This is a genomic window from Brevibacillus brevis NBRC 100599, assembly GCF_000010165.1.
Taxonomy (GTDB): domain Bacteria; phylum Bacillota; class Bacilli; order Brevibacillales; family Brevibacillaceae; genus Brevibacillus; species Brevibacillus brevis_D.
Genome location: NC_012491.1, coordinates 2,984,451 through 3,042,121 on the forward strand (window position 1 = coordinate 2,984,451; position 57,671 = coordinate 3,042,121).

Consider the following 57,671-nt stretch of genomic DNA (forward strand, 5'->3'; position numbering starts at 1 on the left):
TGGAGTAGACGTAAAAATCATTACTCTGGAAGGCAGCGCAGTCGACCAGCTAACGGCTGCTGGCACATTTGACTTGGCGCTTGACGGATACGTCGCTGATGACCCTGATATCTTGTTTCCGTTCATGCATTCGAGTCAGATCGGTGGGATGAATCGTTCAGCCATCCATGACAAAACGATCGATTCCTTGCTGGAAAAGGGACAGGTGACGATGAAGAGCGACGATAGAGCAAAAATCTACGAAGATATTCAGAAGCGCTCTGTGGAGGAGGCTTTTTGGATTCCCATTTACACGGAAAAACGGTTTGTCGTGGTAAACAACCGTGTTCAAGGACTCATGCTTGATCCATCCGGACTGAAATTGTATCAGGACGTGTGGGTTAAGTAAGCGCGGAAACAAAAAACAAGGAGAACAAGTCATGAACAGTCAGGAATGGATCGCGAGTTATGAGGAGTTTGTCCGAGAAACCATGATGGAAAGGAAGGTGCCTGGAGCTGCAATTGGAGTGGCCAAAGACGGACAGCTCGTTTATGCCAAAGGCTTCGGCTATCGTGATGCCGAGCAAGGTCAGGTAGCGACAGTTGATACTTTGTTCGGAATCGCTTCAATTACGAAATCGTTTACCGCTATTGCGATCATGCAGCTACAGGAAGCCGGAAAACTGACGGTTGCCGATCCTGTTTCCCGCTTTTTGCCAGAGTTTCATGTGAAAACGGGAAGTGGAACGGAGGCAATTACCATTCACAACTTTCTAACCCATTCCTCCGGTTTGCCACCATTATCTTGCGTCGATGAAGCACTCAAGATTGGGATGAACACCTATGAGGAATTGATGACCTATATGGCTCAACTGGAATTTCCTATATTGGGCGCACCAGGTACGGAGTTCAGTTATTCCAATGATTGCTATACGCTACTGGGAGCCATTATTGAGCGGGCAAGTGGCAAGCCATATTCGACGTATGTGAAGGAGCATATTCTCCAACCAGCGGGAATGCAGCATAGTTGCTTTTCTTTGGCGGAGTTGCACGGGTACGAGGATAGAACACCACTATTTGAGACACCGCCGTTTCAATCATCTGGCGGATTAAAATCAACGCTCACCGACATGATGAGATACACCGAGCTGTTTCGAACGAAAGGTTTGATTGGCAAGGAACGAATTCTTCGCACGGAAAGTGTACAGCAGATGACCACCCCTTATTTCCGATGTGAACATAACCAATATTACGGGTATGGTATAGCGATTACACCCAATTTCTACGGTGCTGTGATGCTGGGCCATAGCGGCAGCGAGAAAGGGATCCAAGCCTACATGAGCATTATCCCCGAGAACGGATTAGCTGCCGTAGCCCTCACCAATCTCAGCGGTTCGCCAGCCCCCGCATTGGCACATGGGACGTTTCACTGCCTCGAGAATCGTCCGGCGAAATCAACGCATGTCACCTATAAGGAATATGACCTCCCGCCAGATCGTCTGCTTGAATATGCGGGCGAGTACGGCTCTATGGAAGGAATTCATCTTCAGGTAAGCGTGGATGCAGGCACGCTGATTGTAACGATCGATCATTCGGACTCATTCTCTTTAAAAGCTATAGATGAAGACGTTTTTCTCACGAATGTTGAAGGGTCGGATCAAACCGTACGCTTTATACGAGACGGGAGTCAAACGGTCATTCGCATGATGGGCTCCTATCGCCAAATTCCCAAGCGAGTTTAGCCATACGCATTCTAGAAGAGAGGAGTGAACCAATCATGAAACAGTATTTTTTGAATCGGATGCTATCAGGAGTGATTGTCCTCCTCGGCATTTCCATCTTTTCGTTTGCGCTCGTTCATTTTATTCCTGGAGATCCGGTACGGATCATGTTAGGGGAAAAGGCTACAAAAGCACAAGTGGAACAGTTACGTGAACAAATGGGGCTAAATCAGCCCCTTCCACATCAGTACCTGACCTACATGGAAAAAGTCATCCAAGGGGATTTCGGAAATTCCTTACAAACGGAAAGACCTGTCATCGTGGAAATAATGGAACGGTTTCCAGCAACGGTCAAGCTAGCCTTCGCTGGAATTGGCATCGCGGTCGTCATTGGTTTAACGATGGGAATGATCGCAGCGAAATACAAGAATACGTTCTTGGACTTTATGCTGATGGCGGCAGCATCGATTGGATTATCGCTACCGAGCTTCTGGCTGGGCTTACTCGTCATCATGTTCTTTTCCGTTCAATTAGGCTGGTTTCCAATCGCGGGTGGTACGGGATGGAAGGATCTTGTTTTGCCTGCTTGTACCTTGGGCGTATTGTCTTCCGCGATGATCAGCCGACTGACGCGTTCAGGTATGGTCGAAGTGCTTTCCCATGATTACATTCGAACGGCACGGGCCAAGGGATTGAGGGAGTCGATCATCCTATTCCGACACGCCTTGTGCAATGTCATGATTCCTGTTGTTACAGTGGTAGGCTTGCAAATCGCAACTCTACTGGGCGGGGCAGTTATCATCGAACAAGTGTTCAACTGGCCTGGAATCGGCACATTAGCTATCCGTGCGATTTCAGCCCGTGATTTTCCGATGATTCAGGGCATTGTGTTGCTGATGGGCTTTGTCTACGTCGTGGTAAATATGATGGTCGATCTCCTTTATGGTTTGATTGATCCGCGTGTCGACCTCATTACAGAAAAGGAGGGGCGGTAACTTGAATGAGGGGAGCAAAACCGTCGCAGATGGGGTGACGCATGCCAAATTCCCGATTTTCCCCAAGCTTGCCTTTTGGGGAAAAATGAAGAAACAACGAGCAGCAAAACTAAGCTTGGTGGTGCTTTTACTCATTTCTGCGATCGGAATTGTCGGGCCTTGGATTGCTCCTTATGACCCTACTGAAAGTAATTACGAAGCCTTTTTGCAAGGCCCGTCTGCCAAGCATGTTCTCGGAACGGATGCGATCGGCCGCGATTTGTTTTCCCGTATTTTATACGGAACGCGCGTTACTCTTGTGGTTGCTGTCATGGCGGTCGGCATCACAGTAGTGGCAGGAACGATGATTGGGGTCATCAGTGCGTATGTGGGAGGATTCATTGATCATCTGCTCATGCGGATCATGGATATTTTGCTCGCCTTGCCGGGGATCATTTTGGCCTTGGCCATTGTCGCGGCGCTTGGACCGAGTCAAACCAATGCGATGATCGCAATCGGCATTTCTTCGATTCCTAGCTTTGCACGTCTGATCAGGGCAGCGACGCTCGTGATCATGTCGTCTGGATATGTGGAAGCCAGCAGATCGATCGGGACGCCGAGTTGGTGGATCATTCTTTTCCAGGTTCTCCCCAATATTACGAATGTATTGTTCGTTTACATGACACTGTTCGTCGGGGGAGCGATTCTCGATACGGCTGCATTGGGCTTTATCGGCTTGGGCGCGCAGCCGCCGACTCCCGAATGGGGGACCATGTTGAATGAAGGAAAGGATTATTTGTCCGATGCATGGTGGCTTGCGATATACCCAGGATTGGCCATCACCATTGTCGTGTTGGCAGTAAACCGGCTGGGAGATGCCTTACGTGATATTTTTGATCCTCGTACGCAAAAGTAAAAGGGCAATGAGAGGATTGGAGGGGGGACTCCGTTTATGGACAATGTATTGGAAGTGACAGGGCTGACAACCCGGTTCACGAAGGAGTCGGGAACGATTACGGTCGTTGATCAGCTTGATTTACATGTAAAAAAAGGGGAGACGCTGGGAATCGTTGGAGAGTCGGGGTGTGGCAAGAGCGCCACTTCGCTCTCGCTCATGCGACTGTTGGACAATAATGCCACTTTGACTGGAAGCATTCGATTCAACGGGAAAGAAGTGCTTGCGCTGAGTGAAGCCGAGATGCGAAGTCTCAGAGGCAAGGAAATGGCGATGATTTTTCAGGAACCGATGCATTCGTTAAATCCGGTGTTGACGATCGGCCGGCAAATCAGTGAGGTACTGCACGAGCATGAGGGTGAAAGCAAGGCGGCGGTAAAGCAACGGGTACTGGATTTGCTTACCGTGGTGGGCATCTCCCGAGCAGAAGAGATTTACAGGGATTACCCGCACCGTTTGTCAGGAGGAATGAGGCAGCGGGTGATGATTGCAATGGCGATCGCATGCAATCCGTCATTACTGATCGCTGATGAACCGACGACCGCACTGGATGTGACCATTCAAGCGCAAATCTTGAATCTGATCAAAAAAATCAGAAGGGATATCGGCATGTCAGTGATCATGATTACGCATGATTTAGGGGTGATCGCTGAAGTGTGCGACCGCGTCATGGTGATGTATGCGGGACAAGCGATTGAAACAGCGGACGTCCGGTCGTTGCTGCGCAATCCGAAGCACCCGTACACCGTAGGTTTGCTCCAATCGACACCAAGGCAACGCGCAAAGAGGCTTCACAGCATAAAAGGTAGTGTGCCGACACCGGAAAACAAACCCAATGGGTGCAGGTTTGCCCCGCGATGCGATCGAGCGATGGCGATATGTTGGGAGCAGAATCCTGAGCTTCGTCCAGTGGATCAGTATTCTTCCTGTCGATGCTGGTTATTTACCCAAGACAAGGGGCATGTACCGGAAGGCTCGGTGGTAGGTGGATGACGACTCCAATCCTGGAAGTGAAAGGGCTACGCAAGCAGTTTCGCATGAAAAAAGGGTGGCTTCAACAACCGCATGATGTTCATGCTCTAAACGGGATTGATGTTAGCGTCTATGAAGGAGAAACGCTGGGGATTGTCGGGGAGTCAGGCTGCGGAAAGTCTACATTGGGAAAATGTATTCTGCGTTTGCTGGAGCCCTTCCAAGGCGAGATTCGTTTCCAAGGGAACGAAATAGGTAAAATGAACAAAAATGAAATGCGTGCAGTTAGGCGAAATATGCAAATGGTTTTTCAAAATCCATTTGAAACATTGAACCCGAAACTAACGATCGGGCACATCTTGATGGAGCCGCTGATTTCGCACCGTATTCCCCGGGAGCAGCGACAAGCGCTATTGGAAGAAACGATTGAGATTGTCGGTATGAGCAAGCAGCATCTATCTCGCTATCCTCATGAATTTTCCGGAGGGCAAAGACAACGAATTGGCATCGCCCGTGCTCTGATTCTTCGGCCAAAGCTGATTATTGCAGATGAGCCCGTCTCCGCACTAGATGTGTCAATTCAATCGCAAATCCTTAATTTGCTACAGGATTTGCAAGAACAATTTTCCTTGACGTATGTCTTCATTTCGCATGATTTGAGCGTAGTAGAGCACATTGCCGATAAAGTGGCGGTCATGTATTTAGGTGAAATTATCGAGTATGCCGAGAAAGAAAAGCTGTTCGGACGACCGCTGCATCCCTATACACAAGCATTGCTTTCAGCTAAACCCATTACCGATCCTGATGATACGCGAGAGCAAATTGTGTTGTCAGGAGAACTCCCGTCTCCGTCTAAGCCACCGGAGGGATGTAAATTCCATCCGCGCTGTCGTTCCAGCATGGAAATATGCAAAGTCGAGTTGCCAAAGCTGCGTGAAATAGAAGGGCAATCGGTCGCGTGTCATCTCTATCAATCATGTCTTTCTTAAATCAGAGTGACTGCTCCCAGTCCATCCTGTGGAGCAGTTGCTTGGATGAAAACACTACATCGGATAATCAGGGGGAGAGTAATGTTTGAACGTGGGATCCCGTTTAAAAAAATGAATGGCTGTGGCAACGACTTTATTGTAGTAGACAATCGCGATGGCCTGTTGAACGAGGTTGCACTTTCAGCCTTTGTCCAAAATGTATGCAGGCGAGGAGCTTCAATCGGTGCGGATGGGTTCATGCTGCTGGAGAACTCCAACATCGCTGATTTTAAGATGAGGTATTTTAACGCAGATGGCAGTGAAGGAGAAATGTGCGGCAACGGTGCAAGGTGCATGTCGCGCTTTGCTTACCACATCGGAGCAGCCGAAACGAAGATGAGCTTCGAAACGATGGCCGGCATCTATCAGGCAGAGCTCAATCAGAACAGCGTGAAGGTCAAGTTCCCGGACGTTCCATTGCAAGCGCTGAAGCTGAATCAACCATATGAGTGGGACGGACCAAGCGGCGTCTACCACTATGGTGTTGTCGGCGTTCCCCACACGGTCTGGTTTGTGGAAAATGTTATCGCGATAGCGGACGACCAGCTCAGAGAATGGGGACGGATGGTCAGAAATGATCTGCAGCAGTTTCCCAATGGTACCAATGTTAATTTTGTGGAACGGATTGATAGGCAAACGCTTAGCATCAGAACCTATGAACGCGGAGTAGAAGCAGAGACCTACGCGTGCGGTTCCGGATCGACAGCTGCAGCCATCATTGCCGGTATTTTAGGACATGTAGACACCCCTGTGAACCTACTTACTCGAGGGGGACCACTTAAAATTTCTTGCCATCTTACAGATTATGCTGCCGAATCCGTTTACTTGGAAGGCAACTCAATGCTGGTAGCAGAAGGATATTTGTTGCCCGATGCATGGACATGAGAACGCCCCACATCCGATTCCCTTTTCGATAGCTTGAGCATGCACGCATTGGTACCTATCGCTAATGAAGTGAGCTGTTTTTATACTACGAATAAGACATAAGATGACATATTTAAAGGTCTAAAATGGGTGGAGATCAACGAAAGGGGTAACCACTCATGAGACGAAGAGTCATATTAGATTTAGCTGTTACGTTAGATGGGTTTATTGAAGGGAAAAATGGAGAAGTTGATTGGTGCATAATGGACGCTGAAATGGGGTTTGTTCATTTCTTACATCAAATCGACACGATTCTTTATGGAAGAAAAAGTTATGATTTATGGGGGCAATATACGCCGGAAAATGAACATACGGATACGGAAAAAGAGATTTGGGGATTGGTTCATCGTAAAGAAAAATATGTGTTTTCCAAGACACAGAAAGGGACTGATCATAAAGCAATATTCATTAACGATAATATTCTTGAAGAAGTAAATCTCCTAAAGAATAAGCCCGGAAAAGACATCTGGTTATATGGTGGAGCCAGTCTTATTACAACATTTATCAGTTTAGAGCTTGTAGATGAATTTCGATTATCTGTTCACCCTGTTATTTTGGGAGAAGGAAAGCCGTTGTTTATGGATATAAAACAGAGGTTGAATTTGAGTTTGGTGAATACCAAAACGCTCTCCTCTGGCGTTGTGCAACTCATCTATCAAAGCATTAGGCCAATCGATTGAAGAATCGATGGGGATCGTGGTAGAATTTGTCACGAGATTACCTCTTTTTAGAAGAGGTGTGACTAATTGTACTGGAGTTGAGATAAGACCATGAAAACGGAGATCATAAATAGATTCATCTCTTACGCACAAGTTGATACACAATCCGATGAAAATAGTGAAACGTGCCCTTCAACACCAGGACAACTAGTACTGGCCCAAATGCTTGTAGGCGAGCTGAAAGCTATAGGTATGCAGGAAGTTACGATGGATTCGAATGGCTATGTAATGGCAACCCTACCGTCCAATACAGACAAAGAAATTCCCACAATCGGTTTTCTCGCTCATATGGATACGGCTACCGATTTTACAGGCGCTGACGTGAAACCGCAAGTCATTGAAAATTATAACGGACAAGACATTGTCTTGAATGAAGCACTGAATATTGTCCTTTCGCCGCAGGAGTTTCCCGAGCTGGCTGGCTACAAAGGCCACACCATAATCACAACAGACGGTACCACATTGCTTGGCGCTGATGATAAAGCCGGTATTGCCGAGATCATGACCGCCATGGACTATCTGATTCGCCATCCAGAACTGAAACACGGGAAAGTAAGAGTAGCCTTCACCCCGGATGAAGAAATCGGCAGAGGCCCTGATAAATTTGATGTGTCCGCCTTCGACGCCGTATATGCCTATACGATGGATGGCGGTCCTCTTGGCGGGATCGAGTACGAGAGCTTTCATGCTGCGTCTGCCACCATTACCTGCAAAGGGACGAACGTTCACCCCGGATCGGCCAAAGGCAAAATGGTCAACGCTGCTAAAATAGCCATGGAGCTGCATGGAAAGCTGCCGGCTAATGAAACGACTGAGGAGACGGAAGGCTACGAAGGCTTCTACCATCTGTCTTCCATTCAAGGTGACGTCGAGCAAACGCAGCTGCGTTATTTGATCCGGGATCACGATCGTAATCGGTTTCAGGAGAGAAAGTCTGAACTGGCTCGTATCGTAGAAGAGTTACAGAAAACATACGGAGAGAAGCGAATTGAGCTCGAAATCAAAGACGAATACTTCAACATGCGGGAAAAGATTGAGCCTGTCATGGAAGTAGTGGACATCGCCACGCAAGCACTAGAAAACCTCGGGATCGTGCCAAATATTCAACCGATTCGTGGTGGTACGGATGGCTCGCAGCTATCCTACATGGGGTTGCCAACTCCGAATATTTTCACAGGCGGGGAAAACTACCACGGACGGTTCGAGTATGTTTCCGTAGACAACATGATGCACGCTGTGAACACCATCATCGAAATCGTTAAGCTGTATGAGCAAAGAGCTTGATGGCGAGGTAGTCTTACGATGTAGTCAGGAGGAAGCGCCCATGATGAAGAATCAAAAAATTGTAATAGTTGGTGCAGGCTTTGTTGGTGCAGCTATGGCCTATTCCTTATCAAAGCAGAATCAGAATGTCACTCTAATAGAGACGAATTCGTCTGCTGCATGTGAAGCCACTCAGAAATCTTTCGCTTGGATTCATCCATCGGGCCGGGTATTAGAAAATTTTCGACATTTGTATGATGCATCCATAGCCGAATATCATGAATTAGAAAAAGAGATACCTGATCTAGAAATAAAATGGGATGGATCATTGACTTGGGAAGTCCCTACAGACAATGAGGGGTCTCGTAAACAACTAGTAAAACGGCAGCAAATCATAGAATTAGAACCAAATCTAAAGGAATACCCCGAGGAAGCTTATTATGCGAACGAAGAAGGCGCACTAGATCCAATTTTGACTACTAAACTTTTCGTAAAAAAAGCAGAAGAAAATGGGGCGAACACCCTGTTTGATACAAAAGTGATGCAAATCGTCACAGAGGCTTCCAAGGTTGTTGGGGTAAACACCTCCAAAGGTTTTATAGAATCAGACGTTCTTGTATTAGCAACTGGCGCAGCTATACCCGAACTCTGTAAGCCATTAGGCTTTGATGTTCCTGTCGCTCCTTCGCCTTCTATACTGATCCGAATGAAATCGAAAGAAAAGTTGATCCACACCGTAGTTTCAAATGCTAAGTTTGAAGCGAGACAACTAACCGATGATACGTTACTAGCAGCGGAAGATTATATTGATGAGTCTGAACAAAATGGACCGGAGGAAATAGGAAAGCGGGCGTTTGACATTCTTCGGCACAATTTAATAGGAGGGGAAGAGTTGGAGCTGGAAAGCATCAAGGTAGGGGTAAGACCCATGCCTGAAGACGGTTACCCCATTGTTGGATTTCATGACGAAATAAAGGGTCTTTATCTGACCGTTATGCATTCAGCTGTTACATTAGCTCCCATCATTAGCCGTTTAGCTGCGAATGAGATCATAAACAACGTACAAATGAAAGAATTAGAGAGCTGCCGACTAATCAGATTTTCTTGTGAAGTAGAGTGATAATCAAATTCATGCTTTCCAGTACCATCATGTGAAAGGGCGGATGTCGTGTAGAGACGATTCGCCCTTTGTCATGTTTCATTTCAATCTCTTCACCATGTAGCTCCATTTTTTCTCTTTGAATAAAAGATGTGATAAAAAGCTACTTACTCTTCGTTGCGTATGGAACGCCAATCGCTGGTAAAGTTGCTCAGCCCGGGGGTTTTTTCCCGCGACGTACAAGCTTAACTTGTCTAGGCTTGGCTGCGCTTGTACGAAATCCTGCGCCCACTGCAATAGCAGGTTGCCAATTCCTTTGCCTTGATGATCCGGATGGACAACAACATCTGAAATGTAACATTCACCTGCCTGTGGTTTATGGTCTAAGAGAGATAACCCGATAAACATTTTCAGGAGATTCCATTTGCCAAAACCATCGAGGTTCTTCCATGCAGGAAAAATTTGCATGCGATCAGATTCGGTTTTCCACTTGATGGATATCGTCCCGATAACTTCTCCCTCTTGTAGCGCGACCATTCGTTGACTCGCAGGGTCTGCAGGAACATGATCAAATAACTTTTCGAAAAAGAGGACGAGCTCGCCATCATTGAGCTTCGTAAGGGTTTGGAATTTCCCGCGAAACCCGTGAACAAGAAGCTGACCAATCTGTTGATTGTACATAGAATGCATAGGTTCTATCGTAATTGGTGGTACTGTCATGATCAGTCTCCCTTTTCGGAATGGGTAGTCGGTTCGATCAAAGCTTGTAGTTCATAGTGCAGTTGACCTTGACTAAATAGGGATAAGTAAGATCTTTCAATGAGGATCAAGGGTCCTTGTATAACATGAGACTGTGCTGCGGCATAGGAGTAAAACTGTTCAATCACTTGGTCAAGGTCATCCTCTTCATGGACCAGCCTTTGGGTAGACAGATAGTTGCCACTGGGCAATGAAAAATCGCCAGGCGCTTCTGTTTCCGTGTATAACGTAATGGTACTGGAACCATGCTCGATAAAATGAATGTCCGATTCGAACAAGTTCGGGACAGACTCGGCCTGTTCGGCCAACAGTTTGGCGTTTAGCGTCATTTGTGAACTCATTTCCAGCCACCGTGCTAAATAAGTGGTTTCGCGCCACTTTATTTGGTAGGGATTCGTGTGAGATTGAAAATTCATTTGTTCATGCAAAACCTTTGTTATGAATTGCTGAAGCTCTTGCAGGCGAAGCAACTCTTTATTTATTTCTCTCAAAGAATGATTGAGTAGTTGCCCGTATTGATCAGCAGAATAGGAAGTCATGCATTCTTTAATCGACTGGACAGGCACTCCCAATTTGCGCAGCAACAGAATATGGGCGAGCTGGTAAACTTGATCCATGCTGTACATCCTGTACTGATTGTTATCGAAGTAAGCAGGTAGAAGAACCCCTTTCTCTTCAAAATAACGAATCTGATGAACAGACACATTCATAAGCTTCGCTAGTTCGCTAATGGTAATTTCACTTTTCATAAATGTTACTCCTATAGACGTGGTGGAATATCTCTACCATACACCGTAGGTCAGACCTAAGGTCAAGAGGTACGTTCAAAGATAGTCTCTTTTGTAAATACGCTCGATACCACGCGATATTGACATATCCATGTCTTTGCAGATATTGTAGATATAATAAATCCACAATGGATTTTAATGACGGGAGGCTGGTAAGTATGGCGAATATTTGGAATGAGCGCTTTCATTCGGAAGAATATTTTTATGGGGAAGAACCTAACGTTTTTATTGAACAACAGGCTTATCGGTTAGAACAAGGACAAAAAGTGATTGCGTTCGCAGAGGGTGAAGGCCGGAATGCCGTTTTTTTAGCAAAAAGAAATCTTCAAGTGACAGCCATTGACTATGCGGAGAGCGGATTGCAAAAAACGAAAAAACTGGCGCAGAAGCATTCCGTTGACGTAATTACCCAAAAAATGGACCTTTTGGAAGAGGGGGTGCCGAGCGAAGAATATGATGCCGCGATTATGGTATATGGACATTTTCATAAAAATGCGCAGACCATGATTCTGAATAAAATGAAAAAGGCAATAAAGCCGAGAGGGATTATGATGCTTGAGGTATTCTCGGAGGAACAATTGAAGTATGGTACAGGCGGCCCCCAGGATCTTGACATGCTTTATGATCCAAGGGAAATTCTTGCTTGGTGCAAAGGTCATGAGGTGGTCCATTTCTTCTACGGCGAACAAGAACGTGTGGCAGGAAAGGCGCACACCGGATTAGCCCATGTCATTCAACTTGTACTAAGAAAATGATGGGTATCTGCGCAAAAGAGACGCCCTTTCGAAGGCTTAATACCACGATTTTTTGCATCTGCCTTACTCATTCCATTACTTGACCTTAGGTCTGACCTAAAGTGTATGGTTGAGAAATTCACTTAGAAATTTTTTAAGAGGAGAAGGGTAGATGAAAAAGAAAATAATGATTTCCATCATGATGATCGTCCTGCTATTTGGCGGTGCGGGATTATACATTTTGGAACAAAACAACTTTGATATGGTTGAGCAAGTCGTTGAAATCCAGACATCTGAAGGCAAATTGACAGGTACGTTCGTACTGCCTAAAAACTACACGAACAAATTGGGCTTAGTCTTGTTTATACATGGTGATGGACCTATTGATGCCACTCATGATGATGGCTATAAGCCGCTATGGGAGCGGTTAGCTTCACTTGGTTACGCCTCCTTGTCCCTTAATAAGAGAGGAATAAACGGTTCCGAGGGCAATTGGTTACACCAGAGTATAGATGACCGCGTAGAAGAAGCGCGTCAGGCTATTGCTTGGGCAAAAGAGCAGCCGATGATTAATGAGAAACAGATTGGGGTTTGGGGAGCAAGCCAGGCGGGATGGGTTATTCCAAAGCTCGCCAAGAAGGAACCGCTCGCATTTAGCCTACTTCTATCACCCGCCATTCATTGGGTAAGTCAAGGGCAATATCAGACACACAAAAATATGGTGATAGACGGGTACTCAGAAGCGGAAATTCAAGACAAAGAGGCGTATGACCAGCAAGTACTCACGTTACTGGAAAAACAGGCATCCTATGAGGAGTATGTGAAAATTGCTCGCGAAAATAGTTTGATGTCAAAAGACAGATGGACTTTTGTGAGCAAAAATTTCTTGTCAGATGCCACGAATGACCTCCCGAATTTCAATTCGCCTGTGCTCCTGATTCTGGGGGAAGAAGATATACATGTCGATGCAAAGGAAACGGAGAGGGTATATCGTGATATCGTAAAACCTGAGCTGCTAACCGTAGCGGTCTTTCCTGATGCTGATCACTCTATGTTAAGCAAGCAAACGGCAAATTCAAATATGCAGGCAGTCATCATTAGTCTTTTCGCTCCGCGACAAATTACGATACCGGGTTATATGGATGCAATCGAGCGATTTCTAAAGAAACTTCCTAAGCATACATAATGGCAGAAGAACTGTTTGATGAATCTGAAAGGGAAGTGAACATAATGACAAATCCAGTAAGAAGTGCGCCTGTATTTTCACAGACAATCACTGACTTTTGGCGGGAACAATTTTTGAACGGTGAGATCCTCTATAGCGATCAATCTTTTACTGTTGCCATAAACCATGCACTTGACGAGGATAGCCGGGTCATGGTGCTGGAAACTTCCGATGGACGAGTGATGGCGGTCTTAACACCTGAGCTCGCTGAAAAAATAGGTCTCTTCCAACAACAATCCTTGACTGAGTTGATCTTTCGCCAGAAATTGAATGAAGCAGGCGTTACGCTACATGGAGCAGACTATCTTTTTTATTTTTCAAAAGCCGATAAGAACGTATTGTTGCAAGATAACCTCGAAGGTGACCTGCGCCGGTTAACCGAGCGAGACGAGTTGGTTTTCTCCGAGTTTACATCCTCCGCATCGGAACAAGACTTGGATGACGCTTATGTGGAATTGGATCACTGGGCAGTGTTTGGTTCTTTTGAGCAAAATCGCCTGGTCAGCGTTGCCAGTATGTATCCATGGGAAGAGGATGCGCAAATCGCAGATCTTGGCGTACTTACGCTGACGTCCTTTAGAGGAAAAGGTCACGCCCGTAAAGTGGTGCGCTCCATCTCCAAATACGCCTATAGTCAGGGATACGAGCCGCAGTACCGATGCCAACTCGATAACCATACGTCTACGGCTTTGGCGAAAGCAGCAGGATTCACACTGTTTGGAAAATGGGAAGTGATTTCTCCAGACTCTGCTAACTAAAAAATACCCTCTCAACTATTCCATCGTCAGCGACAAGAATAAAGTGACTCTGCCGAAGAGCGGAACAGTGGTATTTACCGGTGTGCCAGGCTCCGAATTTCAAATAACTATCAAGTAAATTAGTTACGCACAAAAAGCCCACACATTCCGTTTCGGGGAGAAAAGTGGGCTTTTTGTGATAGTTCGAATAGAAGGCGAACAATGGAGCTTGACAAGATCATAATCTACACGGTCTTTGCATACGTTAGAATCAACCATACGGAAATGAAAGAGTTGATATATTTTAATCCTCAAGAGGAAAAAACAAAAAAATGTTGATTTCCCTTATTAACTGATATATAACTTAATTAGAAGTATTATTATTTAATACTTAATTTAAATGACAGGAGAGGGACAAATGGACTCTATGGCAACCGCTAACACTGGAAAATGTCCGTTTTCGCATGGCAGTACTACGAATCACAACCCTAGTGCTACGTCGAACAAACACTGGTGGCCCAACCAGTTGAACTTGAACATCCTGCATCAGCATGACAGAAAATCTAACCCTATGGGAGAAGAATTCGATTATGCAGAAGAGTTCGAGAAGTTGGACTACCAGGCTCTCAAGCAGGATCTTTATGATCTCATGACAAACAGCCAAGATTGGTGGCCTGCCGACTACGGACATTACGGGCCATTATTTATCCGTATGGCTTGGCACTCCGCTGGTACATATCGTACAGGAGACGGCCGTGGTGGTGCTGGAACCGGCACACAGCGTTTTGCTCCACTTAACAGTTGGCCAGACAATGCCAACCTTGATAAAGCTCGACGCCTTCTATGGCCGATCAAGCAAAAATATGGCAACAAGATCTCTTGGGCAGACTTGTACATTCTCGCTGGTAATGCTGCTATTGAATCCATGGGCGGGAAGACGATCGGTTTTGGAGGCGGACGCGCGGACGTTTGGCATCCAGAAGAAGATATTTACTGGGGTGCTGAAAAGGAATGGCTAGGCGATAATCGTTACACCGGCGATCGTGATCTCGAGAATCCGCTTGCTGCTGTTCAAATGGGTCTGATTTATGTGAACCCCGAAGGTCCGAACGGGAATCCAGATCCGCTTGCCAGTGCTCGTGACATTCGCGAAACCTTCAAACGCATGGGAATGAACGATGAAGAAACCGTTGCACTCGTAGCAGGTGGTCATACATTTGGGAAGGCTCACGGCGCAGGAGATGCTGCTCTAGTAGGCCCAGAGCCGGAAGCTGCTCCTTTGGAAGCCATGGGCTTAGGATGGCAGAGCACACACGGTTCCGGTAAAGGTCGCGACGCCATCACCAGCGGTATTGAAGGGGCTTGGACTGCAAACCCGACACAATGGGATAATGGTTTCTTTGAACTCTTGTTCGGATATGAATGGGAGCTGACCAAAAGCCCAGCAGGTGCACATCAATGGGTTGCTGTTAATCCTGCTGATGAGCATCTTGCACCGGATGCAGAAGATGCGTCTGTGCGTGTTCCAACGATGATGACCACTGCGGATATGGCCTTGCGTATGGATCCAGCATACGAAAAGATTTCTCGTCGTTACTATGAGAATCCAGAAGAGTTTGCAGATGCATTTGCAACTGCATGGTTCAAACTCACACACCGCGACATGGGGCCTCGCTCAAGATATTTAGGCCCAGAAGTTCCAGAAGAAGATTTTATCTGGCAAGATCCTGTACCCGCTGCAGAATATGAATTAACAGATGCAGATGTAGCAGAACTGAAAACACGCATCTTAGACTCGGGCCTTACCGTCAGCGAGCTGGTAACAACGTCTTGGGCTTCCGCTAGTACCTTCCGAGGCTCGGATATGCGTGGTGGCTCGAATGGTGCTCGCATCCGTCTTGCTCCACAGAAGGAGTGGGAAGTGAATGAGCCGAAAAAACTTGAAAAGGTGCTTACGATCCTGGGAGTCATTCAAGAGGACTTTGGTAAAAAAGTCAGCATGGCCGATTTGATTGTGCTCGGCGGTAGTGCTGCAGTAGAAAAAGCTGCACAAGATGCTGGCTTTGATGTAACGGTTCCTTTTGCTCCTGGACGTGGCGATGCAACACAAGAGCAAACCGATGCAGAAAGCTTTGCTGTGCTTGAGCCAATCGCTGATGGTTTCCGGAATTATCAGAAGAAGCAATATCGCGTCAGTCCTGCGGATCTCCTGATAGACAAGGCACAGCTACTAAACCTTACTGCTCCAGAAATGACTGCACTCGTCGGCGGTATGCGTGTTATTGGCACCAACCACGGTGGCACACAACACGGTGTATTCACGGATCGTGTAGGTACACTCACGAACGACTTCTTTGTTAACTTGCTAGACATGGGCATACAGTGGAAACCTGTAGACGGAGGCGTATTTGAAGGACGTGATTCCAAAACGGGGGAAGTCGTGCGTACAGCAACTGCTGTTGACCTCGTGTTCGGTTCAAACTCTGTTCTGCGTGCCATTGCAGAAGTTTATGCGCAAGACGATAACAAAGAAAAGTTTGTGCGTGACTTCATTGCTGCATGGGTGAAGGTAATGAATGCAGATCGTTTCGATCTTAAATAAGCATAATTTGAAAAATAAAGCAAAGAACAGTATTTGTTGTTGGATACTGTTCTTTGCTTTATATTTTCTATAGTAATAGTAGAAATTGAATCGGTAACGAATTTACAACTTGGAGACAACTGAAAGATACTTTTAACATATGAACGCTATATTCTATGAACTGTAACAAGGGTTACGTACCCGAACCAAAAACAAAAAATTTCAGGAGGCATTACCATGAACAAAAAAAATATTCTCGTTTTGTCAATGGCACTAACAATTGTAGGCGGTGCTACAGCAGCAGTATTTGCAAGCGATAACGCCATTCATTCTACGAAAAACAAAGTCGTAACGTTGGCAAGCAAAGAAGTAAATGGCACAACTCAAACCACTACAAATGATGTAGTCAAAGTAGCAAATGGAAAGATTAGCGATGAAGAAGCGGTAAAAATGGCAACGAAAGCTCTAAAAGACTATATGGGGCTTGACGCAAAATCGTTTGGTGAGGCCCATGTAAATCGAACGAACAACCAAGAAGACTTTAAGTTCTTTATGGATATCGTTTCAAAAGAAGATGCAGCTGTATTAAAAGAAAACGCGAAAAAAGATACGGCTGATATTATCGTGGTACAGTTTGTTCGTGCTGAAGACTTAAACCAGCCAATGGCCGCTTCTAATCGCATTGTCATAAATGAAAAAACAGGTGAAATTGTTGCTTTAACTGCTTTCACTGATGGAAATCGAAGCTCAGAGACAACAATCGATGATGCGAAAGTTAAATCTGCGGTTATCAACTTTTTTGATAAACAACAGAAAAATGTGAAGGAAAATACGATGAAGGTTAGTAAGAGCGCTAGTTCCGGAACCATACGTGTTCTTTGCAACCTGGAAGATGGAAGAGATGCAGAGATGACCATTAGTCTGAAGAATTATTCCGTATCTAGTTATGAGATTAATTATGACAGACTGCTCCCTCTACCTTCCGAAGAAAAAGACCACAGTGAGAATTTCAGAGCGTTGTAAGTAAATGAAGATATTGTAGGACGGATAAGATGGAGTAAGTGCCCGAAATGGTACTTACTCCATCTAACCGTTACAAAAGGAACGAGGTAAAAACGGAATGATAAAAATTTTAGTGGTTGAAGATGATATCGCAGTAGCAAATTTAATTAAATTGAATTTAAATACAGCAAATTATGAGAGTACAGTCGTTTTTGATGGAGAGGAAGCCCTAAATGTGATTGAAAGAGATCGTTTTGATCTCATACTTTTGGATGTGATGCTTCCGAAAGTTGATGGATTTACTTTATTCGAAAAAATTAAACCTTTAGGGATACCTGTCATTTTTTTAACTGCGAAAAGTTCGGTCACAGATAAGGTGTATGGATTAAAAGCGGGAGTAGATGACTATATGACGAAACCGTTTGAAGGAATTGAATTGCTGGCCAGGATTGAAAATGTATTACGGCATTACAATAAAAAAAGCAACATCATAAATTTTAAAGACACAGAAGTATACTTGGAAGAAATGAAGGTGAAAAAGAACGGTGAAATGATTGAGCTTACCTTGAAGGAGTTCGAATTATTGGTGTTTTTAGTGCAAAATAAAAACATCGTATTAACGAGGGAAAAAATCATAGAAAAAATTTGGGGATATGACTACGTTGGTGAGACTCGGACGATTGACAACCATATACAAAAGCTAAGAAAAAAGCTGGGATGGAAAGATGAAATTAAAACAGTATTTAAATTGGGATATAGGCTGGAGGAATAAATGAAATTTTGGCAGAGGATATTTTTATGTACATTAATCATTTTCGAAATCTTTTTTGTACCGGCATCCATTTACCTGATTAATAGCAGCTTTGAACTCAATCTCAATATGGAGATCCGTTCCGGGATAAGTGAACAGGATCGATTTGCTAACTCTTTAGAATCAAATCTCTATCTACTTAAAGTTCAAAAATCTTCAACTCCAGATGCAGAAGGGGTTGGCAAACCAAACATAGATTCCATGATTCGTACGTACTTGGACAACCTCGGAGAACAGGATGTGTATTTAGATGTAATAGATGAAAAAAACGAAGTCATTTTTAGTCATTTTAAAAATAACAAGATAACTCTTACGAATCGAGAAGAATTAAACATCCCATCTGATAAAGTAAATTACATCATACGGGATCTAGGGGAAAAGACGTACTTATTTATAGCGAAGAATATTTATTTGGAAAATAATCACTATAAGCTTTCATACGTGAAAGATATTTCGAGTGTTTATGAAAATAGAGAAGACTTATTAAGCCTTTTAATCAAGTTAAATGCGCTTGTCTCAGCCATTTTGGTCATTGTTACCATCATCATGAGCATGTTTATCGTAAAACCGATTAATAAACTAATCCAGTCAACAAGAATAATTGCCGGCGGGAATTTCAGCGAAAGAGTCATGGTCAAATCGAAAGATGAAATCGGTTTGTTAGCGGAAAATTTCAATTTGATGGCCGTTGATGTAGAAGATAAAGTAAACCAGCTTAAAAGATCTTCAGAAGACAAGCAAAGGTTTATCGATAACCTGGTACATGAACTTCGGACTCCTTTAACTTCGATCATCGGCTATGCGGATTATTTACGAACGAATAAATACGATGAAGAGACGTATATCAACTCATTAAGCTTTATCTATGAAGAAGGAAAGCGGCTAGAGAAACTGACATTTAAGCTGATGGAGCTCATTGTTTTGCGAAAAGAAGATTTTGAGTTAAAAACGGGAAAACTTGACGAACTTTTTGTGGAAATCAAACATTCCTTTATTCCAAAGCTGAACATAAAGAATATCGATCTGGAAATATCGACGGAGCATCTGAGTGTTTTCATGGATAAGGATTTGATGAAAATTTTGCTTGCAAACCTGATAGACAATGCGATTAAAGCATCGAAGAACAACGATAAAATACTGCTACGCTCATACAAAGATACGGAGTCAAAAATTATTCTTGAAGTGAAAGATACAGGGATTGGTATTCCTGATGACGACATAAACAAAGTCTTTGAGCCCTTCTTTATGTCCGATAAATCGAGATCGAGAGCGAATGGAGGAGGCCTCGGGCTCGGGCTTTCATTATGTAAGGAGATAGCTAACATTCATGACGCTGAAATAAGAATAGAAAGTAAGCTCGGTGAAGGTACAATTATCCAATTGGTTTTTCGTTGTTAACAACCGGAAGAGGATCGGTTCAATTTTAAAAAAGCATAGTCTGAAAACGTAGAGAGGACTGTCCCAAAAGTCATGCACAATGACTGCGAGACAGCCTTTTTCTTTCAAACAAGCATGTCATTAACTCCATTCTTACTAAATTGTAAGAAAGAAGGTCAAAATCGTTAGACAAGAGTCATTCAATTACAGGAAAGTCTCGTCTATAATCCATACATAAATCGTTTATAAGGGAGCAATTAAGATGAAAAAAGTAATAGGGTTCTTGTTGGCTATTGTCATTTTTGGAGGGATTGGATACGGTGTAAACCGATTTGTAGAAGGTCCATCACAACCGGTCGATGGCGTTCTCGTAATCGGCACAGAAAAAGATGCGAATAAGGTCAAAGAGTTGTATAAAGATAACACCAAACAAGCGATGGACTACAAAATCAAATTAGTTACAACGATAAAAAAGACGAAACGGACAGAGCAAGAGCAGAAAGAAACGGGTCAAGAATTTGAAACTAGAGAGATCAAATATTCGGTTGTTACTCGATCCACTGCTGAGCAATTCGTCAAGAAGGGGATTCTCAGAGCCAGACAAGAGCCAAACAGCACATCTATTATTTCAGACCCTGTTACCAGCATAAAACAATTATCGAATGGTCAAAATCTGCTTTACTCTTATAGTGATTATGAAATGAAGAATGGCCAAATTGATTTGAACGGCAAGATGGTACCTGTTGAGCATGTGAACCATCAGATGTGGATCGGGTATATACCACAAGCGGATCTTGTTATCGTTGACGACCAGACTTACAACCAATTAACCGAAGCAGAGTCAACGCTCTCCTTGATCCAGTTTGAAAATCGAAGCTTCGATTATAAGAAGAAAGATCAGGTGAACCAAGTCTTACAAGAAATCGGGAACGTATACGCAAACAGTGAAGACAAAGTAAACTTCGTAGACGTACAAGATTGAGTTTGGTTGATGAGAGGGTGACTGTATGGAAGTTGTACGAATGGAAAACGTAGTAAAAAGTTATGGGGAAGGAAATAGCAAGGTAGATGCGTTAAAAGGAATTCACCTTTCGATTCAGCAAGGAGAGTTTGTTTCCATTGTAGGTGTTTCCGGCTCTGGTAAAAGTACACTGCTGCATATTTTAGGCGGGTTGGATCGTCCAACTTCAGGACAAGTACTCATTGGGGATCATAATATTTACGATTATACAGATGATGAGCTTTCCATATTCAGAAGAAGAAAGGTCGGGTTTATTTTTCAATTTTTTAATTTGATCCCGGTATTGAATGTCCAGGAAAATATCGCGTTGCCCATGTTATTGGATGAGGAACCGATAGATATGAAGTATCTGGATGAACTTATTGAAATCCTGGGTCTCCATGAACGGAAAGACCACTTGCCTTCCGAATTATCGGGCGGTCAACAGCAACGGGTCTCCATCGGCAGAGCCTTAATGAATCGGCCGCATTTGATTTTGGCGGATGAGCCCACTGGGAATCTGGATACACGAAATACGAAGGAAGTCATAGATTTATTACGATTGACTGCCAGAAAATATAATCAAACCATTGTCTTGATTACTCACGATCTCGCGATTGCTTCGGCTTCTGACCGGATCATCGCGATAGAAGACGGTACGATCATTTCAGACCAACGGCTTGCTGCGAATTAGCCAAAAGATTGGAGGAGAATGATTTTGATCAGCAGCTATAAACAATTAAGCAGCAAGTATTTAAAGGGGAATATGAAACAAACGATTTTGACCTTGATCGGAATCATACTCTCTGTCGCGTTAATTTCGACAGTCGGCCTTTTTATGAAAGGATCACAACTATCCCAAATCGAGAATATCAAGAAGGTAAACGGGTTTTCTTTTCATCTCGGTATTTCCAATTACGATGAAGCACTATTAAACAAAATCAAATATAATCCCCAAATTGCTTCGTATGGCTTGATGGCTCAGGGCGGAATCGTTCCAGTTGGAAATGGAGATGTTTCTGTTCAAAAGAATTTCGCTGATCATAGCGCATTGGCGTTTTTAACCTACAGTCTCGCTGATGGCAGATTACCAGCCAATGAGCATGAAGCAGCTGTCGATACATGGACGCTTCCTTTTATGAAAAAGGGTCTCCAGATCGGTGACTCATTTGAATTGGATGGTCAAACCTATCAACTGGTTGGTTTACTGGATAATCGGGCGTTCACTCAGAAAGATAAAGTGGGGCGTTTCCTAACCTATAAACATGATTTTGCTATCGGAGAGGGTAGGATCTTAGCCGAAATAAACGAGAAAGCCGACTTTAGAGAGGTTATAGATGAGATAAAATCACTTACGAAAGACGAGAATCTGGTTATCAATGAGGAAATGATTAGGGTTTTGAAACCGGGATCGAATCAATCGATTTTGGCCGTGCTCGTTATCGTCATCAGTATTGTTGTGATCGCGACAGTTGTGGTGATATACAACGCTTTTCAAATCAGCGTCGTAGAGCGAATGAAGCAGTTCGGCTTGCTCCGAAGCATAGGTGCTACGCGAAAGCAAATTAGACAAATCGTGATGAGAGAAGCGGCTGTGCTGGCTGTCATCGCCATACCAGTTGGACTTGTATGTAGCATAGTGGCGGTCGCTGCTCTCCAATCCATTTTCTCGATCATTTTAGAAGATGGTGCAGGTGTTTCGTTCTTTCATATCGATTGGTGGATTTTATTCATCAGTTCGATCATTACGCTGACGGCCGTACTAGCGTCCAGTTATTACCCGGCTTTTTTTGCGGGCAGAATATCTCCACTGTTGGCAATCAGCAGCAGATTATCCATAAAAAAAGAGGCGATTAAAAAACATAAGAATAACGTGTTGAAAAAACCGTTATCTTTTCCCATGAGCCTGGCTTTGAAAAATGTCAAAAGAAATAAAAATCGTTATACCATTACGATTCTATCCATCATTATATCCAGTGTCTTGTTTATTACCTTTTCGTCTATGATGGATATCGCATTTGCATCCAAATATGTGAAAAATTTATCTACGAAAACAGATCTATCCATCTATCTGAAACAAGATCATGAGGATACTTCAGCAGAAAGACAGCAAATTTTGGAGCTTTTGAAGTCAGTTGAAAATGTATCCGGAGTGAAGGAACAAGACCTCCATTTTGAAATCGATTTGAAGGATAAGACGCAATCTCTTGCAACTGTTGCTCACATCGAGGACTCTGTTGGAAAAAAACACGCCATTTCCATTGTGAATCACATTGATGAGAATAAAGTGAAGCAGGATTCGGAGCTCGTCATAAAAGTGCTGGTATACAGTTTTATCACCGTCATTTCTTTGATTGGCAGTGTCAATATCCTCAACACGATTACGATCAGCATCATCATCAGACGAAAAGAACTGGCCGCGTTAAAATCTATAGGCATGTCACAAAGGGATTTGAAAAAAATGATCATCTATGAAGCGCTGATATATGGTTTTTTTGGAAGTTTACAAGGGATCTTTTTCGGTTGTATACTTTCTTATATTATCTATTTGGCGGCTTCCGGTGTCTTGAAGGTCGAATGGACGATCCCCTACGAAGCTTGTCTCATTACGTTTGTTTCAGCTTTGCTCATCAGCTTTTTATCTGTTCTATTACCACTGAGAAAAATTCAAAAAGATAATCTTATCGATGTTATCAGGGAACAATGATAAAATGGGCCTGGCTATTTTATAGTCGGGCTTTTCGGTTTGGTCAATAGCTGAACACTGGAATGAAAATGAGGAGATGACAACCTTGCATAAAATATTGCTTGTGGAAGATGATGAGGCGCTTGGTCTAGCCATCGAATTCTCATTGAGAAATGAAGGCTATGAAGTGGTCAGAGCCTCTAGTGTAAAAGAAGCGAAACACCAGTTTGATCAACAACCTTTTGATTTGGCGATCCTGGATGTCGGTCTTCCAGATGGAAACGGCTATGATTTATGTCTGCATTTCAAAAAACTAAATGATTCATCGGTTATTATCTTCTTAACGGCCTTGGATGAAGAAGCAAATGTAGTAATGGGCCTGGATATTGGCGGGGACGATTATATAACGAAACCATTCCGAGTCAAGGAATTCATGTCCAGAGTGAAAGTGCAATTGCGCAAACGTGGGAGAGTAGAAACTTCTTCTATCACCTTAGTATCTGAAAATATAAAAATGGATACGAACCTCGTCAAGGCTTATAAAAATCAGGAAAGCATTCCATTAACCAATCTTGAATACAAGCTTCTGCTAACTTTCATGATGAACGCCCATAAAGCACTAAAAAGAGATGATCTCCTGATGAAAGTATCGGAAGGAGAAGATGCTTTTTTTGATGAAAACACGCTATCTGTATACATTAAGCGTCTAAGAGCTAAAGTGGAAGATGACCCCAAAAATCCGGAGTTTATCGTTACCCAAAGAGGATTAGGTTATCGGTGGAATAAGGATGTGAGTAGAGAGTAAGATGATGAAGAATACCGAATTGAAAAGGTATATGACGATACTGGCCGTTCTGTTATCACTATTTACCATTTACCAGTTTATTGCCCATCAACTGTTATATGATGCTTTGAAACACGACTCCATTGCAACCTGGGGTGAAATTACGGCTAGATTGGTTGAACAAAATCCCGAGAATGAAGCGGAAATTATGAAAGTCTTAACAAGTCACGCATCTAATTCAAGTGTGTACCAGGAAAAAGGAAGAGAGCTCTTTAGACAGTATGGATTATATGAAGATTTGGAATCAGAGCTTTTTCCCCTTTTAAATAAACATATTTCCAGCCATAATCAATGGATGTATTGGGGATTGATTTGTTTCGGTTTAATGTTGCTTGGAGCAAGCTATATGCAATACAAGATGGTCTTCCATAAAATTAGACAACTTACTTCTTCAGCAAAAAAAATAATCGATGGGGACTACTCGGTAGTCATCAATGAAAATAAGGAAGGGGATCTCGCTAAACTAGCGGCTTCCTTCCGTTCCATGAAAAATATTATTCGAAAAAGCATGCAGGATCTTCTGGAAGAGAAAGAGTTTTTAGCACAAATGCTGCAAGATATCTCCCATCAATTAAAAACGCCTCTTTCAACGATATCCATCTACAATGAGATGTTGTTGAATGCAGAACTGTCTCGTCAGCAGCAAGTTCAACTCCTGCAAAATAATGAAGTTCAAATCTCCAGAATGAATGTCTTAATACAAAATTTATTAAAAGTAGCGAAAATTGACGCCAACGCTATTTCATTTGATAGAGAGCCAGCCAATTTGGTGGAGACGATCGATGAAGTTCTAGATCGCTTGACAAGCATGATCAGTGATAAGCATATAGCGATTGACTGGGATGCGCCGAAGGAAATCGTCGTTGCCCACGATAAACTATGGATGCAGGAAGCATTGTTGAACCTGCTGAAGAATGCGATCGAGCATTCCAAACCCAGCAGTACAATCATGATTCAAGTAAAAGATACGCCGATCTATACAGAGTTGGTGATACAAGACTTTGGAGAAGGAATCGCACCTGAAGAATTATCGCATATTTTTGATCGATTCTACAAAGCAACAGGTTCGAAAAAGCAGGATTCGACTGGAATTGGATTGGCGCTAGTCAAAGCCATTATCGAAGCACATCATGCCTTGATGAAAGTGGAGAGTGAAAAAGACAGCTTTACAAGATTTACGATTACTTTCATGAAATTTTAATTATGTATGCACAAAGCCGAATGGAAGGACTACCGTATGATACCTATGAGCACTTGTAACAAGCGCTCCGCGTGTCGATGGAGAGACAGGGGCGCCTATATCGTGGCCGTTTTTGTTGTTATGGCTTTGGGCTTAGGGTCCAGAGCGTTCGCTGATGTGTTGCCTGTCTTTGTAGCGGAGCATTTTGGCGATGCATTATGGGCTTGCATGATCTACTTCGGCTTTCGCACTTGTTATGCTCACAAAAAGATTTCTTTCTCGCTGTGGTGCAGCCTCGCGTTTTGCTTTGCGATCGAGGCCAGCCAATTGTATCAGGCCGATTGGATCAATTACTTCAGGGGAACAACTCTTGGGGCGTTGGTATTAGGAAAGGGCTTTTTGACGGCGGACCTTGTGCGGTACACTGCGGGAGCTTCTGTCGCTTTTCTGCTCGACCTAGCTTGGCCTTGGCGTAAGAGCTTGTGATTTTTGGCGGATTATTATACTTCAGGGCCATTTTTATATCTGAGCGAAGAGAGCTTTCATTTGCTCTTACAGTCCAATGATGTAGTAGCGGCTAAACATTATTGGAAAGATTTCCAGGAAAGTACGGAACAGAACGGGAATGTTCATTCAAAAATAACAGCGGTCAATCTAAGACTTTATGTTCAGGTCTTAGGTGGCCGCTATTTCATTTAGTGGAGTCAGTTCAAAACCAATTTATGGGAAATTAGGCGAACGAGATAGGCGGAAAATCCATAACGTAAAGTGTGTGAAAGCCAATGGAGGAGGAAATTTATGTACGGGTGGTATCCACAAGAGGGCTATTATCCAATTTCAGCGGGAGAAGGTAGACACTACAACAATTACGAATTGCTGAGACATATTGCCAGATTAGAACGACATCTGGCGGAGGTACAAGATGCCATGTCAGCATGTACAAAAAAGAATGGTGGATTAAAAAAGGATTTAGAAGTGGTCAGACAGCAGAGCTCAGTGCAAACTCAAAATGATCAAACTTATCAACAGCCAGCAGTAGATAAAGTAAATGTCAAATGTATAGAAGCGACAGAGTCATCCGTAACCTTTGAAATATCAGGAAGAAGATTAACATTTGACAGCGATTATTATGGTAATTATGTAGGCGAGTATACTCCTGGTAAAGAGTACGTAGCCATGGGGGATTATGGAGCGGGGCAAATCTATCTAACCATTAAGGATGATAATGAAATTTGGCATACATTTAGATATTCACGTATCCAATCGTAATTGATAAGATGTGCTCATAGATTGCTTTTTGATTCTTGTCGAGTGATATAACCAAGGATACTGACTGCGTTTGCCAGAAAATGCTTATGTCACTCGACATTGTACACACTTTGAGATTTGCAAGGTAAGCAAATAGTTAGCCCCAACCAAAGAAGTGGCAGACTGATGACATTATGAATGCTTAGTTGGGATGAATTGTATGTAATGGTTGGAAAAAAATAGTGTTTATGGTAGGATTGATATACAGATAAACGATCCAGTAGTGCCTTACAAGTTGGCACAAGGCATTTCTCAATTCAATATTTAGATAAATTTCTAAATTTCTAAATATCTAAAAATGATGTATGAAAGTAGGATCGATTGATTATGTCAATGAATTATGCATTTAAGGCACTCTCTGATCCCACAAGAAGAAAAATTCTTGACCTGTTGAGGGAGAAAGATATGACGGCTGGAGAAATAGCTGACCATTTTCAAATGACAAAGCCCAGCATCTCCCACCACCTCAGTTTGTTGAAACAGGCACAAATGGTTTACGACGAACGAAAAGGGCAAAACATCTACTACTCACTGAATACGACTGTTTTTCAAGACTTATTAAAATGGTTTATCCAATTTCATTAGAAAGTGAGGGAATCACATGAATAAATCCAATTTGTCTATCTTGTTTTTTTTCATCAGTGTTGTGTTAGGCGTAATTTGTTATCCCTCCATGCCAGATCAGATGGTCATTCATTGGGGACCAAATGGCGAACCGAATGGTTTTGCGCCTAAGCTTGTGGGTGTAACCTTTATTCCGGTTGTGATGCTGTTTCTTTTCGTGGCTGTTCGCAGTCAAAAACAGTATTACAAAAAGTTCCAAAGCAGTCACGATACAATCTTGCATACATTAATGATCGTACTTCTCGTCATCCATAGCGTGATCATCGCATATGGATATGGGTATATGTTAAATATTGGAATATTTGTAACCCTTATTTTAGGAATTCTCTTTGTAACGATAGGGAATTTCATGCCTCGGTTTCGACATAACTATCTGATTGGGATACGCACGCCATGGTCACTCGCTAGTGAAGAGGTCTGGAAAAATACCCACCTATTGAGTTCTCGTGTGTTCTTCATCGGAGGAATCCTTATCATGCTCACTTCATTCTTACCAACAACCATCCATTACATCCTCATGCTGATCATTGTGTTGGTGACCATTCTGATTTCGATTGGAAGCAGTCGGTACTATTACAAAAAAACAGGAAGGGGAAAGTAAAATGAAAAACTTGAAAATAGCATTTCTATTATCGTTGGTGAGCGCTATCGGTTTTATCGCAGCTATTCCTTATTTGCTGGCAATTGGCGGGGATGCATTAGCCATGGTACCTATCCCGCTGCCGGTGGCAATGACAATTTTTGTCTTGCAGGGAACCATCATGGCGTTTCTGTTTTCATGGATTGGATTGACTTTCGCAACTAAGGTTGGGATGGATGCCCCTGTCCTTCGGAAGTGGTTATATAAAACGGGCGGAGAGTCCTTTAACAAAAAGGGAATCATTCAAGCAGTCATCTTTGGATTTGCAGCAACAGGTCTTCTCCTCTTACTGGAATTCGCGGTTTTCCAACCATTACTGCCAATCTTGGCAGAAAAAGCCCAAAACGTAGAAGTATCGGTTTGGGCAGGGATTCTGACATCCATTCAAGGCGGCGTATACGAAGAAGTCATGGTTCGCTTGTTCATGATGACCATGATCGTGTGGATTTGTAGCAAGCTATTCGGACGTAACTCTTCTCCTAAGCCCTGGATGTACTGGACAGGGATCATTGGGGCGGCCCTTATATTTGGGCTTGGTCATCTCCCTGCGGCAAATGTTTATTTTGGTGAGATTACCCCGCTGTTGTTCATTCGCACACTTGCCCTTAACGGGGTGGCAGGAATCTTATTCGGTTACCTCTACTGGAAGCGCGGTTTGGAGTATGCAATGATTGCGCACGCGATAGGGGATATCATCCTTCATGGTTTCATCAAATAAGACCGCTTCCCACTCGATTTTGTGAGGGTAGAAAACATACAATTTCTTTACATTTGGAGACATTATTCAAGAAAGTAGATCAAAAACCCCGTCGGAAGATGGTTTTTGGTCTTCTTTCTGTTTGGTAAAAGAGCGAAACAGAAAACAAATTTTAATTTTTATGGAAATTTATTGAATACGGAAAAAATGAGGGGTAATATAGAGAATGGAATTTATTAGGAATGAGGGGGGCATGCCTTGCGCTTTCTAACGAATTTTTCTCTCAGAAACTCCACAGCTATTATTATTATGAGCCTGCTTATCGTAGTCAGTGGAATCATTGCCGCCATGTCTCTCAAGGTAGAGAACATGCCGGATATCACTTTCCCAGTGCTTCTAGTCAATACTACTTATCCAGATGCATCTCCAGAAGATGTTCTCGATGATGTAACGAAGCCATTGGAACGTGAAGTTGGGCATGTAACAGGCGTTAAGGCAGTGGAGTCATACTCAAGCAACAATAGTTCCACGCTACAAGTCTACTTGGAGACTGGTTCAGATGTACAAGCAGTCAGGGACGAGCTGGAAAGAAAAATCTCCAGTATTGCGCTTCCCAGCAAAGTAAACAGACCGCAAGTAATGATTCAGGGCTTCAGCAATCAACCCGTCTATTATCTGTTTGTGACAGGACAGGATAAGGAGAGTGGAGTCGATCATTTTGACAACGACGTAAAAGAAACAGTGCTCAAAGAGTTAGAAGGTATTGAAAGTGTTGATAAAGTATCAACAATAGGCGGGCAATTCAAAGAAATGAAAATCCTGCCAAAGGTAGATGCGCTAAACTACTACGGAATCTCTCCATTGCAGCTGAAACAGCTTTTACTTGACAATCACGTAGCCCTGCCTATCGGTTCGATCACCGAGGATGGGGAAGAGCGCATCATTCGCGTGGTAAGCCGTTACCTCAATGTGGATGATATTCGAAACACGAAGATTTTCCTCCCAAGTGACCCCACAAATGGGCTTACCTACGTCAGGCTTGGCGATATCGCTGAAGTCAATTTTGATGAAGTCGTTAATTCGATCAGCCGCTATAACGGCAAGAATGGAATTAACATCAATATTTACAAAACACGTGACGCCAATGCGGTAGAAACCGGTGATGCCATTAATGCAAAATTATCCCGTTTGAAAGAAGAGTACCCGGACTTAACCTTTACCACGATTTATGACACTTCTGTCGATATCAAGAATTCGATTAACGGCATGCTCAAAGAAGGCTTGCTTGGAGCTATTATGGCTTCTGTAGTCATTTTGTTCTTTTTGCGTCATGTAAAAGCAACCCTCATCGTCCTAGTCTCTATCCCAACATCCATCCTAGTAAGTCTGATCTTCATGTCCTGGATGGGGATTACTCTCAATATGATCACACTATTTGGGATGGCAGTGGCTGTAGGACGAGTTGTGGATGACAGTATCGTCGTCATCGAGAATATTTTCCGCCATTTGCAATTGAACAAAGAACGCAAGGAAAACTTGATTCAAATTGCCACCCACGAAATGCTACATGCCATTACCTCATCGACTTTTACGACAACCGCCGTATTTTTACCCATTGTGTTTGTTGGAGGGATGATCGGAGAAGTATTCCGCCCATTTGCTCTAACGGTTGTATGCTCGCTGTTTGCCTCACTATTAGTAGCCGTGACGATTGTTCCACTGTTAGCCAAGCTGATGATCTTAAAAGACCACAATATCAAGGAACATGAACAAGGGAAAGGGTCTGACACGTACAGGAAGTTACTTCAATGGTCACTCAACCGCAAGCCCGCTGTCGGATTTCTGTCACTCGTTCTATTTGTCGCAAGTCTAGCGCTTCTCCCATACATGAAATACGGATTGTTTCCTGATCCGGAAGCGAAGTACATATTCGCACAAGTAACGATGCCAAAAGGTACACAACTAGATGGACTCGATCAAACGGTTGCCCAGATCGAAAGTAAATTGATGGAGCAGCCTGAAGTAGAGTACATAGAAATCAATCTTGGCTCTGAAAATGAAGCGGAAATACGCCAATCGAACCAAGCCCTCTTGCTTATCAAAATAGGGCAAGATGTGAATCTCGACCAAACCATCAAGAAATTTGAGGGAATCGTCAAACCGATGATTCCACTAGGATCTGAGATGGCCTTGACGAAACCTGGTAGCAGCGATACCAACAAGTTCAAGGTGATCCTGTATGGACCAGATCTGGTTCGCTTGAAAGAGGCAAGCGAAATTGTCAAATCAAACTTGAAGGTAAGTCCCCTGTTGACCAACGTGAAGGACAATCTGAACGATTTCAAAAATGAAGTTGTCATCAAAGTCGATAGAGACAAAGCCTCGGAACTGGGAGTTTCCCCTGTACAGGTGGCTCAAGAGGTCAACCTCCTGGTCTCGGATACCCGAATTGGCAAGATCAAAGTCGACGACAAAGACTATAGTCTCTTCTTTGGTCTCGGTGAAAACCATGCGAAATCGTTAGAGGAACTGAACAATATTTACATTCAAACGCCAAGCAAGCAACAGGTACGTTTGGTGGACTTTGCTGAGATTGATCAAGAAAAAGTTCAATCCCAAATCATGCGCAAGGACGAAAAACAATTCGTACAAATTACAGCAGATATCACGAGTGACAACAAAGGAGGAGCGAGTAATTTCCTGTTTGCGATGTTGCAAGCGGAAAAATTGCCCGCCGGAGTTACACTGTCATCTGAAGGCGTCTCAAGCGACATGGAAAAAAGCTTTAAAGATATGCTTTTAGCCATTGGTGCCGCGATTTTTATCGTCTACATCGTCATGCTCATCACGTTTGGCAATGCTACAGCTCCGCTCGCGATTCTATTGTCCTTGCCACTTGCTGTGATCGGCGGATTATTTGGCCTGTTCGTTTCGGATACCGTTCTCGATATAACGGCACTTATCGGCTTTTTGATGCTGGTCGGAATCGTTGTTACGAATGCAATCGTGTATGTGGACAATATTCAGCAGCGAAGACTGGAAGGGACTTCTATGCGTGAGGCAGTTGTCGAAGCTGGCGTTACCCGCGTACGCCCGATTATTATGACGGCTGTTGCGACAGTCAGCGCACTCTTGCCACTTTACCTCGGCTTTTCTGAAGGAGCCTTGATGACCAAAAGCTTGGCGATTGTGGTCATTGGCGGACTCGTTACTTCGACGATCCTGACCTTATTCGTGGTTCCTATCGGGTATGAATTACTGTATCGGATCAAAAAAGAGTTTTTTGCCCCTGATACCAAAGAAGCGGAGATCGAGCCAAGTGAGGATATGTTTATTTCCGTGCTGAGAAGTTTACGCGATATGAAAAAGTCTGGGTAAGGCAGAGGGAGGAGTTTACGAACAATGAAGAAGACGAAGCTAATCAGCTCAGGCGTGGCATGTCTTTTAGGCTTGACCATCATCTCGGGATGCAGTTCACAATCCGTAGACAATACCAATTCGAAAGAAGGAAGAACATCAAACGAAAGCCAGTCCAGTCCTGAGGTTGAAAGCATTAAAGTGGAGAATTCCGTTGATGTTCAAGTAGAGGAAGTCATAGAAGGAGAACTTAAAGACTCCGGCAGATTGCTGGCGGAGGTATTCGCTAACACGGATGTGAGTATTTACGGCAAAACTACCGGAACCGTCTCACAAATCCTGGTGAAAAAAGGGGACACCGTAAAAAAAGGACAAGTCATCGGAAAGCTGGATCAAACCGAAGCGCAATTGAAACTGCGCCAAGCGGAGGCGGCATTAGCAGTCGCCAAGGCGAATCTAGAGCATTCCAACAAAATGGGGACGTCTGGCGAATTGGCAAACAGCCAACTGAAGCAGGCGGAGCAAACCTTTGCGAGTGTCAAGCGAACGATGGAACAAGGCTTGACGCTGGCGCAGGCAAATTACAACCGCTCGAAAAAGCTGTTTGAAGAGAAAGCTTTGTCCAAAGGTGAGCTTGAGAATGCAGAAAACGCGTATCTGCAAGCAAAAAACCAGTATCAAAGCCAGCTGGATCAGGCGCAAACTGCTTTAATTAATGCCAGGTCGCAAGTGAATACAGCCGATAAAAATGGACGAGTCACGCAAGCAAGTGTGCAACAGGGACAGGTTGAAGTGGACATCTCCAGGAATGCGTTGGAAAACACGCTGATCAAATCAACAATTGACGGCATTGTCACCGATATCCAAGTCCAAGAAGGCGATACGATCAATCCGCAAAAGCCTGTTGCAACAGTCATTAACCTTGACCCGATGATTGTGAAGGTGAATGTGTCCGAAAAATCGTTGGCTAGCTTCAAAAAAGGAACACAACTAAATTTGCAGGTTCCCTCTCAAAATATCAAGGTCAACGGCAGCATTACCTACGTGGGACTAAAGGCTGCTGACCAATCTAAGCTTTTTCCCGTGGAAATAGAAGTACCAAATCCAAAAGGTACGCTACTTCCCGGAATGAAGGCAGAAGTCTCTTCCAGCCACGGACAAGCAGGGATTCTCATACCGACAGATGCCATCCTTGAGCGAAATGGGAAATCAGTAGCCTACGTTGTGAATGGCGAGAGAGTAGCCGAGAAGGAAATCGCGATTGCTTCGAAAGGAACGGAGAAGACGCTTATCGGTTCCGGAGTGAAACCAGGAGACAAGGTAGTGATCAAGGGACAATCCCAATTAAAAGATCAGGCAAAAATTCGCATTGTTCCCTAAGGAATAACGAGGAGGATACCTATGCAAAAGATGAACGTTTCCCAGAACCGATGGCTACTCTCTGCAAAAATGACAGCAGAGGCAGAAGTGCTATTATTTTGCTTTCACTATGCTGGTGGTCACGCAGGTATTTATCGGGATTGGCAAAAAAAGCTGCCCGTTCAAATTGGCGTTTGTCCTGTGCAGCTTCCCGGCAGAAGTAATCGCTTCTTAGAGCCTTGCTACACGGATTTGTCTGTAATGATTCGTGATTTGGCAGAAGCGCTTCTTCCGTATCTAAATCGACCGTTTGCGTTTTTTGGACATAGCATGGGAACGCTGGTTAGCTTTGAACTGGCCAGATATTTACGCAAACATTACAACCTCAAGCCGCAACACTTGTTTGCATCCGGATACCATGCCCCGCATCTGCCAGATCCGGGTGAAGCCATTCATCATCTCCCAGATCAAGAGTTTCTGGAGGGAGTTCGAACAATGAATGGCACGCCAAAGGAAATTTTTGAGGACAAGGAGATTCTGAATATGCTTCTCCCTACGCTTCGGGCCGATTTCTCGATATGCGAGACGTATCGCTATCAAGACGGGGAACCGCTGGAGTCCGGAGTGACGGCCATTGGCGGTTGGCAGGACCCGGATTTTTCCGTAACACATCTCGAAGCCTGGAGAGAACATACCAACGCTTCTTTTCAAACGCATATACTGGAAGGCGACCATTTTTTCATCCATTCTCAACAGGACCAAGTCATTTCTATTGTCGGGTCAACTCTTCAAAATTATATTGCCGGGTATAGGGGGATTGGATGATGACAGGAAAAGCAACACGAGAGGGGACACAGCGCCTAGCACAGGCCAATCCCCATCTTTTCTATAAGCAATTTGGCAGCTTCGATGTGTGGATCAGTCAGGTTGGATTCGGAACGTACCGGATTGATGAACAGGATGAGCAGTACCAGCAGGCACTCCGCAAAGCGCTGCTCGAAGGAATTAACTTGATTGACACAAGTAGTATGTATACAAATGGTAGCGCGGAGAAAGTCATCGGTCATGTGCTGAAGCAGCTGATAAGTGAAGAAAAAATAAAGCGGGAAGAGCTTGTAATCGTGTCTAAGGCCGGTATCGTCCAAGGCGAAGATTCCGAGGAGACGACGAAGAGGACAGCGGAAGGAAAACCGTATCAAGACTTCACGACGGTGCACGAAGGAATGTCGATATGTATCCACCCAGAGTACCTTCAAGACCAGCTGACACGTAGCCTGCAGCGCTTGCAGGTGGACACGATTGATTGCTACATGCTGCACAATCCAGAGTGGTATTTGCTATGGGCCAAAATGAAAAAGATCAAACAACAGGAAGCGTATGATGAATTATTAGAGCGAATGGAGAAGGCTTTTCGACATCTGGAGAAAGAAGTCGAATCAGGTCGGATTCAATGCTATGGTGTCAGTGCCAATTCGTTTGGCAGCAATGTCAAGGAATTTGATTTTGTTGCGCTAGATACCCTCTGGGACATTGCAGAAAAGATTACACCAAATCACCATTTTCGCGTCATCCAGTTTCCAATGAACATGTACGAATCTGGTGCCATACTGGAAAAAAGTCATGCGCAAGGCAAGAGTGCCTTGTTATTTGCCAAGGAAAAGGGACTTGGTGTCATGACCAACCGGACGTTAGATGTGACAGCGAAGGATAAAATCTTCCGCCTGACGAACATCCAACTAGATCTGAGCTCGGTCATTGATGAAAAAGAAGCTACTCGTCGAATCAAGGATTGTCTGAATCGTGTAGATGATGTAGAGGATCAGATCGTCTATCGTGTCTTGCCATTACTGAAAATGGAGAAAGAAGATGTAAAAGAGCTGAAGAAAAAAATATCATCTGGTGCTACACTCCGCAAATACTGGAAAAAGCTATACTCTGCTACAAATGTGCAAAATGTGAGAAACTTCTTGTTTGAGCCGGTCATTGAAGATATTCGTAATACGATTAAAAAACATGATGGCTTGGACGACCAGACACAGCAATGGCTGGATACCTACAAGGCAGCTCTCATGGAGACAGCAGAAGCCTTGAAGAGCTACTACGCCCCCAAAGACTACCAGCGTTCACTGGATATCTCGAGAGAGCTGACGAGGGTGAAGCCGCATTTGATGACAACAGATAACCTCAGCCAAGCAGCGATTAGAACGATGCGCGCCACTCCAGAGGTACACAGCGTCCTCGTGGGGATGAGACGTGAGCATTATGTAGAGGATGTACTCATAGAATTGAAGAGACCTCTAGATACGATCATGCAAGAAGAAGACTGGCACACGATGACCCAAACCCTTAAAGCAATTATTAGCTAAAAACAATACCCAAATAGTAAAACCACCTTATGGAATCGTGTAACAACAACGATTTCATAAGGTGGTTATTTTTCATACTTTCGATTATTTCCACTTGCTGATGATATGCTCGCGATCAAACACTTTAATACTTGTCTGGAACAAGATCAGGGCAACCACCGCACAAAGCGTAACCATTCCCAGATAGATTACCGGATTGCTCATCATGGAAAGGAAGATGACCTGACTGACAGCAAGTCCGATGATTGGCAGCACCAGTATGGCACCAAATTGTTGGGCTGCTGCGACGTTGTCAACCTTGGAGGAAACAATGACGCTCATGGATACACTGATAATCGAAATAAATGGAACCAGCAGGAGCATCGCGAGAATAAATACGATGGAAAAATACTCGCTGGCATTGTCAAAGGTTGCAAAGATGAACCCTAGAAAGATTAGCTGGACCACCCAGGTCAAAGCGATGGAAGGCAAGGAGTAAGCTAGGACCTTACCCAGCAAAAACTCCTTGGTGGAAATTGGGGTGACCAGTACGCTTTCCAATGTTCCTGTCATTTTTTCCATGATGATGCTCGTCGTGGCGAATGTTAAGGGGATCATCGCCGGTACGATCAGGAACAAGAGGAAATAGAAGCGGGCAATGGCAATATGACCATCTTCACCTGCCATGTTAAGGAGGGGATTGGTCAATTTCATCAGGTTAAGGATGAACTCCATCTTACCGTTTTGGGCAAATACTGTGGTGATCAGAGCGACAACCAATATAACGAATGGTGCAGCAAGATTGGTAATCAATACGGAGCGTGCAGCGAAAAGCTCCTTCCATTCCCGGATAATAACAAATCCCGGCATCCTAGATCGCCTCCTTTTCTTGGTTCAACAAGCTGAGATAGGAGTCCTCCAGTGACACGGAGATGGGAGCTATGTAATTGACCGTAATATCCGCTGCGACCAGCTTTTTGATTAGCTGTGGGTTCGAGTCCTTCGGATTGGCTACCCTCAGGTGGAACTGGTCTTCGGTGCGCTTATACGTCTCCACTTCCTCGGCGGCTTTAATAATCTGTTCCGACTTATGCGTATCCGCTCCTACGTCAAGAAGCACATTGTAGGTGGTCCACTCTTCGCGGAACTTCTGTGGGGTCGTTAAACGAATTACTTGACCCTTAATGATGGCGAACTCATGACATAACTCATCAATTTCTGCCAGGATATGTGAGCAAAAGATGATCGTCTTTCCAGACGCAGCCCACTCGCGAATCAGGTCTTTCAGCTTCCGAGTGCTGACAGGGTCGAGATTGGCTGTGACCTCGTCTAAGAAAAGCACCTCTGGATCGTGTAAAATCGCGCAAACAATCGAAAGTTTTTGTTTCATTCCTTTTGACAATCTGCCAGCAGGATCGTTTCTTCTGTCCCACAAATCGAACTGGCGCAGCAAATACTCGATGCGTGAAGCCCGCTTCGCTTTGGGCATTTGGTAGCAGGAGGCGAAGAATTCCAGGTTGTCCAACAGAGAAAGCTTGTCATACACCCCGGGAGATTCTGTTACGCAACCAATTTTTTTGCGAATCTCTTCTTTATTTTTGCTGATTTGGTGACCGAGAATGGTGACTTCTCCTGACGTAGGCTCAATAAGGCAGGACAGGATTCGAAGGGAGGTTGTTTTTCCAGCTCCATTAGGTCCAAGTAGACCAAAAATCGTACCTTTGGGAATCGAGAGGGAAATGCCATCGAGAACTTTTTTGTCTCCAAATGATTTTTTGAGATCCTTAATGACGATTGCAGGCTCCATAAAAAAATCCCCTTTCCTAAGATTTCTCTGTGACTCCAATTGCGTGTGCAGTACTCATATCGTAACCTTTTTATCCAATTCGGAATATTAAAAGACTGTAAAAGTGATGCATTAAATACAAAAATCGTCAGAAACAACTGGAAATGGAGACACAGAGGCAATTTCATTTCAGAGTGAAATGTCATGTTGACCGAAGAGTAGCGTTGAAAACGGGAGTTGTCAGAAAATGTCAGTTTTTACCAGTGGTAAACTTACCTCCTTTCATCGCTCAAAACTAGCAGAGTAGCGCCTTTTTGCGTTCTTTCCTCTAATTGTTGGGCACAAAAAAATAAAAAAATTTACATACAACTACTTGCAGAAAACCATATTTTTGAGTTATATGTAAAATCATGTAACAAAAAGTAAAAAAGTGGCACAACTTCCATCTAGGATGATTTTCAATCGAAGTCAACTTTTTGTCAACGAAATTATGAGAAATGCTGGTGATGTTTTTTTGAGAATACTATTCCTAACAACATTCATGAGCAAAGAAAACAGGATTGTCCAGTACTTGGAATCAAGAAACCACGAAGTCATCGTGTGCACGAAAAAATGGGAGCAACAAACCGAATATTTGGAAGAAGTCGATTACGTTGTCAGTTACGCGTACGGCTATATTCTGGGTAAGGAAATCGTTTCCCATTTCAAAGGGCGCATTCTCAATCTACATACATCCCTCTTGCCCTGGAACAAGGGGAGAGACCCTGTTTTCTGGAGTATTTGGGATGAGACACCAAAAGGGGTTACGCTCCACCTCATAGACGAGAACATCGATACAGGCAATATTCTTGTTCAGGAAGAGATTTCTTTTGATGAAGAAGATACACTGATCGATTGTTACAACAAAGCGAATCAAGTGATTGAAGACCTGTTCATCCGAGAGTGGGAGAACATCGTCAGTGGGCGGATCACACCAATTCCGCAACCATCTGGTGGAACGATTCACTACAAAAAAGACCGAGATTTCTACAAAAACCTGAATATGACCACCGTAAAAGAACTGCTGGCCTTAAAGCGTTTTTGTTGGGAACGAACACAAGTGGAGAAGCAGAGCGATAAAACCTATCATCAGTTGTTTGAACGACAAGTCGAAGTGTCACCGGACAGTCTAGCAGTTGTCTATCAAGACAAGTCCCTGACATACAAACAGCTTAATGAGCGAGCCAATCAGCTAGCCCATAACCTTTGTGCCAAAGGAATTAAGCCCGACGATCTTGTGGCGCTCATGATGGACAGATCACTGGATATGCTGGTGAGTATTCTCGCCGTTCTAAAGGCTGGAGCAGCATATCTCCCAATCGATCTAGATTATCCGGATGAACGAATTGCTTATATGTTAAACGACAGTGGTGCACCCGTTTTATTGACACAGACTCCGCTTATAGAGAAGGCGAAAAGCATCTGCGAAGTAGAAGTGATCGATGTGTGTGACCCTGGTAGCTTCAGCGACAGAAGAGAGAATCTACAACATGTCAATCGATCAACAGATCTCGTCTATGTCATGTATACATCGGGATCGACAGGCTTGGCGAAAGGCGTCATGATCGAGCATCGCAACTTGGTAAACTTTTGTGAATGGCATCGCCAGTACTTCGAAGTGAGCTCTGAAGACAAAGCCCTTGTCTATTCCAGTTTTGCATTTGACGGATCTGCCTTAGATATTTTTCCCTATCTGCTCACGGGCGCTTTGTTACACATCGTGCCAGCTGCACTGAAGTATGATCTGATTGCCTTGAATGATTATTGTAATCAAGAAGGTATTACGATCAGCTTTTTTCCGACAGGAGCAGCAGAACAGTTCATGCAGATGGATAATCGTTCTTTTCGAGTGATGCTCACAGGCGGGGATGTACTAAAAAGGGTTGAACGGCGCGGTGCTTACAAGCTTTACAACTTGTATGGGCCGACAGAGTGCACGATTGTTGCTACTACTTTTGAGGTGGACAAGCAATACCAAAGTATTCCGATTGGCAAGCCTATCGCTCATACTTACATCCTCATTTTGGACGAAAAGCTGGCATTGCAGCCGATTGGGGTGGCGGGCGAGGTATTTATCCTCGGTGAAGCGTTGGGACGAGGATACGTGAACCGACCAGATTTGACTGCTGAAAAATACATCACTCATCCTCAGACAGGTGAGCGCATGTACCGTACGGGAGATAGAGCACGCTGGTTGCCTGACGGGAACATCGAGTTTTTGGGCCGCCTCGACAATTTGGTAAAAATTCGCGGATATCGAATCGAGCCAGGAGAAATTGAGCCTTTCCTCATGAATCATCCAAAGGTCGAAATGGCAACCGTTATCGCCAAAGAACGGGAGGATGGCCGCAAATTCTTAGTTAGCTATTATGTTGCTCCTGATGAAATCCCTTTTCACGAGCTGAGGGAATGGCTCGGAAATGATCTTCCTGAGTACATGATCCCGACGCACTTTGTTCACATGGAGACTCTACCACTCACCACGAATGGAAAGGTAGATAAGCGGGCGCTGCCAGATGTACAGGGAGATGAGGAGCTGCTGAGGGAATATTATGTCGGGCCAACTGATAAGCTTGAACAACAATTGGCTCACGTGTGGAGCAGCGTGCTAGGAATTTTGCAGGTGGGAATCGACGACCATTTTCTTGAATGCGGTGGGGACTCGATCAAGGCCATGCAACTCATTTCCCAGTTCAAGAATATCGGATTCGATTTGAGATATGACCAGCTTTTTAAGCATCCAACGATTCGCCAATTGAAACGTTTGTTCACAGAGCAAGAGCAGACGAACCTACAACCATTGCAGGAGCTGGGCGTACAACAGGAATACGAGACGTCCGCGGTGGAGAAACGCATGTACTTCATTCAGCAGCAGGATGTAGAGTCGATTGCATACAACGTGACATTCACGGTTGACTTTCCCCATTCCGTAGATGTGGAGCATATCCAGATGGCCTTGCAGGAGCTGGTGATGCGTCACGAAGGATTACGAAGCACGTATCACATGCATGATGACGAAATCGTAAAACGAATTGTCACGTTCGCCGAACTATCCTTTGTCCGTCAAACGGGTGCAGAAGAGGTACTACACAGCCTACTAGCAGAGCACATCAAGCCATTTGATTTGGCAAAAGCGCCATTGCTCCGGGCTGGAATCATTGAAACTCCTGACAAACAGGTTCTCTGGCTCGACTCCCATCACATCCTCATGGATGGCTTATCCAAGTCGATTTTGTTACGGGAATTACAGACTTTACTCGAACGACAGCAGCTTCTCCCTTTACAGAGTACCTATAAGTCGTTTGCGCACTGGCAAAATGACTGGTATTCAAGCGAGGAATACAAACAGCAAGCTGCTTACTGGAAAACCCTCCTTGAGGGCGAGCTTCCTGTTGTCCAGCTTCCTACACGAAAACGTCCGCCGCAACTGACATTTGATGGGACTACGATCACGTATCGCGCAACCAAAGAACTCACGAGAAAGCTCAAGTCCACAGCAACCAAACACGATGGAACCCTCTATATGCTGATGCTCACCATCGTATCTGTCTGGCTATCCAAAATGAATAACGACAGCAAGCAAGTTATACTAGGTACCGTAACAGATGGAAGACAGCATCCGGATACCCGAGAGATACTTGGGATGTTCGTGAATACCTTGCCACTTCTACTCTCGATTGAGCATGAAGAAAGCTTTTTATATAACCTGCAACAGGTTAAGCAAGAGCTTTTATCTGCTTTGCAAAACCAGTACGTTCCCTTTGATAAAATTCTCGAAGGCTCTGGCGCAAAACGCGACGGGAATCGCCATCCCCTGTTTGATGTGATGTTCATGATGCAAAGCGCATCGGAGACAGGGTTGGAAAATCACACGCGTCATATCAATAACAGGATTAGCAAGTTCGACCTGACACTCGAAGCAGTGGAGCGGGAGAATGAGCTGCATATTGTTTTTGAATACAACACACGGTTGTTTGATGAAAGCATGATCAACCGCATGATTGCGCAGTTTGAACATCTCCTTTTGCAAGCTGTTCACGGCTTGGAGGAGCAAGTTAAAACGTTTGAACTAATGCCCCAAGAGCAACGCCTCAATTTGTTACTAGGGGTAAACGATACATCCAAAACATACTCCAGCAAATTGATCATGCAGTTGTTAGAAGAATGGGCGACTGCTACACCGGACAAGATCGCATTGGTACTCGGCGAACAGTGCATGACGTATCGAGAGCTGAACGAACGAGCAAACCAACTGGCACATACCCTCCGAGCAAAAGGGGTGCAACCAGACGATCTGGTGATGCTTATAGCGGAACGATCCTTTGAGATGATAGTGGTCATTCTCGCCGTGTTAAAAGCAGGTGGAGCCTATCTGCCAATCGATCCGAACAGTCCGACGGAGCGAATTTCCTACATTTTCACAGACAGCGGCGCCAAGCTAGTGGTAGCACAGACCCGTTTCGTTGAAAAAGCAAGCTTTACAGCGAATGTTATGGATTTGAATAGCGAGAGTAGCTTTTCCCCAGATACAAGCAATCTACCATTGGTTAACATGCCGGATGACCTCGTGTATGTCATGTACACATCGGGCTCAACCGGGAAGCCAAAAGGCGTGATGATTGAACACGGGGGACTGCTTAATGTACTCCATGCCATGCAGGATGAATATCCGCTTACGTGTGAAGATGCAATCCTGCTGAAGACGACCTACATTTTTGATATCTCTGTTGCCGAAATTTTCGGGTGGATTCCTGGAAATGGAAGGTTAGTCATTCTCGAGCCAGAGGCGGAAAAGAACCCCAAAGAAATATGGCAGGCCGTAGTCAAAGACGGGGTTACCCACATCAATTTCGTGCCATCCATGTTGATTCCGTTCGTCGAATATCTGGAGGGGACAAACGAATCAAACCGATTGCGGTACATCCTTGCTTGCGGGGAAGCGATGCCGGATGATCTCGTGCCAAAGGTGTATGAAGTACTGCCGGAGGTGAAATTGGAAAACATCTACGGGCCAACAGAAGCGACCATCTATACGTCCCGTTATTCGCTCGCAAAACACTCACTGGAGAATCCTGTCCCCATCGGAAAGCCACTGCCCAACTATCGAATGTACATCGTCAATCAGTACGGACAGTTGCAGCCTATAGGCGTTCCGGGCGAACTATGCATTGCTGGAATAAGCTTGGCGAGAGGATATTTGAATAACGAAGAGCTGACCGCTGAAAAGTTTGTTGCCCATCCATTAGAGGCTGGAAAGCGTATCTATCGCACTGGCGACCTGGCACGCTATCGTGAGGATGGCAACATCGAGTATCTCGGACGGATGGACCATCAGGTAAAAATTCGTGGATACCGCATCGAGTTGGATGAAATTCGTAGCAAACTGATCCACGAAGAGTCTATTGATGATGCGGTGGTTATGGCCCGAGTGGACCAGAACAATCAGGCATACTTATGCGCCTATCTGCTTTCCGCGAAGGAATGGACAGTCAGTCAATTGCGCGACTTGCTTCGCCGCGATTTGCCAGAATATATGATACCTGCCCACTTCGTTCTTATGAAGGAGTTTCCCCTTACTTCCAACGGCAAGCTAGATCGCAAGGCCCTGCCCGAACCGGATGGAAGTGTGAGAAGCGAAGTGGAATTTGTAGCACCGCGCTCTGAAATGGAAAAGATTCTTGCTGGAATTTGGGGAGAAGTACTTGGCATCGAGAGAGTAGGGATTCAAGACAGCTTTTTCGAGCTTGGTGGGGATTCAATCAAGGGTTTGCAGATCGCGTCTCGTCTGCAACGGATGAATCTCATGATGGCAGTCAATCATCTGTTTAAATATCCAACGATCGAACAAATGGCACCGTTTATCATTTCCGAGAGTATCAATATCGATCAGGGACTGGTTACAGGGCCTGTCTTACTTACACCGATCCAGCACTACTTCTTTGAACGGATTACATCAAGCAGACAGCACTGGAATCAAGCAATGATGGTTTTCAGCCGAGAGGGCTTTCATAGCGAGCTACTGATGGAGTCTCTCCATGCGCTAGTCCTTCATCATGATGCCCTGCGCATGAGCTTTACCGAATCGGATGAGGGATTTGTCCAATTCAATCGGGGCGACGATGGTAATCTGTTCGTATTCCAAGTGTTTGATTTTACAGAAGAGCTGAATGCTCGAAACAAAGTGGAAGAAGAAGCAAACCGTCTGCAAGCCAGAATGAATTTACAAGAGGGACCTCTGGTTCAAGTAGCGCTTTTCAAGACCAGAGCAGGTGACCATCTGCTTTTTGCGATTCACCATTTGGTTGTTGACGGTGTGTCCTGGCGAATCCTTCTGGAAGACTTCCGAATAGCCTATCAGCAAGTAGCCTCAGGTAATCCAATTGCTATACCGGAAAAAACACATTCTTATCAAAAATGGGCAAAAGAGCTGAAAACCTTTGCCAATAGCAAGAAGCTTGTCAATGAACTAGCTTATTGGAAAAAAGTCGAATCCATTCCGTCCCCTCCCTTACCGAAGGATCAGGAGACCATTTATCAGACCGAATTGGAGACGATAACAGCATCCGTTCGTTTCTCCAAAACGGAGACGGAAAAATTACTGCGCCATACAAATCACGCCTACCAAACGGAAACGCAAGAGATCTTGTTGACTGCCTTGGGAATGGCGATGCAGGAATGGACAGGGGCAAACGATGTTAGGGTCTTTTTGGAAGGACATGGACGTGAAGAGATTGTCAAGGGCTTGAATGTCTCCCGTACGGTAGGTTGGTTCACTTCCCTTTTCCCTGTCGTGCTGCCTGTAGCCAAATCGGGCCAATTAGGGGAGCAGATCAAGCTGGTCAAAGAAACGATGCGTGCCATTCCTAATAAAGGAATCGGGTATGCCATCCTAAAGCATCTCACAGAGACCGAGCACAAGCGAGACATCCATTTCACACGCCAACCCGAGGTTGTGTTCAATTATCTGGGACAGTACGAAGCCGATCTGGACAATGAGCTTTTCACATTATCGGATCTACCAGAGGGTAGAGTACTAGGACCTCATGCCGAGCGCATGCACCCGCTCGATATCTATGCCAAGATTATCGGTGGAGAGCTGGCTATCTATTTGAATTACAATCGCCATGAGTATCACAAAACGACGATAGACAAGCTCATGGGACTCTATCAATTTCATTTGAACGCTATTATTTTTCATTGTATAGAAAAGAAAGATTCTGAGTTAACACCGAGTGATTTCGTGGACAAGAAGCTCTCTCTGGAAGAACTCGATGACATTATGGACTTGATAGGCGATTTGTAAGTAAATGTACCTCAGGAGGAGAGTAGACGTGTCAAGTAAAAAGATCGCCAATATATATCCGTTATCTCCCATGCAAGAGGGAATGTTATTTCATTCCCTCCTGGACGAAGGAACAGAGTCCTATTTTGAACAATTGCGCTTTACCATTAGAGGATTCATCGATCCAGCTATTCTCGAACAAAGCTTAAACGCGCTGATCGCGCGACACGATATTCTCCGAACTGTCTTTATCCTTGAGAAGGTCCAGAAGCCACGACAAATTGTACTCAAGGAAAGAAAGACAAACGTTCAGGTGATAGATATCACACACCTCTCTGAAGACGAGCAAGCCATCTTTTTGGAGGATTATACTAAAAAGGAACGTCAGAAAAACTTTGATTTGGCAAAAGATGTGCTCATTCGCCTCACTCTTATCCGAACCTCTTCTGACGCATATACCCTGATCTGGAGTCACCATCACATTTTGCTAGACGGCTGGTGCATTCCGATTGTGTTACATGACTTTTTCCAAATCTATCAACAAGTAAAAGACGAACAACCAGTAAATCTCGGCCAAGTTTATCCCTACAGTAAGTACATAAGCTGGTTAGGGGAACAGGATGCAGAAGAAGCAAAAGACAACTGGTCACGGTATTTAAGTGACTATGAGCCGAGCACATTTATTCAAAAGCAGGGTACCGGGATCAAATACAATCAAGCAGAGCTGGTCTTCACGATTGGTCAGTCGTTGACGACCGAGTTGAATCATATCGCAAGACAATTGCAAGTAACGGTAAACAACCTCTTTCGTACAATTTGGGGTCTCATGTTGCAGCGCCAAAGCAATATCGATGATGTTGTATTCGGATCGGTTGTCTCTGGCCGTCCAATCGATATCCCGAACGTCGAGCAGATGGTTGGACTTTTCATCAATACCGTACCGATCCGTGTTCAAATGAGAGACAATCAAACGTTTTCTGATCTGGTGAAACAAGTACAAGAAGAGTCAAGCTCGCTGGAAAAATATCATTATCTTTCTCTCGCGGACATTCAAAAAAATCAACAACTGATCGATCATATTATTCTGTTCCAAAACTATCCGATGGGCGCAGAGCTTTTGACCCGTCTGAATCAATATAACCAAGAATTCACTCTCACAAAGCTGCATGCCTTTGAACAAACCAACTACGACCTAAACATAATGGTCACCGCAGACGATACCCTCACAGTTACGTATTTATACAATGCATCCGTATTTACGGAGGATCAACTCCAACACCTCAATCAACAACTCATTACTATCATGACGCAAGTGACAAATACACCAGATATCCTTCTAAAAAATCTAGAAATAATCAATTCCGAAGAGAAGCACCTTCAGCTCCATACTTTTAATGATACATATCGCCATTATCCTGTTGATTATCTGATTCACCAGATTTTTGAAGAGCGCGCAGAGAAACAACCACACCACATTGCACTGGTCATGGGAGAGCAAAAGCTTACGTACCGTGAGCTAAACGAAAAAGCAAATCAACTTGCTACATTTTTACGTGCAAAAGGGGTCGGGCCGGAAAGCATTGTGAGCTTGCTCACAGAACGTTCGGCGGAGATGATCATTGCTATTCTTGCGATTTTTAAAGCAGGCGGCGCATATTTACCAATTGACCCGGCTCATCCGAAGGACCGCATTGAATACATTTTACAGGACAGCGGCAGTGTGCTACTTCTTACAAAAAAACGTTTTTTAGAGACAATTGATTTCGCTGATCGGATCTTTGATCTGGAGGCGGGTGAGCTTTATCAGGGAGCACCGGGTAATCTTGCAAATGTAGCCAAAGCGAGTAATCTTGCATACGTCATCTATACATCGGGTTCAACAGGCAAACCGAAAGGCGTCATGATCGAGCATGCGAGTCTATTGAACCAAATCTTCGCACTGCAAGAGCAATATCCGCTTCAAGAAAAAGATGCGTATTTGTTAAAAACGACTTATACCTTCGACGTATCCGTCGCAGAAATCTTCGGTTGGATTCTCGGTAACGGCAGACTGGTGATTCTCGAACCTGGCGCAGAGAAAGAACCTTACAAAATTTGGGAATCCATCGTTAATTATGACGTAACTCACGTCAATTTTGTTCCATCTATGCTCATTCTTTTTGTCGAGTATCTCGAGGGGCGAAAAGAGGCAAACCGACTGCGATACATCATGGCTGCCGGGGAAGCCATGCCGAATGATCTTGCGTCAAGAGTATATCAAGTATTGCCAGAAGTGAAAGTGGAGAACATCTATGGTCCGACAGAAGCTACCATTTATGCTTCCTGCTACTCACTCACTGCAGACTTGATAGAAAATCCTGTGCCTATTGGAAAGCCTTTGGCCAACTACCAAATGCATATCGTCAATCAACATGGGCAGTTACAGCCAATCGGGGTTCCTGGTGAATTATGCATTGCCGGAGCTGGCTTGGCGAGGGGATATTTAAATAATGAAGAAATGACGAACGAAAAGTTTGTTCCTCATCCGTTTGAAGCGGGCAAACGCATGTACCGGACAGGCGACCTGGCTCGTTATCGCAAGGATGGAAATATTGAATACCTCGGACGAATTGACCATCAAGTAAAAATTCGTGGCTTCCGGATCGAGTTAAACGAAATTCGTAGCCGGTTGATCGAAGAAGAATCGATTCGCGATGCAGTGGTAGTGGCACAAACAGATCATAACCATCAAGCGTATCTATGCGCCTATATTATCGCCGATCAGATGTGGACGGTTGCCTCATTACGTACACTGCTTCGCCAAACGCTGCCGGATTACATGGTTCCGTCTCATTTCATTCAAATGGAAGAGTTCCCTCTGACCTCGAGCGGGAAAATTGATCGCAAAGCCTTGCCGCTTCCAGATGGCGAAGTGCAAACAGGCAACGCGTACAGTGCGCCGCGCAATCCGATTGAGGAATTGCTCGCCCGGATTTGGGAGGAGGTCCTTGGTGTATCACGAGTCGGGATTCACGATAATTTTTTCGAATTGGGCGGGCATTCGCTTTTAGCGACACAATTGCTGTCCCGTACATCCAAGGTATTTCAGACCCAGCTCCAGATGCGTGAGATTTTTACCTATCAGACAGTAGCAGAATTGGCTGAACGAATTCAAATCACTCGCCAAGGTGCTGAGCCGATAAAGCAAAGTCCGATCAAACCGCTTTCCTTAGACAGTACTCAAGAGTTACCACTGTCTTTCGCCCAACAACGTCTATGGTTCCTTGATCAACTGATCCCGAATAGCGCCATGTACAACATTCCGGTCGGATTCCGTCTGCGTGGAGCAGTCGATACGAATGTAATGGAACGTGCTTTAAATGAAATGATCAACCGACATGAATCACTTCGAACAACGGTGAAAGACATAGAAGGACGAGCGGTCCAAGTGATTCATACACAGGTACATTTTCCACTTCCTGTCACTGACCTACGCGACTTGCCAGCAGAGGAAAAAGACACGATCTGGATGAGTATGGTGGAAGAAGATGGCGCTACGCCATTCCAGCTGGATCATTGGCCGTTGATGAGGGCAGTGTTGATCCGACTAGAGGAACAAGAGTCCGTTCTCTGGATAAATATGCATCACATCATCTCAGACGGTTGGTCCATGGATGTATTGGTGAACGAGCTAAGTACCATCTATGAAGCATTCGTCAAAGAAGCAGAAGCACCGCTTGCCGATTTACCCATTCAATATCGGGATTACGCAGTCTGGCAACGAGAGAATTGGCAAGGCAATGTATGGGAGCAGCAGCTCAGTTATTGGAAGAAGAAGCTGGGACAGAGTGAACCACTTTTGCCCCTTCCGACCGATCGTCCACGGACAGTCGTACAAAGCTATAGCGGTGACAATTATTCATTCTACGTGCCGAGTGAAGTAGGGCAAAAGCTACGCGAGCTAGGAAGACAAGAAGGCGCGACGCTGTTCATGACGCTCTTAGCGGCATTCAAGCACTTCATGTACCGTTATACGAATACCACAGATATTCTGATCGGAACACCTGTTGCGGGACGTAATCGTCAGGAAATAGAAAACTTGATCGGATTCTTTGTCAACATGCTGGTTCTTCGAACGGACCTGTCGAACGATCCTACATTCGTTGAACTGTTGCGACGTGTTCGTGAGACGGCATTTGATGCTTTTGCCAATCAGGATATTCCTTTTGAAAAATTGGTCGATGAATTACAAATTGAGCGCAGCCTCAGCTACTCGCCGCTTTTCCAAGTACTTTTCTCCGTACAGGGAATGTCAACGGGTGTACGTAAAGGCGAGACGATCTCCATTACACCTAATGAAGTCAGTCTCAACAAGACGACCAAATTTGATTTGACACTCACCATGATTGAAGACGAGGATGACGGACTCAAGGGTGTGTTTGAATACAGTACAGATCTATTTGATCGTACGACGATTGAGCGCATGGCAGAGCATTTCCGCAATCTTTTGCAAGCTGTTGCGACCAATCCAGCGCAGAAAATAACAGAAGTTGAACTGTTAGGGGATGGGGAGCGAGATCAGCTGCTCGTCGGTTGGAATGATACTGAGGTTGATTATTCCCGCGATCTTTGTGTGCATGAACTAGTTACCGAGATCGCACAAAAGTTGCCTGATCAGCTTGCAGTTTCAGGTGAGCAAGGTGCAATCACTTATGCAGAGCTGGATGCGAAGGCCAATCAGCTCGCTCATTTCTTGTTAAAACAAGGGATTGGCTCGGAAGATTTGGTAGGAATTTGCGTGGAGCGTTCCATCGAGATGTTGATCGGTCAACTCGCCATTCTCAAAGCAGGTGCCGCTTATGTGCCGATGGATCCTGCTTACCCGCAAGAACGACTCGCTTTTATGATCAAGAACGCTCAGATGTCTTTGGTCTTAACCCAAGAGCGTTTGGTAAGTGCGTTACCAGTAGGCGCTGCAACGTTCCTTTGCTTGGATCGAGATTGGGATGGAATGGCTACGATGAGTTCGGATGCACCGGCGGTTACGACGAAAGCTGAACAGCTCGCCTATGTTATCTATACGTCAGGTTCAACAGGAACGCCAAAGGGAGTCGAGATCGAGCACCGATCACTCTTGAATCTAATCCATTGGCATCAGCGAGCGTACAACGTAAACGCTGCTGACCGTGCATCGCAAATAGCTGGTACAGCTTTTGATGCTTCGGTATGGGAAATTTGGCCGTATTTGACGGCGGGTGCTACGATTTGCCTGCCGCAGGAAGAGATTCGTCTCGTACCGGAAAAACTGCGTGATTGGATAGTCGAATCTGGTATCACGATAAGCTTTTTACCAACACCTTTGGCAGAGAGTTTGCTTACGGTGAATTGGCCAGCCGGATCAGCATTGCGCTACATGTTGACGGGTGGAGATACTTTGCACCAGTACCCGTCTGCTGATCTACCGTTTACGCTGGTAAACCAGTATGGCCCAACAGAAAATACCGTCGTGGCTACTGCTGGCATCGTGCCTGTGCAGGGAGAACGAGAAGCGGCACCTTCCATTGGACGTCCCATTGACAACGTATCTGTCTATGTACTCGACGCAAGCAGAAAGCCTGTGCCTGTAGGAGTTGTCGGGGAGCTTTACATCGCGGGGAAAAGCTTGGCTCGCGGCTATCTGAATCGACCTGACCTGACGGAAGCCAGTTTTGTACCGAATCCGTTCTCTACAGATGAAGGGGCGCGGATGTACCGCACTGGCGACTTGGTTCGATATTTGGCAGATGGAAGTTTGGAATTTATTGGACGAGCTGATGATCAAGTAAGCATTCGCGGATTCAGGGTTGAGCTAGGGGAAATAGAGTCGGCTTTGTATGCACATGCAGCTGTTTCGGAAGCAGTAGTGATCGTCAGGGAGGATTTGACGCCTGGTGTCAAACGACTGGTGGCTTATGCCGTGCTTCATGAGGGAGAAGAGGTACAGACGAATGAATTGCGTCAGTCTTTGAAAGATAGACTTCCAGACTACATGGTGCCTTCTGTCATCATACGGATGGATGCTCTGCCTCTCACTCCTAACGGAAAGGTAGACCGCCGTGCTTTGCCGTTACCCGATACCGTGCGAGCCCAATGGGAAGATGGCTATGTTGCCCCACAAACGGAAATAGAATACAAGCTCGCCGAAATCTGGCAAGGAGTTCTAGGTGTAGAGTCTATCGGAATTCACGATAACTTTTTCGAACTGGGCGGCGACTCGATATTGACGATTCAGATTGTCGCGCGTGCCAATCAGGCGGGTATCCGATTTACACCAAAGCACTTGTTTGACTCTCAAACATTGGCAGAATTGGCTGCAAGTGTAGTAGTTCTTGAGGATGCACCACAAGTGCATAGGGAGCAGGGGATTGTTACAGGCGAATTGCCTCTGACACCCATTCAGACGTGGTTCTTTGAGCAGGAAATTTGCCATGTCAACCACTGGAATCAATCTGTCATGCTTGCTGTGCGTGAAGAAATGGATGCGAGTTTGTTAGCAAAAGCTTTTGCGGCGATTCTTGCACACCATGATGCCTTGCGTCTGCGTTTTCGGAACGTCAACGGGAAATGGGAGCAATATCATGATGTCGTTTCGGATGAGGATGTATTTCAGGTAGTAGATTTGACGACGGCTGTACGTGAAACAGAAATAGAGGAACAAATGCAAGCCATTGCAGACGAGCTACAAGAAAGTCTGGATATCGAAAAAGGACCATTGCTTCGTGCTGCATACTTCCAATGCGAGGACAAACAGCGTCTGTTCATTGCGATTCATCATCTCGCTGTCGATGGGGTTTCCTGGCGAATTATTCTGGAAGACTTGCAAACGGCCTATCAACAATTGATCGAGTTGCAACAGATCAATTTGCCTCAGAAGACGACTTCTTTTAAAAGATGGTCAGAACAGTTGACACAGTACGCAGAGCAAAGCGTAGTCGATGAATACTGGGCGACTCTGGATACAAGTCATGTAGTAAACCTGCCTGTTGACCATCCGAATGGAAAGAACACAGAAGGTCTGGCCGTTCAAGTAAAGGTAAAGCTGGGCGTGGACGAGACACGTGCCTTATTGCAGGAGGTACCAGCTGCTTACCGTACTCAGATTAACGATGTGTTACTCAGTGCTTTGATCCGAGCCTATAACAACTGGACGGGGCAACAGACACTTTATGTTTCCGTTGAGGGACACGGGCGTGAAGAGATCATCGATGGCGTGGACATTTCCCGAACAGTAGGCTGGTTCACTAGCATGTACCCGGTCTTGCTGGAAATGGAGCCACAGACGCCTTGGGGTTCCCTGATAAAATCAGTCAAAGAACAATTGCGCTCGATTCCTGACAAAGGGATTGGCTACGGCATTCATCGTTATTTAAGCAAAGATGAACAAACGATAAATACCCTGCAAGCTTATCGGCAACCAGAGATTAGCTTCAATTATTTAGGACAATTTGATCAGGATCAAACGGCGGATTCTTCCTTGTTCCAGATCATTCCGAACTGGTCAGCATCCAATTTGAGCAGGGATGAAGCCCGAATCCATACCCTTGATTTCCAGAGCATGGTGGCGGGAGATCAGTTAGAAATGACCTGGACGTACAGTGGCGATATGTACGAACAACAAACGATTGAAGAGCTCGCTCGTGACTATGTGCAATCATTGCAAGCGATTGTTGCCCATTGTCGCTCTGAAGAGGCAGGTGGCTATACACCTTCCGATTTCGCGTTAGCGGAGTTGGATCAAACAAGCCTCGACAAGTTCATCGGAAACAATCGTCTGATCGAGAACATTTACACACTCACTCCGTTGCAAGAGGGGATGCTGTTCCACTCTCTTTATGAGCAAGCAGGCGGGGACTACGTCGTTCAACTGGTCGTGAATTTGGATCACTTGAATGTGGCGAAGTTTTCAGAAGCATGGCAAAAAGTTGTCGAGCGTCATGCCATCCTCCGAACCACCTTCTTATGGATCGGATTAGATAAACCGCATCAGGTTGTTCATACAAAAGTAACAGCACATGTCGAACAACTGGACTGGAGTCACTTACCGAAAGAAAAGCAAGAAGCGAACTTACAAACGTATCTCGAACAAGATCGCAAGCGAGGCTTTGATCTCACTCACCCGCCATTGATGCGTTGGTCGTTAATTCGTCTGGATTCAAAAACCAGTCAGCTCGTTTGGAGCTTTCACCATATATTGTTGGATGGTTGGAGTACTCCGATCGTCCTGAACGATTGGTTGACCTATTATCAGGCATCTGTTGATGGTACCAAAGCAGAACTGCCTGTCGCTCCTCCGTTTTCCACTTATATTGCCTGGTTAAAGCAGCAGAGTCTTGAGGCATCAGAGCAGTATTGGCGAAAACATCTGCGTGGCTTCCGTACACCAACTCCTCTTAGCATGGGGAAACCGGGTGGAAGGGCTGTACAACAAAAAGAATACGCAGATCAAATGATACTTTTATCGAAGGAAACAACTGCGAGTCTGCAAGCTTTTGCCCGTAGGCATCAACTTACGATGAATACGCTGGTCCAAGGAGCGTGGGCGTTGATTTTAAGTCGTTACGCAGGTGAGTCTGAAGTAGTATTTGGGACCACCAACCTGGGCCGTCCTACAGATTTGCGTGGAGTGGACTCCATGGTGGGTCTGTTTATCAACACACTCCCTGTTCGCGTTCTTTTCTCGGAACAAGTGACGGTGATCGACTGGCTGCAGAAGATCCAACAGGAACAGAGTGCGATACGTCAGTACGAGTTCACACCGCTCGTAGACATTCAAAGCTGGAGTGAAGTGCCGCTTGGACAGGCGTTGTTTGACAGCATACTCGTTTTCGAAAACTACATGTCTGGTGCAGAAACAAATGCGAATACAGACATGTCACTAAACGCAATCAAAGCAGTTGAGCAGACGAACTATCCATTGACATTGGTGGCGGCGCCTGGCGAAGAGCTATTGCTCAAGCTGATTTATGAAACAAATCGATTCGATCAGATCACCATGGATAAAGTATTGGCTCAATTGATCAAAGTATTTGAGTCCATAATGGCTCAGCCTACGGACCATCTCTCTGCCATTTCATTCATCACAGACGAGGAACGCCACAAACTGTTAGTGGAATGGAACGCAACGGAAACGGAATATGCTCGTGACGCGGTAATGCACCAGCTATTTGAAGCACAAGTAGTCGCAACACCGGATGCAGAGGCTTTAATCGTCGGAGAAGACAGACTGACGTACGCGGAGCTGAACCGCCGTGCAAACCAGCTGGCTCACTATCTGCGGGCGCAAGGGATCGGTCCAGAGGTCTTGGTGGCTGTTCTCATGGAACGTACGACCGAGATGATCGTTGCGATGATGGGCATTCTCAAAGCTGGTGGCGCGTATGTGCCGATTGATCCCGCGTATCCACAAGAGAGAATCGGCTATACGCTGGAAGATTCGCAAGCGGCGATCCTGTTGACCCAAGGAAGCCTGCTATCGATGCTGCCTGAACATACAGCACAAGTGATTTGTCTGGATCGTGACTGGGAGGCTATCGCAGAGCAAAGTGAAGAGAATCTGCTTAATCTGGTAGAGCCAACGAACCTTTCGTATGTCATTTACACCTCGGGCTCGACAGGTCTGCCTAAAGGGGTGGCGATTCAGCACAGTAGTGTCATTGCCTTCATCGCGTGGGCGAAAACGGTCTTTTCCGCAGAAGAAATGAGTGGGGTGCTCGCCTCCACATCCATCTGCTTCGATCTGTCTGTCTATGAAATATTCGTTACCTTAGCCTACGGCGGGAAAGTCATCTTGGCTGACAACGCCTTGCATATACCGACCCTACCAGCAGTCAACGAAGTGACATTGATCAATACCGTTCCATCTGCTGCCAAAGAACTCGTGCGGATGAACGCGATCCCGTCGACGGTACGCGTGGTCAACTTAGCAGGAGAGCCACTGCCAAACACATTGGCACAAAGTCTATATGCAATGGGACATGTGGAAAAAGTCTTTAATCTTTATGGTCCGTCTGAAGATACGACTTACTCCACGTATGTACAGGTCACCAAAGGCGCCACGTCAGAACCGACAATTGGTCGTCCTTTGTCCAACACACAAGCGTATATTCTCGATGCCAACCTGCAGCCTGTCCCGTTGGGCTTACCTGGGGAACTGTATCTTGGTGGTGACGGATTGGCTCGCGGGTATCTGAATCGCCCAGAGCTGACCGCAGAACGATTCTTGTCCAACCCATTTCACGCTGACTCACATGCGCGGATGTACGGCACCGGTGACTTGGTCCGTTATCTCCCAGATGGACAAATCGAGTACTTGGGACGGATTGACCATCAGGTGAAGATTCGCGGTTATCGGATCGAGTTGGGAGAGCTGGAGGCTGTCCTTCGCACCCATCCGGCTGTCAAGGAAGCCGTTGTGATGGCAAGAGAAGACAAGCAGGGTGACAAACGTTTGGCGGCGTACGTGACGACAAGAGAGGAAAGTAGCGAAGAGGCCACTGACTTAGCCGTCTGGGCAAAAGCAAAATTGCCGGAGTTTATGGTTCCATCCGTCTTTGTCTGGCTGGACGCGATGCCGCTCACACCGAACGGCAAGATCGACCGTAAGCAACTGCCAGAGCCGGAGTGGGGCCAAATCGCTTCTACCCAAGAGTATGTAGCGCCACGCAACCAAACGGAGGAGCTGGTCGCCACTATCTGGTCGCAAGTGCTTGGTATCGAAAAAGTCGGCGTTTATGACAACTTCTTCGAGTTGGGCGGGCATTCTCTCTTAGCGACGCGGGTCATTTCTCGTCTTCGTGAGATGTTTGCAGGAGAAGTACCGATCCGTACGCTTTTCGAAAACCCAACTGTTGCAGAACTGTCCGAAATACTTGGAAGCTTTTGGAGAGAAACATCAGGAGCTTCGATCGAACCTGTTTCACGGGAAGGCCATCTGCCATTGTCCTTTGCGCAGCAACGTCTGTGGTTCCTGGATCGCCTGATGCCGGAAAGCGCCTTGTACAACATCCCGTCCGCGATGCGATTGCATGGGGATCTGAATATAGAGGCGTGGAACAAGAGCTTGCAGCTACTGATCCAGCGTCACGAAAGTTTGCGGACAACCTTTGACCACGTAGGTGGTCAAGCTGTACAAATCATTCACCCTTACCAAGAACAGCCGCTACGTGTAATCGACTTGCGGGAGCTACCAGCAGACGAGTGCGAAGCAGAAACACAGCGTTTGGCAGGAATCGAGGCAGCTACGCCATTTAACCTGAGCGAAGGTCCGTTGTTCCGTACCACCTTGATCCGCATATGCGAGCAAGAGGCCGTTTTCTTATTTAACATGCACCATATCATTTTCGATGGCTGGTCAATCGGTATTTTCATCAAAGAAATGAGAGCACTGTACGAAGCATTTGTTTACGGAAAAGAACCTGGATTAGCCGATCTGACATTGCAGTACGCGGATTACGCTGTATGGCAACGGAAGTGGATGGAAGAAGATGTGCTTACGCGACAGCTAGCGTACTGGAAAGAAAAGCTAGTCGATGCCGAACCACTATTGGTTTTGCCGACAGATCGTCCGCGTCCATCCGTTCAAAGCCATGCTGGCGCGATGTATACCTTTACGCTTTCAGCGGAACTGTTAGAAAAATTGAGTATGCTCAGCCGTGAAGAAGGATCGACGCTGTTCATGACCTTGCTGGCTGCCTTCCAAACTATGCTCTACCGCTACAGTGGACAGGAAGACATCCTCGTCGGGAGCCCGGTTGCAGGACGAAATCGGGAGGAGATCGAGTCACTCATCGGTTTCTTCATTAACACATTGGTGCTACGTACGGATATGTCAGGGGAACCGACATTCCGTGACTTGCTGGCAAGAGTGAAGGAGACGGCGCTAGAAGCCTATGCTCATCAGGACCTACCGTTTGAAAAATTGGTCGATGAACTGGCGCTAGAGCGTAGTCTCAGCTACTCGCCGCTGTTCCAGGTGATGTTTGTCCTCCAGAACTTCCAGCTAGATTTAGACGAAAAGGCTGGCATTCGCGTATCGGAATTCGATATGGACAAACACCTCGTCACTGCGAAGTTCGACCTGACGTTGACGATGGCTGAAAGACCAAACGGGTTGATTGCGACATTTGAGTACAATACAGCGCTGTTTGATGAAACGACGATCGTGCGTATGTCCCAGCACTTCCATCACTTACTCGAAGCTATCGTTCAGATGCCGGAGCAGACCATTACCCAATTGCCGCTTTTGCCTCAGGCAGAACGGGAACAGCTGCTGGTGGAATGGAACGATACCACGACGGCTTACCCACGGGAGCAACGTGTGGATCAATTGTTCCAGCAGACCGCGATGCGTTACCCGAATCAAATTGCAGTAGTAGCGGGAGACCAGAGTCTCACCTACTCCCAGTTAGAGACGCGAGCCAACCAAGTGGCCAACTACCTGCAAAAACAAGGCATTCGCCCAGGTTCACTTGTCGGTATTTGCGTGAAGCGTTCTCTCGAAATGCTGATCGGGGTGCTCGGGATTCTAAAAGCTGGTGGGGCTTATGTACCGCTCGATTCGGATTATCCGAAGGAACGTCTGGCATACATGATGGACGACGCCCGCGTGACTGTTTTGCTCACGCAGGAGCAGCTTCTACCGTCACTCCCATCCGGAGAGCATAGCGTGGTATGTCTGGATCGCGATTGGACGATGATTGCCGATGAAAGTGAACAGGCACCTGATATTGACACCACAGCGGAAAGTCTCGCTTACGTGATCTACACCTCAGGCTCTACCGGGTTGCCAAAAGGAACGCTTGTCATCCATCGAGGTATTGTCCGTCTCGTCAAAGAGACCGACTACGTGACGATCACAGA

At 45.2% G+C, this 57,671-nt stretch carries 37 protein-coding genes (2 of these 37 cut by a window edge); 33 read left to right on the plus strand and 4 right to left on the minus strand.

Annotated elements, in window-relative coordinates; translation table 11 throughout:
- From BBR47_RS14495 to BBR47_RS14540, 10 genes are all read left to right on the plus strand, one after another.
- Nucleotides 1-388, plus strand: the 3' portion of a protein-coding gene (locus BBR47_RS14495; protein ID WP_015891154.1) for an ABC transporter substrate-binding protein. The gene continues 1,256 nt to the left of window position 1, outside the view; the window shows 388 of its 1,644 coding nt (coding positions 1,257-1,644); its start codon lies off the left edge, out of view; it ends in the stop codon at nucleotides 386-388.
- Nucleotides 389-419: 31 nt separating this feature from the next.
- Nucleotides 420-1,721, plus strand: coding sequence for a serine hydrolase domain-containing protein (locus tag BBR47_RS14500; RefSeq protein WP_015891155.1), 1,302 nt, complete (start codon nucleotides 420-422; stop codon nucleotides 1,719-1,721).
- Between the two features lie 35 nt (nucleotides 1,722-1,756).
- Entirely contained in the window at nucleotides 1,757-2,695 is a 939-nt protein-coding gene (gene nikB / locus BBR47_RS14505; RefSeq protein ID WP_015891156.1) for a nickel ABC transporter permease, read from the plus strand.
- 1 nt (nucleotide 2,696) lies between these two features.
- A complete protein-coding gene (locus BBR47_RS14510) occupies nucleotides 2,697-3,590 on the plus strand; it encodes an ABC transporter permease (protein ID WP_041749427.1) in 894 nt (297 codons plus the stop codon).
- A 36-nt stretch (nucleotides 3,591-3,626) separates the two neighbouring features.
- Entirely contained in the window at nucleotides 3,627-4,622 is a 996-nt protein-coding gene (locus BBR47_RS14515; protein ID WP_015891158.1) for an ABC transporter ATP-binding protein, read from the plus strand.
- Nucleotides 4,619-5,590 carry an ABC transporter ATP-binding protein gene (locus BBR47_RS14520; RefSeq protein ID WP_015891159.1) on the plus strand — a complete coding sequence of 324 codons (972 nt, stop codon included), beginning with the start codon at nucleotides 4,619-4,621 and terminating at the stop codon, nucleotides 5,588-5,590. Before BBR47_RS14515 ends, BBR47_RS14520 begins: the two co-directional genes overlap by 4 nt.
- 81 nt (nucleotides 5,591-5,671) lie before the next feature.
- Entirely contained in the window at nucleotides 5,672-6,514 is an 843-nt protein-coding gene (gene dapF / locus BBR47_RS14525; RefSeq protein WP_015891160.1) for a diaminopimelate epimerase, read from the plus strand.
- A gap of 158 nt (nucleotides 6,515-6,672) precedes the next feature.
- Nucleotides 6,673-7,233 carry a dihydrofolate reductase family protein gene (locus tag BBR47_RS14530; RefSeq protein ID WP_015891161.1) on the plus strand — a complete coding sequence of 187 codons (561 nt, stop codon included), beginning with the start codon at nucleotides 6,673-6,675 and terminating at the stop codon, nucleotides 7,231-7,233.
- Between the two features lie 90 nt (nucleotides 7,234-7,323).
- The gene (gene pepT / locus BBR47_RS14535) at nucleotides 7,324-8,556 is read left to right on the plus strand and encodes a peptidase T (protein WP_015891162.1); all 1,233 of its coding nucleotides are present in this window, start codon (nucleotides 7,324-7,326) and stop codon (nucleotides 8,554-8,556) included.
- Between the two features lie 40 nt (nucleotides 8,557-8,596).
- Nucleotides 8,597-9,655 carry an NAD(P)/FAD-dependent oxidoreductase gene (locus tag BBR47_RS14540; protein WP_015891163.1) on the plus strand — a complete coding sequence of 353 codons (1,059 nt, stop codon included), beginning with the start codon at nucleotides 8,597-8,599 and terminating at the stop codon, nucleotides 9,653-9,655.
- Nucleotides 9,656-9,733: 78 nt separating this feature from the next.
- Here the strand turns inward: BBR47_RS14540 and BBR47_RS14545 are convergent, their stop codons facing one another.
- Complete coding sequence (locus tag BBR47_RS14545; RefSeq protein WP_015891165.1) at nucleotides 9,734-10,354, minus strand: GNAT family N-acetyltransferase; 621 nt, start codon at nucleotides 10,352-10,354, stop codon at nucleotides 9,734-9,736.
- Nucleotides 10,355-10,356: 2 nt separating this feature from the next.
- The gene (locus BBR47_RS14550) at nucleotides 10,357-11,142 is read right to left on the minus strand and encodes a MerR family transcriptional regulator (protein ID WP_015891166.1); all 786 of its coding nucleotides are present in this window, start codon (nucleotides 11,140-11,142) and stop codon (nucleotides 10,357-10,359) included.
- Nucleotides 11,143-11,339: 197 nt separating this feature from the next.
- On the opposite strand from BBR47_RS14550, the gene BBR47_RS14555 reads away from it, so the two are divergent.
- The 21 genes from BBR47_RS14555 to BBR47_RS14655 all read left to right on the plus strand — a co-directional run bounded on the left by BBR47_RS14555 (nucleotide 11,340) and on the right by BBR47_RS14655 (nucleotide 35,709).
- Nucleotides 11,340-11,936: a class I SAM-dependent methyltransferase gene (locus BBR47_RS14555; RefSeq protein WP_015891167.1), complete on the plus strand. Its 597-nt coding sequence runs from the start codon at nucleotides 11,340-11,342 to the stop codon at nucleotides 11,934-11,936.
- A gap of 151 nt (nucleotides 11,937-12,087) precedes the next feature.
- Nucleotides 12,088-13,101, plus strand: a complete 1,014-nt coding sequence (locus BBR47_RS14560; RefSeq protein ID WP_015891168.1) for an alpha/beta hydrolase family protein — start codon at nucleotides 12,088-12,090, stop codon at nucleotides 13,099-13,101.
- A gap of 44 nt (nucleotides 13,102-13,145) precedes the next feature.
- Nucleotides 13,146-13,898, plus strand: coding sequence for a GNAT family N-acetyltransferase (locus tag BBR47_RS14565; protein ID WP_015891169.1), 753 nt, complete (start codon nucleotides 13,146-13,148; stop codon nucleotides 13,896-13,898).
- A gap of 397 nt (nucleotides 13,899-14,295) precedes the next feature.
- Complete coding sequence (gene katG / locus BBR47_RS14570) at nucleotides 14,296-16,479, plus strand: catalase/peroxidase HPI (RefSeq protein ID WP_015891170.1); 2,184 nt, start codon at nucleotides 14,296-14,298, stop codon at nucleotides 16,477-16,479.
- Nucleotides 16,480-16,695: 216 nt separating this feature from the next.
- Nucleotides 16,696-17,481: a hypothetical protein gene (locus tag BBR47_RS14575; protein ID WP_015891171.1), complete on the plus strand. Its 786-nt coding sequence runs from the start codon at nucleotides 16,696-16,698 to the stop codon at nucleotides 17,479-17,481.
- Between the two features lie 97 nt (nucleotides 17,482-17,578).
- Nucleotides 17,579-18,232, plus strand: a complete 654-nt coding sequence (locus BBR47_RS14580; RefSeq protein WP_015891172.1) for a response regulator transcription factor — start codon at nucleotides 17,579-17,581, stop codon at nucleotides 18,230-18,232.
- Complete coding sequence (locus BBR47_RS14585; protein WP_015891173.1) at nucleotides 18,233-19,669, plus strand: sensor histidine kinase; 1,437 nt, start codon at nucleotides 18,233-18,235, stop codon at nucleotides 19,667-19,669.
- A 241-nt stretch (nucleotides 19,670-19,910) separates the two neighbouring features.
- Nucleotides 19,911-20,630 carry a lipoprotein BA_5634 family protein gene (locus tag BBR47_RS14590; RefSeq protein ID WP_015891174.1) on the plus strand — a complete coding sequence of 240 codons (720 nt, stop codon included), beginning with the start codon at nucleotides 19,911-19,913 and terminating at the stop codon, nucleotides 20,628-20,630.
- A 25-nt stretch (nucleotides 20,631-20,655) separates the two neighbouring features.
- Nucleotides 20,656-21,342: an ABC transporter ATP-binding protein gene (locus BBR47_RS14595; protein ID WP_015891175.1), complete on the plus strand. Its 687-nt coding sequence runs from the start codon at nucleotides 20,656-20,658 to the stop codon at nucleotides 21,340-21,342.
- Nucleotides 21,343-21,366: 24 nt separating this feature from the next.
- Nucleotides 21,367-23,355: an ABC transporter permease gene (locus BBR47_RS14600; RefSeq protein WP_041749851.1), complete on the plus strand. Its 1,989-nt coding sequence runs from the start codon at nucleotides 21,367-21,369 to the stop codon at nucleotides 23,353-23,355.
- Between the two features lie 76 nt (nucleotides 23,356-23,431).
- Entirely contained in the window at nucleotides 23,432-24,139 is a 708-nt protein-coding gene (locus tag BBR47_RS14605; RefSeq protein WP_015891177.1) for a response regulator transcription factor, read from the plus strand.
- Nucleotides 24,140-24,143: 4 nt separating this feature from the next.
- The gene (locus BBR47_RS14610) at nucleotides 24,144-25,379 is read left to right on the plus strand and encodes a HAMP domain-containing sensor histidine kinase (RefSeq protein WP_041749852.1); all 1,236 of its coding nucleotides are present in this window, start codon (nucleotides 24,144-24,146) and stop codon (nucleotides 25,377-25,379) included.
- A gap of 36 nt (nucleotides 25,380-25,415) precedes the next feature.
- Complete coding sequence (locus tag BBR47_RS14615; protein ID WP_015891179.1) at nucleotides 25,416-25,844, plus strand: DUF2809 domain-containing protein; 429 nt, start codon at nucleotides 25,416-25,418, stop codon at nucleotides 25,842-25,844.
- Between the two features lie 312 nt (nucleotides 25,845-26,156).
- The gene (locus tag BBR47_RS14620) at nucleotides 26,157-26,627 is read left to right on the plus strand and encodes a hypothetical protein (RefSeq protein WP_041749429.1); all 471 of its coding nucleotides are present in this window, start codon (nucleotides 26,157-26,159) and stop codon (nucleotides 26,625-26,627) included.
- 366 nt (nucleotides 26,628-26,993) lie between these two features.
- Nucleotides 26,994-27,251, plus strand: coding sequence for an autorepressor SdpR family transcription factor (locus BBR47_RS14625; protein WP_007729097.1), 258 nt, complete (start codon nucleotides 26,994-26,996; stop codon nucleotides 27,249-27,251).
- Between the two features lie 16 nt (nucleotides 27,252-27,267).
- The gene (locus BBR47_RS14630) at nucleotides 27,268-27,891 is read left to right on the plus strand and encodes an SdpI family protein (RefSeq protein WP_015891180.1); all 624 of its coding nucleotides are present in this window, start codon (nucleotides 27,268-27,270) and stop codon (nucleotides 27,889-27,891) included.
- A 1-nt stretch (nucleotide 27,892) separates the two neighbouring features.
- The gene (locus BBR47_RS14635; protein ID WP_015891181.1) at nucleotides 27,893-28,648 is read left to right on the plus strand and encodes a CPBP family intramembrane glutamic endopeptidase; all 756 of its coding nucleotides are present in this window, start codon (nucleotides 27,893-27,895) and stop codon (nucleotides 28,646-28,648) included.
- A 237-nt stretch (nucleotides 28,649-28,885) separates the two neighbouring features.
- On the plus strand, nucleotides 28,886-32,005 hold the full coding sequence (locus tag BBR47_RS14640) for an efflux RND transporter permease subunit (RefSeq protein WP_015891182.1): 3,120 nt from the start codon (nucleotides 28,886-28,888) through the stop codon (nucleotides 32,003-32,005).
- Nucleotides 32,006-32,029: 24 nt separating this feature from the next.
- Nucleotides 32,030-33,364 carry an efflux RND transporter periplasmic adaptor subunit gene (locus tag BBR47_RS14645; RefSeq protein WP_015891183.1) on the plus strand — a complete coding sequence of 445 codons (1,335 nt, stop codon included), beginning with the start codon at nucleotides 32,030-32,032 and terminating at the stop codon, nucleotides 33,362-33,364.
- 21 nt (nucleotides 33,365-33,385) lie between these two features.
- Nucleotides 33,386-34,168, plus strand: coding sequence for a linear gramicidin aldoreductase LgrE (lgrE, locus tag BBR47_RS14650; protein WP_015891184.1), 783 nt, complete (start codon nucleotides 33,386-33,388; stop codon nucleotides 34,166-34,168).
- On the plus strand, nucleotides 34,165-35,709 hold the full coding sequence (locus BBR47_RS14655; RefSeq protein ID WP_041749430.1) for an aldo/keto reductase: 1,545 nt from the start codon (nucleotides 34,165-34,167) through the stop codon (nucleotides 35,707-35,709). Before lgrE ends, BBR47_RS14655 begins: the two co-directional genes overlap by 4 nt.
- A gap of 84 nt (nucleotides 35,710-35,793) precedes the next feature.
- Here BBR47_RS14655 and BBR47_RS14660 read toward each other — a convergent pair whose 3' ends face one another.
- Nucleotides 35,794-36,558, minus strand: a complete 765-nt coding sequence (locus BBR47_RS14660) for an ABC transporter permease (protein ID WP_015891186.1) — start codon at nucleotides 36,556-36,558, stop codon at nucleotides 35,794-35,796.
- A 1-nt stretch (nucleotide 36,559) separates the two neighbouring features.
- Nucleotides 36,560-37,495 carry an ABC transporter ATP-binding protein gene (locus tag BBR47_RS14665; RefSeq protein ID WP_015891187.1) on the minus strand — a complete coding sequence of 312 codons (936 nt, stop codon included), beginning with the start codon at nucleotides 37,493-37,495 and terminating at the stop codon, nucleotides 36,560-36,562.
- Between the two features lie 493 nt (nucleotides 37,496-37,988).
- Between BBR47_RS14665 and lgrA the strand changes: the two genes are divergently transcribed.
- Complete coding sequence (lgrA, locus tag BBR47_RS14670; RefSeq protein WP_015891188.1) at nucleotides 37,989-44,816, plus strand: linear gramicidin non-ribosomal peptide synthetase LgrA; 6,828 nt, start codon at nucleotides 37,989-37,991, stop codon at nucleotides 44,814-44,816.
- 4 nt (nucleotides 44,817-44,820) lie between these two features.
- Nucleotides 44,821-57,671 carry the 5' portion of a linear gramicidin non-ribosomal peptide synthetase LgrB gene (gene lgrB, locus BBR47_RS14675; RefSeq protein ID WP_015891189.1) on the plus strand. 10,387 nt of this gene lie beyond the right edge of the window, so the window shows 12,851 of its 23,238 coding nt (coding positions 1-12,851); its start codon is at nucleotides 44,821-44,823; its stop codon lies beyond the right edge, outside the window.

Bases quoted from the DNA above. Each gene is read 5' to 3' on its own strand.
- BBR47_RS14615 (WP_015891179.1), top strand. From the start codon at position 25,416: ATGATACCTATGAGCACTTGTAACAAGCGCTCCGCGTGTCGATGGAGA.
- dapF (WP_015891160.1), top strand. From the start codon at position 5,672: ATGTTTGAACGTGGGATCCCGTTTAAAAAAATGAATGGCTGTGGCAAC.
- BBR47_RS14545 (WP_015891165.1), bottom strand. From the start codon at position 10,354: ATGACAGTACCACCAATTACGATAGAACCTATGCATTCTATGTACAAT.
- BBR47_RS14515 (WP_015891158.1), top strand. From the start codon at position 3,627: ATGGACAATGTATTGGAAGTGACAGGGCTGACAACCCGGTTCACGAAG.
- BBR47_RS14565 (WP_015891169.1), top strand. From the start codon at position 13,146: ATGACAAATCCAGTAAGAAGTGCGCCTGTATTTTCACAGACAATCACT.
- BBR47_RS14665 (WP_015891187.1), bottom strand. From the start codon at position 37,495: ATGGAGCCTGCAATCGTCATTAAGGATCTCAAAAAATCATTTGGAGAC.
- BBR47_RS14625 (WP_007729097.1), top strand. From the start codon at position 26,994: ATGTCAATGAATTATGCATTTAAGGCACTCTCTGATCCCACAAGAAGA.
- BBR47_RS14555 (WP_015891167.1), top strand. From the start codon at position 11,340: ATGGCGAATATTTGGAATGAGCGCTTTCATTCGGAAGAATATTTTTAT.
- BBR47_RS14630 (WP_015891180.1), top strand. From the start codon at position 27,268: ATGAATAAATCCAATTTGTCTATCTTGTTTTTTTTCATCAGTGTTGTG.
- BBR47_RS14560 (WP_015891168.1), top strand. From the start codon at position 12,088: ATGAAAAAGAAAATAATGATTTCCATCATGATGATCGTCCTGCTATTT.
- BBR47_RS14575 (WP_015891171.1), top strand. From the start codon at position 16,696: ATGAACAAAAAAAATATTCTCGTTTTGTCAATGGCACTAACAATTGTA.
- nikB (WP_015891156.1), top strand. From the start codon at position 1,757: ATGAAACAGTATTTTTTGAATCGGATGCTATCAGGAGTGATTGTCCTC.
- BBR47_RS14520 (WP_015891159.1), top strand. From the start codon at position 4,619: ATGACGACTCCAATCCTGGAAGTGAAAGGGCTACGCAAGCAGTTTCGC.
- BBR47_RS14550 (WP_015891166.1), bottom strand. From the start codon at position 11,142: ATGAAAAGTGAAATTACCATTAGCGAACTAGCGAAGCTTATGAATGTG.
- BBR47_RS14635 (WP_015891181.1), top strand. From the start codon at position 27,893: ATGAAAAACTTGAAAATAGCATTTCTATTATCGTTGGTGAGCGCTATC.
- BBR47_RS14655 (WP_041749430.1), top strand. From the start codon at position 34,165: ATGATGACAGGAAAAGCAACACGAGAGGGGACACAGCGCCTAGCACAG.
- BBR47_RS14585 (WP_015891173.1), top strand. From the start codon at position 18,233: ATGAAATTTTGGCAGAGGATATTTTTATGTACATTAATCATTTTCGAA.
- BBR47_RS14530 (WP_015891161.1), top strand. From the start codon at position 6,673: ATGAGACGAAGAGTCATATTAGATTTAGCTGTTACGTTAGATGGGTTT.
- BBR47_RS14500 (WP_015891155.1), top strand. From the start codon at position 420: ATGAACAGTCAGGAATGGATCGCGAGTTATGAGGAGTTTGTCCGAGAA.
- lgrE (WP_015891184.1), top strand. From the start codon at position 33,386: ATGCAAAAGATGAACGTTTCCCAGAACCGATGGCTACTCTCTGCAAAA.
- katG (WP_015891170.1), top strand. From the start codon at position 14,296: ATGGACTCTATGGCAACCGCTAACACTGGAAAATGTCCGTTTTCGCAT.
- BBR47_RS14610 (WP_041749852.1), top strand. From the start codon at position 24,144: ATGAAGAATACCGAATTGAAAAGGTATATGACGATACTGGCCGTTCTG.
- BBR47_RS14645 (WP_015891183.1), top strand. From the start codon at position 32,030: ATGAAGAAGACGAAGCTAATCAGCTCAGGCGTGGCATGTCTTTTAGGC.
- BBR47_RS14620 (WP_041749429.1), top strand. From the start codon at position 26,157: ATGTACGGGTGGTATCCACAAGAGGGCTATTATCCAATTTCAGCGGGA.
- pepT (WP_015891162.1), top strand. From the start codon at position 7,324: ATGAAAACGGAGATCATAAATAGATTCATCTCTTACGCACAAGTTGAT.
- BBR47_RS14660 (WP_015891186.1), bottom strand. From the start codon at position 36,558: ATGCCGGGATTTGTTATTATCCGGGAATGGAAGGAGCTTTTCGCTGCA.
- BBR47_RS14595 (WP_015891175.1), top strand. From the start codon at position 20,656: ATGGAAGTTGTACGAATGGAAAACGTAGTAAAAAGTTATGGGGAAGGA.
- BBR47_RS14580 (WP_015891172.1), top strand. From the start codon at position 17,579: ATGATAAAAATTTTAGTGGTTGAAGATGATATCGCAGTAGCAAATTTA.
- BBR47_RS14590 (WP_015891174.1), top strand. From the start codon at position 19,911: ATGAAAAAAGTAATAGGGTTCTTGTTGGCTATTGTCATTTTTGGAGGG.
- BBR47_RS14540 (WP_015891163.1), top strand. From the start codon at position 8,597: ATGATGAAGAATCAAAAAATTGTAATAGTTGGTGCAGGCTTTGTTGGT.
- BBR47_RS14605 (WP_015891177.1), top strand. From the start codon at position 23,432: ATGACAACCTTGCATAAAATATTGCTTGTGGAAGATGATGAGGCGCTT.